Consider the following 42,354-nt stretch of genomic DNA (forward strand, 5'->3'; position numbering starts at 1 on the left):
TATCGTAATGTTCTTGTTTTATGGTCTCTGTTTTTTTTGATATCATTGATATCTCTTGGTTAATTAAGTTGACATATTCATAAAAAAAGGATTGAATTCCCTCTCCTTCAGTTTGTCTACTTCCATTTAGTGCTTCTAACGCTTGCTTAAATACTGCCAATAAATCTACTTCAATATCACTTGTCGCATCATTTTTTTCTACTACTTCAATTAATGCAGGATGTAATATTCCTCCTTCTAAAAATCGCTCAGCAGAAAATGGTTGCTTTTTATAACGATGAAATTCAGCATCACCTAAATCCTGAACTAATCTATCTAATACAGGCCAATTAATCATTAACTCCTTAGAAGATGAGCTTTCTTTTGTTAAAGTGATGAAGCATTCTACTCTTCCTCTAGATAATTTATTTTTTAGTACTTTTTTCATCTCCATTTCAAGATGATTGTACTCTCTTGGTAAACGAACTTGTATATCTAAAAAACGGTGGTTGACTGATTTTATCTCAACCACTATCTGATAATCTTCTCTTTGACATTCTCCATGCCCATAGCCTGTCATACTCTTCATATTTTACCCCTACATGTTAGTCAGAGTTTCTTTTAATACAGCAAACTCTTCGTTAGTTAACGTTATGCCTTTTCCCATTTTTTCATGATTGGGCGCCCAATCACGTAAATCAAATTTTGCTGGTCGATTATTCCAGCTAATAAGATTTAATTCTTTTGTCCATCCTTTATTATTTTCAGATAATACGGCAATTTCTTCCAAAATTTCATAAGAAAATTCTTGACTCATATTTTTCTCTCCTTTAAAAAATGAATAAATAACGCTTGTAAGACTGGTTTCCAACTAATATCAAATAGCCTACCAATTATTTCTACTTTTGTTTCAATCAAATGATAATTATATGTCAAAACAGTTTTTTCAGACAGTGGGACAGTTTGTTTCACATAATCTGCTAACCATTCACTAAGTGATAAAAGCATTTGATCGTTGACGTCATCATTTTTCTCATTAAATACTGTGACAATTTCATCTGATAATTCATCTATAGTATATACTCTTGAAGGATCTACCGATAATATACGGGCAGTCTCTTCTAACAAATAAATGCCAAATAATTCTGGTTGAACATGATGTTGAACCATCCATCGAGGAGTTACTTTCTTACCTAACTGTTTAATGGCTTCTTGTGATTTAAGGTACATTAAAAAATGTTTAGTTAATTTCACCGCTTCTTTTTTATAATTATTTGGTTCTAGAGCATACCAATTTCCCTCATATCGGTGGAAAGTTCTCATTGTATCCAAATAGCCTAGTTGCATATTCCAAATAGCTCGTTCTTTATCAAATAATAATACCGTGCCTAATCCCCATTTACTACTAATCGTAATCTCGCAAATATCACGAGGGATTTTTACAGGTTTGATAACACCCGGTCCTTTCACATCGATTACAATTAATTCTTTTGCTCCATGATTAAGCAAGATATCTTTAGGTATATTATTACGATAACCACCATCTACATAATACTGTCCATTGATTTCACATGCCCTCATCGCAGGGTAAAATGACGATGTAGCTAATAGCCATTTACTTAATTCATCCTTTGGTACATCTTTTAATGACTTCACTATCTCTTCCATTTTTGGTGCAAGAGTTGTCACAAAATAAAAATCAATTGGTTTTTTATCTGGATCAAACATTTGGTCTTCATCAATCATCGTTTCAATCATATGGTACAAAGGTGTGCTATCAGCGCCGTTTTCTTTTAGTGCGGATAAAGTAAGGTTTTTGACACCTTGAATCAAGTTTTCTCTTGTTTTATTTTCTTTATCATTAAGCGATAAGTTTAATATTTTATTCGTCGCAATATCACGCCACATATCTTCAGCGTCATTTAAATTACCTTGTACCATAAACGCTCCATTTAATGCACCTACTGATGTTCCACTTATCATACTATAGGTAACACCTAACTCTTTTAACGCGCGCCATGCACCTATTTGATAAGATCCTCTAGCACCACCACCACCTAAAACAATTCCAGTATGATAGTTTACGTGATAATAATACCCTGGTTTGGGATGATTTTTTCTAACAAAACCTAAATCTAACAATTTATTTTTGACCAATGAAACATCCGAAAAATCAGGTAAATACACTTCTGATAAAAGACGACTCTTGGCAATCTCATCAAGCAACATCATACATTCACTAAATCCAAATAAATAGGACGTACTTACAATATTTGTTACACAAAAAACATTATCCTTAATTTCACCATCACATACAGCCAATAATTGATTTCCTTTATACCATCCAACTACTAGATAATCATCTCGCAATGAAAGACTATTTTTATAAAGTGCTTTTAATGCTTTTTTATGACTATTTTGAAATGGTAACCACTCTTTAGTTTGATAACGACTTAATTTATATAAATCTGATGGAAGCCACTCTTTTAACATTATATCACCACCTTTTCACTTTTTTTCACAAATATCCCACTGTTTTCACTACTATTATTTGTTTGACTAACCTATCTCTGCTCCGTATAATAAGAGAAAGAAAGACTTAAAAGGAGAATGACTGATGATAAAAAAGCAACCGTCTACAAAGCCTAATAAAGAAAATCATGTCAAAAAGTTTACTCGTTTTATCTCCCGTTCATCACAGAGATTTATTTCTTCTTTTTTAGATGATGAGTCAGAAAAGGAAAAGCATTTAGCTCTTATCCAGCAACAAATTAGTAAAGCCATACTTCAAAAGAGTCTGGTGGTTCTTCAATATCAAGAGCCATCACAAGCTAGTTATGAAACACTCGTTGGCAGAATTTACCAACATGCGATTAATCGCAATGCCTTAGTCATTAAATTACAAAAATCGAATGAAATCCGTATGATTTCAGCTAACTATATAAGGAAAATATCCATCATCCACCCTAATCATTCTCAAAATTTATCAATTAGTAAATAAGCGAAACGACAACAATTGTTTCGTTTATTTTATTTTTCTAAAATAATCTGAGCGAAGGCTACTTTGTCTGTATGAGTAATGGACACATGAACCTGCCCTTCAAATATAGACTGATACACTATTGGTCGACCACTTTCTTCTGATAACACCTCAATATCTTGAAATCCTACTTTTCCAATTCCTGTCCCATACGCTTTTGAGAAAGCTTCTTTACACGCAAAACGACCCCCTAGAAATTCTGTTTGTCTCTTTATTTTTAACGTTTCAAAGATTTCCAACTCACGAGACGTTAGCACACGGGAAATAAATTTAGGATTATTCTTTATAATATCTTCTATGCGATATAGCTCTACAGCATCTATACCAATTCCCATAATCATATTAGCACTCCCTTTTGACGATAATGTTATTATAACGACATTAAAACAAAAAAGCGAATAGAATCATTTTATTACAAATAAAAAATACCAATCTAATCTTATTAGATTGGTATAACTATTATTTATCGTTGTTACGAATAACAAATCCACGGCCACCATCTTTTTTCTGCGAAGGTTTGTTGTTTGATTTGTTGTTATTATTTTTTTTAGGTGCATCAGAATTGTTATAACGTTTTTTCTTGTTATATTGTTCCTTGCCACCACGGCCGCCACCTTTGTTGTTATTACGACGGTTATAGTTACCACCTTTACCACGGCCACTATTTTTATTATTACCACGACGGTTTGGTAATGGGCGTTCTGGTGTGATTTTTACAGGGACTTCAGCTGCATCATCTTTAGAAATTTGTTTAATTAACAACGCCACTAAATCTTCTGCTGTGTAGTCTTCTAATAAATCACTTGCTGCTAATTGATATTTTTCTAAGCCATTAGCTGCTAATAAATCTTTAATTTCAGTAATCGCTGCACCAATTTGTCCTTCTACTGCTTCTTTTTTAGAAGGTGGACGAAGTGGTGTCATACGTTTTTTCGTTAAGTCTTCAATAACATGTAAATAACCCATTTCATTAGGTGTAACAAAGGTTACTGACATACCTTCTTTGCCAGCACGACCTGTACGACCGATACGGTGAACATAACTTTCTGGATCTTGTGGAATATCATAGTTGTAAACATGACTCACACCAGAAATATCTAATCCACGAGCTGCGACGTCTGTTGCAACTAAGATATCTAATTCGCCATTTTTAAAGGCTTTTAAAATACTCATACGTTTGTGCTGTGGTAAGTCTCCATGGATACCTTCTGCTTTATAACCACGCATTTCAAGTCCACGAGCCAATTCATCGACGCGACGTTTTGTACGGCCAAAAACAATTGTCAACTCAGGTGATTGTACATCAAACAAACGAGTCATAATATCAAATTTCTCAAATTCTTTACAACGAACGTAATATTGATCAATTAGGTTAGCTGTCATTTCTTTTGCTTTGATACGAACATGTTCAGGGTCTTGCATGAATTTAACCCCAATACGTTTGATTGAATCTGGCATTGTTGCTGAGAATAATAATGTTTGGCGTTCTGCTGGAACTTTTGAGATGATGGCTTCGATATCATCTAAGAATCCCATATTTAACATTTCATCAGCTTCATCTAATACAAGAGTTTCCACTGTATCTAGTTTCAACGTACGACGATTAATATGGTCTAATAAACGGCCAGGAGTTCCCACAACAATATGTGGTTTGTTTTTTAACGCACGAATTTGTCGACCAATATCTGCTCCACCATAAACTGATTGAACTTTAACTTTTTTTTCTTTACCTAAACGGTATAATTCTTCTTGTGTTTGAATAGCTAATTCACGTGTTGGTGCAATAACTAATGCTTGTAACTCAGGTCTATTAGAGTCAATTTTATTTAACATTGGTAACCCAAAAGCGGCTGTTTTACCAGTACCAGTTTGAGCTTGACCAATAACATCTCTTCCTTCTAACGCTAATGGTATTGTCGCACTCTGTACAGGTGTTGCTTCCTCAAACCCAATATTTTCGATAGCTTGTAATAAACTTTTTTCTAACTGTAATTCACTAAATTTCAAATGATATCCTCCTAGTTTGTTGCTAAATCGACTGCTTTTCTTTTTATATAATGAAAAAAAATGAAAATAGGCATTCGTATAATACTATCACATTCTTAAATAATTAACAATAAAACCTTGCCTATTCATGGTTTTTTAATAAAAAATCAACAACTTCATTTAATCCCATTCCATTGCTTGCTTTCAGAAAAACCGTATCTTTTGATTGCAGTTGACTTGATAAATGTTTCATTAATTCTTTTTTTTCTGTTTTATGGTAAAAATGAAGAGAACCTTTTGGCATTCTATCATTTAACAGATTATAAAGAGCGTTCATTTGCTCGCCATACAAATAAACTTGATCAATATGATTTGGTGAAATATGCTCGGAGATACTTTCATGCATCTGGCTAGATAGTTCCCCTAATTCTAGCATGTCACCTAACACAATATATTTCTTGCCTTCTAATTCTAACGCAGAAAATGTGTCTAACACTAATTTCATTGCAGTTGGATTGGCATTGTATACATCACTTAAGATATCAATGCCGTCATTTGTTTTCAACCATTCTGTTCTATTTTTAGTTAAATCAAATGTTTCTAGCCCATTTTTCATTTTTGAAACAGGTATGCCAAAATGATTTCCAATCAATAAAGCAATCAAAGCATTTTTGACATTATAGCCACCCAAAACCGGAATTGAAAATACTTCACCTTCAAATAGATTAGTTTCAAACTGTGTATCAACTTTCGTTTCTGAAAGTATGGAAGCTGATAAAGTTGCTTGCGTATCTATCCCAAAACTTTCAACCTCTTGTGAGATATCCACTATCAATCGTTTTAACAATGGCTCATCATTTGGGATAATTAAAATGCCTTCTTTTTTAAGACCTGAAGTGATTTCCATTTTAGCTTCAGCAATGCCAGCTCGTGATCCTAAGTATTCGATATGAGATTCCCCAATCAATGTGATGGCTGCAATATCTGGTGTCGCAAGATTTGACAAGACTTCAATTTCACCTTTATGATCCATCCCCATCTCTAAAACTAACATCTCTGTGTCTTCTGGCATGGATAAAATCGTGTAAGGCAAGCCAATATGATTATTATAATTACCTTGTGTTTTATATGTTTTAAATGCTTGTGATAACACAGCTGCCGTCATATCTTTTGTTGTTGTTTTCCCGTTACTCCCTGTAATTCCTATTACTTTAGGTGCACTTTTTTCTAAATAAAAACGAGATAATTTTTGTAAGGCAATTAATGTATCTTCGACTTTAATATACGCAATATCTTCAGATAACTCTTTTTCTGATAAAACTAAAGAAGCTCCGTTATCAATGGCTTGCGGAATAAAATCATGACCATCTCTTGCTCCTTTTAGTGGAACAAACAAGCTATTTTCTCGCACTTTTCGTGTATCAAACTCAACAGAGGAAATCGTTTGGTCATCTAAATGTTGAGCATAATTGATGCCTTCTACCGCCGCGACAATCTCTTTAATTAATAAGTTCATAGCTCTCCTTCTTTCTCTTATCAACAAAAAAAGTTGAACAAGCGTCCAACTCTACAACTGCTCAACTTCAATTTGTTGTTTTTTTTCAAAACGTAGTTTAGCTAATTGAATCAATTCTTCTAGCAAGTCACCATAATTTAATCCCATATTTTTCCATAGTAACGGATACATACTAAATGGTGTAAAACCTGGCATCGTATTCACTTCATTTAGGAATACCTCATTATTAGCTGTTAAAAAGAAGTCACAGCGACTCAATCCACTACCATCTAGTGTTTGGTACGCTTTTTTAGCATAATATTGTAATGTTTCTTGTAATTCAGCTGAAATATCTGCTGGAATTTGTAATTCCACTTTATTGTCCAAATATTTTGATTCGTATGTATAAAATGCCACATCTTTAACAATCTCTCCAGCTAACGTTGTTCTGATTTCATCATTACCCAATACGGCAACTTCTAATTCGCGTGCTTCAATTCCTTGCTCCACAATGACACGTCGATCAAAACGGAATGCCTCATCTATTGCCTGAACTAATTCTTCACGAGATTCAGCTTTATTAATACCGACACTTGAACCCATGTTAGCTGGTTTAACAAACATTGGGTAAATCAAACTACCTTCACACTCTAACAAAATGTCTTCTTGGTGATCTTTATAGCCCGTTTTAGTTACTGCAACATATGGTAATTGAGGAATACCGACTTGCTGGAATAACTGTTTACCAATGATTTTATCCATAGCACATGCACTAGCCAAAACTCCCGCACCAACATACGGCATATTTAATACTTCAAATAATCCTTGAATCGTACCATCTTCTCCATTAGGACCATGTAATACTGGAAAAATAACCGCATTTCCTTCTTTTAAATCACTTGGTAAAATAGGTTGAGCATTGGCAATCGTTAAGTGTAGAGATTCTTTATTTAAAGGTGCCTCATGATACACAGGTCCCTTTAGCCAATTACCATCTTTCGTAATATAAACTAATTGAACTGAATAATAGTTATAATAAATTGCTTGTAAAATTGAAAAGGCCGATAGAATTGATACATCATGTTCAGCACTTTTACCACCATATACTAAAAAAATCTTCATGGTTGTCCTCCTAAATTTACTAGGACTTAATTATACTCCAGTTTTCAGCAAAATTCTATTCCTTATTTTTTATCTATATAAATAAAAGAAGCACTGCACTAAAACAATATCGGGTTATCTACCGTCTTAAAATACCATGACATCTTTTGATGTTGATAGATTAAAACACCTACTTTTTCTTCCAAAAATAATTGATTACTCTCAATTTTTCTAAGATTATCTTCAACAACATGTACGGGTATTTTATACTCCCCATTATCTAGACCAACTTGTGAAAACTCAAATACAGTCCCTTCTTGCATAATACTTTTTAACTCTTTTACTATATCGTATGGTAAAGGCGTTATATTAGTATAGCGTTTTGAGAATAGAGAGCGATTAGCATTTAATTGGTATAAAACTTTATCAGTAATTTTTTGAGATAAAGACTGATAAAATTCGTCTATATTTCGATAATATACTTTCATCACTTCTTGTTCTGTCTCAAAAAAAGCATAATTGTTTTGTAATTTATAAAAAAAAGGCGAACGCAATTGCATCTTCATATGGGATAAATACAATATTTCAGCAATTTCATTTGCTGTCAAACGTTTTAATGTATCATATTCTTCAAAATCTAACCATTTAATTTCTCGCCTTTTATTATAATTTAAATTGCTTAAATATCGATCAACATTTTCCTGGCCGCGTATTACCCTAAATCCAGTATGCGCTTCATACTCCCCCTCTAGCTCACTAGCATCTAGCAATAGTAAGTTTTTGGGACGATGAATAGTATAACGATCAAAGTCTTGATGGCTAAGTCCCTTTGTTAAAACCGAGTTACTAATACCATCTAAATGAACATATATATTTCGTCGCAACACCTTCACCTATCTTTCTTCTACTAGTAATTTCCATTAATACAACTATACCATTTTTCCTTAACAAAATGAACACATAAACCCTAGCAGTTTAATTACGTTTGTATTACAAATCTAGTGAGGTATTTAAAAAAACGGCATAATAACGTAATGTTGTTTTATCACCCTACTTTCTTTATTTTTAAAATTATTATGGTATGATAGTTGATAGAATTACATGAAAAAGGGGGCTAATATCATCTCTAACAAAAACGATTCATCACAAAAAAAACGTTCAACAAAACATCAAACCAAAAAAAAATCGATTGGGCAACGATTTAAACATTTCTTTTTTAATCTAATCATGATTATTCTTTTTTTAGTAGGGATTGCATTAATTTTTAATAACCAGATTAAAAATTATCTTGTAAAAGAAAATACGGCACAATATCAAGTCAATAAAATAACTCGAGATGATGTTGTTAAAAATGAACAAAAAGAAGCAACTTTTGATTTTGATCAAGTAGAATCGCTAGATTTCAATACTGTCACTAAATCACGTGGTCGTGATGTCGGAGATGTTGTGGGTGGTATTGCTATACCCAGTGTGGATTTAAATTTACCGATTCTAAAAGGGGTTTCTAATTACGTTATTTCTGTTGGAGCTGGAACGATGAAACCTGATCAGAAAATGGGGTTTGGAAACTATGCTTTAGCTAGTCATTATATGTATGATCCTACTTTGTTATTTGCTCCTTTAGTCCGAGTGGAACTTGGATCTTCTATTTATCTCACAGATTTAGAGTATATCTATGAATATAAAGTTACCATGAAAGAATATGTAGAACCAACAAGAGTAGATGTTATTGAAGATGTTCCTGAAAAACGTCAGGTTACTTTAGTCACTTGTGATACATCTGGTGAACACCGTCTTATTTTACAAGGTGAACTCGTAAAAAAAGTGAATGGAAAAAAAGCACCAAAGGATATGCGTGATGCTTTTGAATTAGCACAAAACAATTATTATTAATATAGTAAAAAGCATTGAACACAAGAATGTTTCTTATGTTCAATGCTTTTTAAATATTTGGTAAATAAAAATTTCGATTGTCCAATCCAAAAATACGTTCTGTATACTCCCCAGGATTTACTTGTTTTAATGATCCTAACATCATTTGCATTGATGCGTCTAAATTATCTAAATGATGCAATATTTCTGCTTCCATAATTTTAGGCCTAACAGGTGATCCATATTCCAACAAACCATGGTGTGCTAATACAACATGCTTAAGAACTAGTACTTCCTCATCTAGTTCTGAAATATTTAATTCTATACAAGCCTTTGTTATTTCTTCATCAATCATCACAATATGTCCTAATAAATTTCCTGCTAAGGTATACTCTGTTGCGACAGGACCTGATAGTTCATGTACTTTCCCCAAGTCATGCAACATAACACCTGCATATAACAAAGACGGATTTAGTTCTGTGTATTCTTGTGAGACAGATTTTGCTAAGCGTAACATGGTTAAAGTATGGAAAGCCAACCCTCCTGCAAACGCATGATGGTTTCGTTTTGCTGCTGGGTATTCAAAAAATTCTTTTTGATACTTACTAAGAATATGACGGACAATACGGTGCCATTTTGCTTGAGTAATATCTAGTAAGTAATCATTAAATTCCTGTTTCATCTCATCAATATCAATAGGTGCTTTTTCCATGTATAAAGACGGATCAACCGGTTCATCATTTTTAGCTAAACGCATATGAAGAATTTTGACTTGAGGCATATTTTGATACAGCTCACGTTTACCATTTAAGAACACAACTTTACCAGTTGTAAATAGCTCAATATCTTCTTCTGATGCTCCCCAGTACTTACCATCTATCGTGCCTGAATTATCTTGGAATGTAAACGCAATGAATTTTTTTCCATTTCTCGCTACTCGAACATCCGCTGTTTTTAATAAGACAAATGCTTCAAATGTTTCATCTACAGAAAGTTCCCTTAATTTTTTCATGCTGTTTCTTCCTCTCCAATAACCAAAACAGATTGATCTTTCATTTTAAAATATTCTCTCATTGCTTTATCAGATGTTAAACAAATAACTTGATTATCTTTTCCTAACATATCTAATAAATTAAATAAAGTTGCCTTACGTGAATCATCAAAATGGAGCCAGCCATCATCTATAACAATTGGTGAACCGTAATCCTCACTATGTAAATGAATAAAAGCTAGACGAAAAGCCATATATAATTGATCTTTTGTCCCAGTAGATAGTTGATCAATTGTCCAAGACTGTTGCGTTGTATCAACGACCCATAATCTACCATCTTCTATTAATACCTTATGATATTTTTTATTAGTTAATAGATTGAAATAACCTGTGACTGTACCAAGTAATGTTGGTAATTGTTGATCTGATAAGTATTGAAATAGCCGTTGAATCAACTCTTCAGAAAATCGTAACGTTAACCATTGCTCTGTCATTTCTTCAATTTTTGCTAATTGAGTGGCTCTTTCTTGTCTCAAATCATCTAATGAGCCATTTTTTTCCATTTGCTTCATATCATAATCAATTTGTTGCCATTCTGTTTGATACATTCGTTGTTTATCTTTCAGTTCATCCTGAATTTCTTTTACCTTCATTACTTCGCGGTTGATTGAAAGTAATTTGTATTCTTTAGATAAATCGAACACGTGCTCTAACTGACGTTCTAATTCGCTTAAACGTTTAGCATTTTGATTTAGCTGTTCTTGATGATTTAACCATTCTTTAGCTATATCAATTGGCGTAGCCTCATGTTGATCAATTAATTGATTAACCAATTGTTGACTAGCCGCTTTTTGATGTCGAATAGAGGCTAGTTCACTTTGAATATTGCTTGTTTCACTACCTTCCAGACGATTAATTGCTTCTTTTTGTGCCTCAACAAATTGTTTGACTTCTTTAAAGCCATCACGAATATTTTTATCTTCTAAAGGAATCCACTCTTTAGCAAAAGAAAGTGATTGTTTATAAGAATCAATTGCTTTATCAATCGTTTCAAGCTGTTGTTGCATCTCTTGTTCATTTTTTTGAATGTCACGTAATTGACTAAAAACAGGTAATGTAGTTAACCACATTGAAACCGTCTCATCTGTAGAGAAGCCATATGCTGTCGCCCATTGTTCTTTTTGTTTTTTTACTAACGCATCCTGTTCTTCAAAATTAGCTAGTTCTTTTTCCAATTCATATAACTCGCCAGCTAGTTGATCCGCCTCGCCTAATTGTTGTTTATATAATGTTTTGGCTTCTTCTGGGGTCACAGATGACGACTTTGGTACCCTAGATGTATTCATAAAACCATAAATACCTAACCCCGCAAAAATAACGACAATCACATATAGCCATGATACACCTAACACAATTGCCAGTAGTAGCATCATAATAGCAATCGCTATTGAGAGCCCTGAAAACATTTTTATCGTAAATGAATCAAGAAATGGGCTATTATCTAGATGTTCCTCATTAATCGATGCAGATGAAGTATCTAATTGATTTTCTGATTCAGATAATTCATAATCTAGTTTTCGCTGACGAATGGATAATCGGCTTTGTTCATTGGATAATATCACTTGTTTCCGTAATAATTCTTCCTCAACTTCTGCCAATTCTTTTAATGATATTTCTTCCTGTTCTTCAATTACCACATCAAGTAATGCATCTGATAAACGATATTTTTCATATAATTCTTTTTTATTTGATGTATAGGCATCGAGTTGCTGTTGCATAACCTCTTGTCGCTCACTGATTGATTGAACACTCAATTGATCATCTAATAATTGTTCAAATAATTCTTGATTCTCAAGATAAAATTGAACAGCTGGAGTAATGTCTTTAATGATTTCACTTTGATTTTCTAATAGTTCAGTCTCTTTTTTTGTTAAAAAACGATATTCCTGTAATGCGTCTGACACACTCTTAATGGTTGTTTGTGAGGCAGCGTCTTTTTCTTTCTTTCCACCGGTCTCCCTGTTCAATGTTTGCCATTCGGTGTATAGAGGAAAATATTTTTGCTGATCTAGCAATGTCTTTTCTAAGGAATAGCTATCTTCCAACTCCTTACGTTCTTTTTCCAACAACTCTTCTAATTCTATTCGTCGATCCCATTTATTTTGGTAAGTTTGTTCTTGTTCTTCAACTAAACGAATACTCTGTTCCAAACGGTTGAATTCTTTTAATTGTTGATTTAATAACGGAATTCGTCCAGAAGGTTTATATATTTGTTGTCTATCTTTTAGAAAATCATTTGATATGGCAGTTAGTCGTTCACTTCCTGTTAAACCAACTGTCAACAGTAAACGTTGCAATCTAACTTCATTTAAATCATCTAAATCAACCAACTGTTCTTGCTGAAAGCTAAACACCTCATCAAAAATTTCACGTGTTAAAGGTGATAAAATAGTTGTTAGAAGTCTCTCGTCTCCTACTTGACCATCTTCTAAACGCACATATGCCTGCCCTTTATTTTTTTCTTTAAATCGCTCAACGTAAATTTCACCATGAACTGGGTGATCGATAATTAAATGCCCACCATATGTCGCTCCAGCTACTGGTGTAAAATCACGTGTCATATCACGTTTTTTAGGAAAACCAAATAAAATAGTCCGTATAAAATGATATAATGTGGATTTTCCTGATTCATTATCACCAAAAATGAGTTGATTATCTTCTTTTAAGTTAAATACTTGATTATTAAATTTTCCAAATCCATTAATGTATAATCGTCTTATTTTCATTGGCCTACTCCATTTTTAAAAATCATTTTGTCCTTCACTAATTGGCTACTTTCTTCTACAATACGTTCCATATCTTCTTCATCAAATACAATATTCGTTCCAATTACTGGTTGTTGCACAATATCCTTCGCAACATCATTAAATTCATTACGCTTCAAGAAATGTTGTGCTAAATCATCGACTAAACTTGAATCAAATCCCATAATAAGTTGATCTATCTCGATTGGCTCAATCATTATATCGACTAACCAAATATAATAAGAAGTTTTTCTTAATAATTGACGTTGAAGATAACCTAATATTTCTTCTTTATTTAAAAGTAGCTCACTTAGTCCTTCTTCAGAAGATGGACTCAATTTTACTACTAGTAAGGTTACCTCTTTTGTATATTTTGCTGCCATGATTTCTTTTTCAATTTTTGTTAGTTGATCTGATCGTATTATTTCTTTTAATGAGATATCTTGTTGCACCCATGCTGCTTTACTTACATCGATAAATTTTTGCGATACACTAGAGCCATTGACTTCAACCAGACTAACTCCCTTAGTCTGTCTCTCTTTTCGAGTATGTCCTTGAGGAGTTCCTGGATAAATAGTTAGTGGTTTATCTGTTAACACCTCTGTCTTATGAATATGCCCTAATGCCCAATAATCATATGTTGGTTTTAAATCAGATAAAAGAAACGGAGCATATTTTCCTTCTTGTGCTATCTCACCATGATAAAATCCAATGTGATAATCTGTTTCCATACTTCTACTTGGATAATCTAACGCTTTATTGCCTTTAATCCACTGATGTTCATAAGAAAAACCACTAATAGAAACACTTTGTCCATTTGTCATTTGTAGAACCTTTGTCGTAACTTCTTCAGTATCAAATAATATGACGTTTTGTGGCCATTCAAACCAGTAACGACTTTTCGTATAATAATCATGATTTCCAAAAGACATCACTACTTTGATTTGTTCTTTTTCTAGACGCCTAAATTGATCCATTACAAATTTTTGTGTATAGATAGACGATGTTGCTTGATGGAACGTATCTCCAACTATCAATAAGAAATCAACTGACTCCTTAATACAATTTTCTATAATGGTCTCAAACACTTTATAATTTATTTGTTGTATCTCTTTTTGAAATGTTACATCTTCTGTTGTAATACCAGAAAAAGGTTGATCGATATGCAAATCTGCCATATGAATAAATTTCATGTGTCACACTCCTTTTAGCCATTCATAATGTTTAATCAGAATAAGTTCTATAAAAAATATAGGTGGTTAAGCTCTTTGCTTAACCACCCATTATTGTGTCGATTAATCTAACGTATATAAATCTTGAACTGGTTGCATAATGATGCGGTTTAAGTCATTAACAATCATGCTAAATGCTTGTTCTTTTTGCATTAAATCTTGAATTAATGCTTCACCTTGAACTTTTTCAGCCATTTCTTGTGCTTGCTTAGCATCTTCATCCGAAAATTCTTCACCTTGCATTTGTTTTTGTTGTAATGTCATTTGCAATTCTTGAAAAGCTTTGAATAATTCAAAAGCTTCTTCATTTTCTTTCACTGCGTCAAAAGCATCACTCAATGCTAAAAATTCATCCATTTGGCGAATTTCACGTTCAATTTGGTTAGCACTATCATAAATATTATTTGACATATATAAGCTCCTTTAAATAGAAATTTATTCTCCTAATATTGTAACATGTTTCAAAGAAAAAGCCTAATATTATTGAGTTACCTTACCCCAGATACCTTGCCAAACTTCACCCACTTTGTCTAATCCTTTTTTGATGCCGTCTCCTACAGTGTCTGCACCTTGTTTAATTTTTCCACCAACATCGTTTAGTTTGTCACCAATTCCATCTAATTTACCATCAGTCCTTGTATCATTTTCTTGATTATCGATATAATCCGTTGACTGTGTCACATCTTTCACTGGAAATGGTGTGTTTGGAGAAGCTCCTAATATACTTTGCATCTCTGTTCTGAAAATATTAGAAATATAACTACTGTCATTACCTGGCAAATAATGATCCGGCCCACTTTTATCAAAACCAATCCATGTTGCGACCACCACGTCAGGAGTATAACCAATCATCCATTGATCTTTCGACATACCATCTGCATTAATATTCTCAGTCGTTCCTGTTTTACCGGCTATTTGATAACCATACGGCTGAGCTGCAGCACCTGTTCCCGTACTATAAACCCCTTGAAGCATGCTAGTCATCTCTTCAGCTACTTCAGGCGTTGTCACGCGTGTAGATTTCGGCTTTTGATTTTCATAAATAATCACACCATGTGAATCCTCAATCTTGGTAATAAAATGTGTTTCGTTTCTAACTCCCTCATTAGCAAATACGGTGTATGCACTTGCCATATCAATTGGTCTAGCTCCTTTGGTTAGTCCACCTAACGCTAAACCGTAATATTTATCTTTTTCATCTAGTTTAACACCAAATTGTTCCACTTTTTTATACCCTCTATCAATGCCAATTTCATGCATTAACCAAACAGCAGGAGCATTTAAACTATGAATCAAGGCATTCGTCATAGATGTCTCACCACTATATGTATGCGAAAAATTATGTACATCATAATAAGGTAATTCTTCATCTTTTAACATATCATCTGGTTTATACCCTGCTTCTAATGCCGATGTATAAACAGATAAAGGCTTCATTGTTGATCCTGGTGATAAATAAGAGTTAGTCGCACGATTCCAGCCCCGATAAGTATACTCACCACGTCCCCCGACAATCCCCATCACACCACCAGAACTAGGATTAATCGCAACAGATGTCCCTTCTACAATTTCACCATCTGATGCTGCTGGTGGAAATAAACTATCATTAGCAAAGGTTTGATCCATTCCCTGTTGATACACTTGATCTAGTGCTGTGTATATTTTGTAACCACCACTTGAAATGTCAGCGTCAGTCAATTTCGTTTTATCAACCGCTTCAGAAATGACCGCGTCAAAATAATAAGGATATTTATAGGTATCTTTATCCGGGACATATGTATCTGTTAAATATATCGGTTCTTTCATCAGCCTATCTGCGGTTGCTTTATCTAATTTTCCATTATCCACCATCACAGATAAGACTGTATTACGTCTGTTTACAGCATAGTCCATATGATCAATCGGGTTATATAAACTAGGACCTTTCAAGGCGCCGACTAATACAGCTGCTTCATCAACAGTCAAATCTTTAGCATCTTTACCAAAATATTTTTTTGACGCGTCTTGAATTCCCCAAACCCCACTACCAAAGTAAGATTTATTCAAGTACATTTCCAATATTTCATCTTTTGAGTACTCTTTTTCAAGTTCGATTGCTAGAAAAAGTTCTTTTGCTTTACGAGTAAAATTTTGCTGTTGGTCTAAAAAGGCATTTTTAGCTAGCTGTTGTGTAATGGTACTACCGCCACCGCCACTATTATTTCGTCTAATGACCTTCCTAACAGCCGCTCTCATAATTCCTTTTACATCATATCCCTTATGTTTATAAAACCGACGATCTTCTGTTGAGATAAGTGCGTCTACTACATGAGGGGAAATATTATCTAGCGTTACAAATGTCCCACCATTTTTTCGAAGCTTACCTGCCTCATCTCCATCTTTATCATAAATCGTCGTTGATTGTTCCAAACCAGCTTTTAAGCCTGACACATTCATACTTTTAGCCAGGTAAAATAAATAAAGACTTGTGACTAAAATAAAGGTTAATGTCACTAACAAAATAATTTTATTAATATGATATTTTTTCCATATTCTTTTTTGATGGATACGAAACGTTTGCCAGTGAGGCTGCAACCACGTACCAAACCTTATTAACCAGGATTTTATCACTTCAAAATACTTCTTAATATACTCCATGATAATGTCCTTTCTATTAAATTTTATAAATTTAGTGTATCATATTATCAGAAATAACTAATACGTCTAAAGACTTATCTTCATAAGTTACTTTAATATACCATTTAAAAATTAAATTACTACATGTTATTTTTTAAAAAACCTTTAAATTAGAAAAAGGAGTCTATATATGCAATTTTCTATTGTTCTACCTCCCTCAACAACTCAAACAACTGTTCGAGAACTATTAGAAACAGAGTGGCTTATTCCTAGAAAAGTAAGACATTTCCTTAGAACGCGTAAAAATGTGTTAAAAAATAATGCTCCCGTCATGTTTCACGAAACTGTCGAGCCTGGAGATAGGATTACTTTAATCTTTGAAGAAGATGATTACACTATTCCTCATATTATTTCTGGTAATGCCAAGGCTATTAATGTGCTATGGGAAGATGACCATCTAATTATTGTGAATAAACCTCACGGACAAAAAACACATCCAAACCAACCAAAAGAAACCGATACATTATTAAATGACCTTACTGCTTACTTAAAGCCTAAAAATCAACTCCCATATGTTGTCCATCGATTAGATAAGGAAACCAGTGGAGCGATTGTATTTGCAAAAAATCCTGTTATATTACCAGTTTTAGGTAGATTACTTGAACAAAAAGAAATAAATAGGTATTATGAAGCAGAGGTAAGTGGTTTAATAAAAAAGACACACTTTACAATCAATCAACCTATCGGAAGGCATCGCCACGATCGTAGGAAACGAGTCATTGATTCCAAAAAAGGAGATAAAGCCACTACACATGTAACAGTCGTAGAGCGATTAAATAACAAAACGCGAATAGAATGTCAATTAGATACTGGTCGCACACATCAAATACGTGTTCATTTGGAAAGTATTCATCATCCAATTATCGGTGACCCACTATACAATCCAACGTCGCATGCAAAGAGACTTCAATTACATGCTAAATCTCTCCATCTCATTCATCCTTTTACTAAGGAAGAAATAAACGTACAAGCGACACCTTTTTTATTTGACTAATTACCTATTAAAGAAAGGACTGATGTTAATTGGCAAAGACACTTTATTTAATGAGGCACGGTCAAACACTGTTTAACCAACTTGGCAAGGTGCAAGGAGCTTGTGATTCACCATTAACCGATGAAGGGATTAGACAGGCAACTATCGCTAAAAAGTATTTTGATGACAACAATATCAACATCGATTCATTTTATTCTTCTACTCAAGAACGAGCATGCGACACGCTAGAAATCATCGCCGGACACACTGAATACACACGATTAAAAGGAATAAAAGAATGGAATTTTGGTTTATTTGAAGGCGAAAGTGAACGACTCAACCCTAAACGAAAAAAAGGTGACACCTCGTTTGGAGATTCATTTGTAGCCTATGGTGGCGAGTCGTCTAAAGACGTCCAACAACGAATGGTAGACACTCTAACAGATGTTATGACAAATGATCCTCAAGATACTGTGTTGGCTGTTAGCCATGGTGGTGCGATGTATTTGTTTATTCAAGCATGGTTAGAGTACGAAAAAGTAACATCCATCTCGTTTTCAAATTGTTGTATTTTAAAATTTGCCTTTGATAACGGAAAATTTGAATTTATAGAAGCAATTAACCACACATTTTAAAAAGACAGCACCTGTTTAGGTGACTGTCTTTTTGTTATTATTAATAAGCTTTTGCCCAATGCATCATGTACTTAGCGGGCTTACCGTTCCATAAATCTTTCAATCCTGTTAAATCATCTTGTTGATGATCAAAACTCCAGCAACGAGACGTAGCACCTGTTTGTTCTTTGATTAACTCTTCCACAGCTTCATCACCTGACCATGGTGCTAATACAAATCCGCCTTCTTCGATTAATCGATTAAACTCTTCTTTTGTTGTGGCAATACGCGTTTTTTCTTCTTGACGTTTTCGTGCTTTAGCTAACATGTCATGGTGAATGGCTTCTAATAATTCAGAGATAACGGTTGGCAATGTGTCATCAAACGGTACGGTTATTTTTTCTAGGGTATCTCGTCGAACGACAATAACTTGATTATTTTCAATATCTTTAGGTCCCATTTCAATACGAATAGGATAGCCTTTCATTTCAGCTTCACTAAATTTCCAGCCAGGTTGCTTGTCGCTATCGTCTACTTTAATCGTTGCCACATCTGATAACATACCTTTTAATTCATCTGCTTTATCTAAGACACCTTCTTTATGTTGGGCGATAGGGATGATGATAACCTGTATTGGAGCAATTCTTGGAGGTAAAACTAACCCACGATCGTCACTATGAACCATAATCATTCCACCAATAGTACGTGTTGTTAGCCCCCATGACGTTGTATAAACAAACTGCTCTTTTCCTTCCTTATCTGTGTAAGTGATGTCAAATGCTTTACCAAAATGATCTCCTAAATGATGAGAGGTATTAATTTGCAATGCTTTTCCATCATACATCAACGTTTCATTTGTATAGGTTTTTTCTGCTCCAGCAAATTTTTCACTTTCTGATTTAACACCTGTTACTACGGGGATAGCTAGAATATTTTCACAAACATCCACATACATATCAAGAATCATTAACGCTTCTTTCTCTGCTTCTTCATGACTCACATGACAAGTATGACCCTCTTGCCAAAAAAATTCTGTTGTGCGTAAAAACGGGCGAGTATTTTTTTCCCAACGCATGACATTCGCCCATTGATTATACAAGACTGGTAAATCACGATGAGAATGAATCACTGTTTTAAAATGCTCACAAAACAACACTTCTGACGTTGGACGAATCGCTAAGCGTTCACTTAACTTTGTTTCACCGCCCATTGTTACCCAAGCAACTTCTGGAGCAAATCCCTCAACATGCTCCGCTTCTTTTAATAATAAATGTTCTGGGACAAGTAGTGGCATCATCACATTTTGATGCCCTGTTTCCTTTAACCTGGCATCCACTACATCACGGATTTTTTCCCAAATTGCGGTTCCTGTTGGTCGGATAACCATTGATCCTTTTACGCTAGAGTAATCACACAGTTCCGACTTAAGGCAAACATCTGTATACCATTTTGCAAAATCATCCTCTCTACTTGTAATTTGTTTGACAAAGCCTTGTTTTTTAGCCATTTAATCTCTTCTCCTGTCTATTTTTATGTATAAAAAAAGACTCTACTTTGCAAGGACCAAAATAGGCGGTGCCACCTTGCTTTAAAGTAGAATCATACTTTACAACTTCATTAGTTGATAACGTTAACTAAACGATGCTTCTTGGTAGGTTCAAGGGGGCTTGATAGAGTCTTTCCACCACCCGACTCCTCTCTAAAATAAAACTCACCCTCTACTATTCCAAGACAATATCTGTATAACGTAAATCTAGCATCTACAATAATTTTTGTCAATCACAAAAATTCCTTAGAAGGACGATCTTTCTAAGGATAAATATTAGTTTCAAAACTAGAGTAACTCTCTAATAACTTATTATCAATAATCAAACTATTTTAGATTCTATGACAAAGTGAATAATTTTTAAGTCAATGCCATGACGATCCTTTCCCCATGGCTGATTTTTTCCAGTACTTTATGGATAATCAGACCGTTAATGTTTAACTTTTTGATCAAAATCTTTTTTAGCTTGTTAATTAATTGAAAGAAAAAAGATACTATCACTTTTAGACATACCTTGTCGTAATCTTGAATAAATCTCTTGCTCTATAAAACGATAATCCTTAATTTTTACAGTTTTTCATTTAATTAATAGCAAATAAAAATAAAAGACACGCGAACTTACCTACAAAGCACTGCTATTAACCTTTTTTGATTATTGAATGAAAAAACCGACTCATAAATTTTATGTTTATATGGTGTCTTTACCTTCAAATACATTTTTTTTAGGTAACTTATACTGAGTGATATCTTCACCATCAGCTATTAGTGCTTCTTTAAAATCTTCGATACTCAAATCAATTTTTCTAGATAAATCAAATACGATGTGTAGCATGTCGTGAAAATACATTGAATTTCCTTGTTCAAAATATTCTTTATATTCTTTAGAGGTATTAGAAAAACCTGTCTCCTTTTCAAATTTATGTGCTTCTTTCACATAAATATCAAAGTTTAATTTTGTATATTCAGCAAAATGATTAAAGATTTCTATAGCCAATGATAAATCATGATACCACATATCATAACTTTTTTTAGCCAATCCTCCTTTAGCTTCAATTAATCGAAATTTATCATCACGTATATATTGTGTAATTAACATTTCTATATTTAAACTAATACCTGTATAAGAAATATTTTCAAATTCAAACTGTTTTAAATCTGATAATTCTGCTAGTAAACTTTGCGGAGTAAACTGCCTATTTTCCAAACTTTTGTATACTTTTTTTTGTTCAAACATTTCTTCTCCTCCAATACCTTTATTTACTCTTATATTATAACTTAAACACAAAAAAAGACATACTGTTATATCATCTGTTAACAGGATATTTTTGAGCATTCTTTATCAGTTTTTTCTCAATGATATCATCTATGTTAAACCCTAGTTTATCTGCTAAAGTATAAGAATAAATTAATACGTCTGCTAATTCTTCTTCGAGACGCTCTGTTTGTTTCACTGCTTCTGAATTATCTAACCATTGAAATAATTCTAGTAACTCATTAGCTTCTAAAGAAATAGAAATAGCTAAATCCTTTTCCTTGCTTGCATGATTCCACCCACGTGCTTTTCTAAATTCATTGATTCTCTCTATCGATGTCAACCTTATCACACTTTCTATCATTTATTTCTATTATAACAAAAAACCCTACACATATTGGTAGGGGGCTACTCGAATTTTTATCGTTAATATTTAATTTTAATATGTCCATCTGGTTGTTTAATTAAATGAACATCACATATAAAAACTTTTTGTGGAGAAAAATATTGACTAGATAACACAACTGTCAATATATTCCATTTGTCGTTCTCTTTAATATCAAGATCTTTGATTCCATTTTCTATTTTTTCCTTTAATTCATCTAATACAATCGCTAGTTTACTTTCATCACTAAGTTTTTCTTCCACTGCTTTTAAAAACAAGTCATAATTTTCTTTTGAGATAAACAATGTATCTAAACCATTTATCATACTAATTCCTCCTTTTTTTCCTATCATACAATACTATACTACTAAAAAATGATAAAAAGTCGATTTATTTAAGAAATATTTTTATAAAAAAACACACAACATATAGCATATAATATGTTGTGTGTTTCAAATTATTTAATCTTAGCGATGAATATAAGTATATCCTGACGCACTAATTGTTTGGCTGTTTGGTCCAGTTGGTGAAGAAAATCCAGTACCACCTTGCGAAATTGTAATAGTATTATTTGAAGCATTGTAAGAATCAACATAAGCAACATGTCCATAAGAACCATCTGCTGTCCATTGTCCACCAACAGATTGACCTGCTGCAAATACTACTACCGCACCTGCTGCTGGGGTCGAATTAACAGTGTAACCATCTGCCGCAGCAGAAGCTCCCCATTGGCAACCGTTACCCCAATAAGTACCTACCCACGGAGCAACACTTTTCACGTACCAAGTACATTGCCCCACAGCATACATATTTCCTGACCCTGAATGATCTACTCCACTACCGTTAGAAGTTGTATTTCCACTAGGAGTTGAACTTGGTGTCTCATTTGATGATGTAGTTGTTTCACTTGATGACGTAGTTGTTTCAGTAGTTGGTTTTTCTACCGGTTTACTTTCTTGTACTGTTGAACTTGATTGTTCACTTGACGATGATGTACTATTCTGTGTTGTTGTCTCAGTTTTCTTCTCGTCTACTGTTTTTTCTGCTTTAACAGCTTTAACAGCTACAGGTTTTTCAGAAGCTTCTTGTTGCGCTTTTAACACTTTGATTTGTGCAGCTTTTGCTTCTTCTTTTTGTTTATTTAATTTAGCTTTATCGCCTTCAGCTGTTGCTTGTTCCGCTGCTAAAGTTGTTTTTAGTACATTTAATTCAGCTTGTTGTGAAGCTAATGAATCTTTTTGACTTTGTAATTCTTTTTGTGTTGAAGCCATTTCACTTATTTTTGCTTCATTTTCTTGAATATTTTCTTCAACTGATTGTTGATCTCTTTTTTGTTGTTTTACTAAATCGTTGTTTGCATTTACAATGGTACTCATTGCATGAACACGACTAATGGCATCTGATAATGAATCAGCTTCTAAAACAGCATTCACATAGTTTGTACTTTGTCCATTTGTTTGTGCATCACGTGCTTGTTTTTGGATTGATTTTTCACGTTTTGCAATTCTAACTTTTAATGTTGCAATCTCACTCTGTAATTTTTCAGTATCTTGGCTTAATTTAGCTTGTTTAGCTTCTAAAGATGAAACTTTTTCGTTCACAGAAGCTACTTTTGATTCCAAAGCATTAATTTCAGCTTGTGCTTTTTCTTGTTGACCTTTTAAAGCGTTAATTTTTTCATCTTGTTGTTTAATTTGAACATCCACAGAATCTGCTAATGCAATACTTGGACTAGCTACAGCTGTTAATGCAATAGAACATACCATAATCGTTGATAAAATATTCTTCTTCAATTTTCTTCCTCCGAATAACTTGTCTAAATTTATATAAAATGTGTTTAATTATTAATTTCTCTTTCCTTGACGACTCCGTTATTTTAACATAGTGATATGTCAAATAGATAAAGGAAATGTTACAAAAACATTTCATTCTACTTTCGTTATTCTGTTTTTAATCGATTTTCAGATTAATTGAAATGTATTGTTAATCAAAAAAAGAATGTATTTGTTATTTGAATAGCACTTTAATCGTCATAAAAAAGTCACTAGTTTATACTAGTGACTAAAGGAGTTGTTTTATTTACTTTGGAGGAGTAAATAAAATGAAAAAGTTTGTTAGGGTTGTTTTGTTGGTATGCTTATAGAGTAGATAATAAATATGATATTTCTTCTATTCAAATAAGAACTTTTTATGAATCCATCAAGTATTAATTAAAACGTTTAAAACGATCGACATTTTCCATATATTCTTTTTCTAGAGCAGGAGACTCAATGGATCCAATCACTAATTGGCCACGTAATTTCCAATTCTGTGGAATACCCCACTCATTTGATACGGATTCATCAATAATTGGATTGTAATGTTGTAAATTAGCCCCGATATTTTTTTCTGCAAGGGCTGTCCAAACATTGGATTGAGTTAGACCACTTGCCTGTTCCGACCAAATAGGAAAGTTTTCTGCATATAACGCAAATTGTTCTTGTAATCCTTTCACAATATCTGTGTCTTCAAAAAATAAAATGGTTGCTTTTCCATTAGCAAATCCTTTTAATTTTTCTTTTGTATTTTCAAATGCCTCTGGTGGTGTTAAAGGTTTTAATAACTCTTCAGTCATACTCCATAATTTTTCATGTGCACCATCAAATAAAAATACTACACGTTGACTTTGAGAATTAAAAGCAGTAGGAGATTCTCTGACAACTTCTGTTACTAATTCTACAATTTCATCATTAGATAGAGAGATATTTTTCCCAAGATTATATATTGAACGACGTTTTTTTAATAGTTCTACAAAATTTGACATGTGTTAATCAATCCTTTTTATTTATTTGATGTTTATACTATATCAGCTAACATTAAGTAAGTAAAATTATATGCTTACTTAATATAAGAAAAAACAGCCGAAATATTTCGACTGTTTGATTAAATTATTTTTTTGGATATAGTTTCATAAAGTAATGTTTTAACATTGGTGGAGCAATCAACGTTGTTAATATCACTGAAATAATAACTGTTGTGTAATATTCTTGTGATAGTAGGCCTGTTGCTAATCCTGTTGTTCCAATAATCAGGGCTACCTCACCTCGTGATACCATACCTGAACCCACAGCAAGCGATGCATGATTATCAAATCCTGTCATCTTCGCTCCTAAGAAGCCACCAAATAGTTTAGATAAAATAGCTATGATTGTACAAGCAACTAAGAATCCCATTTGACTTAGTACCCCATCAAACGAAATGCTTATACCTACACTGACATAGAAAAATGGTACAAATAAGGCATTCGCAATCGGATCAACTGTTTTTTCCACTTCATGTTGGAAAGACGTCTGAGAAATAAATAATCCTGCTAAAAAGGTTCCAATAATCCCAGCCATACCTAGCATTTCACCAAAATAAGCAAAGCCAAATGCTACAATTAACGCACCTGCTGTTACAGGAGCAGTGACTTTAAACTTTGAAAATAATGTTAGGAATTTAGGAACAATATAAACGCCTACAACAGATGCTACAACAAAGAATAGAACTTTTTTGAATAGTAACAATGGAACAGAAGAACTAGATGTATCTTCTCCCATAAAGGACATCACAAACGCTAACAACGTCACAACTAAAATGTCATCCACAACGGCTGCACCTAATATGGTTGTAGCTTCTCTTGTTTGCATCATGCCCATTTCTTTTAACACTTGAACGGTAATGCTCACACTAGTAGCAGAGAAAAGAACGCCTAAAAAGATTCCTTCATTGAAAGAAAACCCAAATAATTCTCCCATAGCAAAAGCACTAGCAAATGGTACTATGATACCTAATACCGCCACAGCAACTGATGGTTTCCAATTTTCTTTTAACTGATCTGCATCTGTTTCAAGTCCAGCTAAAAACATCAACAATAAAACCCCTATTTCTGAAAATTCTTGAAAAATAGCTGAGTCTTGTACTAATCCTAAAACTGCTGGTCCAATTAAAATACCAATCAGTAGTTTCCCCAAAACTGCTGGTTGACCAAGTCTAACAGATAAATGCCCAGCAACTTTAGTTGAAAATAATATTAAAACAATAGTAAACAATAATTCCATACGTCATCCCCTACTCTTTTTTTATACCTACACTAATAAATCTATCAAATTGTTGCATCTCTTGTAAAGATTTATCGTATTTTTTAATCCCAATATTATAAAAAAGTCCCTTTTAAAAAAGGGGCTTTTTATACTTAACCTTCATAATCTAAAATTGTTTGTAGATGACGACTGATTAGTCCATACGCTTGAATTTCTCCCCAAACTTCTTCGGTCATAACATATTTTCTTGATAACAATTTTGGGGCTTTAATATTTTCATCTAATTTTTTATAAAAGCGATCAAATTGTTTCATTTTGGGTTCAGCCCATTTTTTAAATTTAATGTCTTGCTTGTCAAGTTTTTTCCAACGTTCAGACAATAAATCAAGCTGACTTTCAAATGCTAAAAATTCTTTTTTACGAACTTTTTCTTTGCCTTCTTCATCCTCAGTATCACTTAATATGCTATCAACATCGTCCATAATCGTTTCATCATCATATCCTAAAATATCGTCATCATACTCATAGTCATACTCATCTTCATAGTCATACTCATCTTCATAGTCATACTCATCTTCATAGTCATACTCATCTTCATAGTCATACTCATCTTCATAGTCATACTCATCTTCATCATAACTATCCTCTTCATCTGTATAATGATAAGACTGGTTGAGAGTATCGTCCAAATCAATCTGTGATGATGCTTCCAAGTCACTTGATTCAACTGAACTATTTTCTTCTGTCACCATATCTACTGGGTCAAATACGGGAACGTCAGATGCCTTTGGAAGATCAATACTTGGTGTAACAGTTTCATTTTCCAACGAAATAGAAGAAAAATCAGAATTTTGCATATTCAATTTGGCATAATTTGATTGTTTTAGTTTAGCTAATTCTTTTTCTAAATCAAATACTCGACTAGCTGCCGTTCGATAATTAGACTCCAAACGAGTATAGTTATCTTGCCATTTAGCTTGCGTTAATTCTTGTGAATTCATTAACTGATTAACTAGTTCTTGTTGTTTTTCTAATCTTTGTGATAATCGCTTAATTTCTTCATTTTTAGAATAATTAAGATTTTCAAATTCTTTATCCTTTTGATCTAACTGATGTTGATATTCTTGCACTGCTTGTTGATGTTCAAACGTTAGTTTCTTCATTTCTTGTTCTTTATGAGTCAACTCATCAGTTAATTGTTGAATAATCATTTGTCTTTCTTCAAGTAATCGATCTAGTTTATCTTGTTGATCTTGAAGACGTTCATTTTCTGAATGTAGCTGTTGTTCTCTTAGTTGCGATTCTTTTTGACTTAGATTATTTTCTTGTATAAGATTCGCTAATTCATCTTCCTTTTGTTTAAGTTTAAGAGTCGCTTCTCGTAATGATTCTTGTACTTGTTCTTCAAATTGTTGATTTTCAGTAATAACTAAGCGAAGTTCTTCATTTTCATATTGAGTTTGTTGGTATCTTTGCTTCCAAGACTCTACATCTTGTTCAAGTGATGAGTTTAGCTCGTTCACGTTATTTTTTAAATCTAATATTTCAGATTGCTTTATTTGTAGTTGTTGTCTGTAATCAATCTCGTTATCTTGATATGAGATTACTTTTTGTTTTAAGCTGTCATTTTCTTGACTCATTTGATTGATTTTTAATTCATACTCACGTTGTGCTGTTTTTAAATCCAATTCAAATGATTTAATGACTTGAGCATTTTCTGCAATTTTTTGTTCTAACTCATAAATTCTTTGTTGCTTTTCTAATAATCCATCATCTAAAAAATCTTGTGAATGATGATTTTTCGGTGTAGATGTTGATTGACTAATACTAGGTACTCTTGCTTGAGTGTTATCGTAATTATCATAGTCCATACTAGTAAAAGTACCATTAATTTGGGATGGTTGTTCTAAAATTCCTAATTGATCATATGCTTCTCTCATCGTCTCTTTGAAAATTCTTGGAGCGTTCGTTTTTATATTTCTAATTTGAGTATTAGAATATAATCTACTTGCATCAAACGTGACTAACAGTTCTATTCTTTCATGTGCAGTATAGTCTAAGAACACACGGTCAATAGGATATAATGAAAATATTTTTTCCCACTCAGCCATAAATAACGTTACTGCTTTTGTAATAATTGATTGTGATAATTTTTGTTTACGATTTGACCACTTTAATAATAATTGATTTTTCTTAGTCGTAATATTCTGAACAGGTAATAAGATAATACTTCGTTCAGTTGGTTTTTTCGTTTCATCTTGATATAATTGAACGTCTATAACAGACTCCTCTAACGGCATAATACTATGCTCCCTCCACTATTCATCTTACTCACTAACGTGTATCAGTATTAATTGGATACTCGTATTAATACTACCTTTTCTGTTGGTAATTGTAAAGTTGTTTTAGTATATTGAATCAATCAAAAATATATATTTTGTTTAATTTTTAATAAAAAAGACACTCCCATTAGTCAGGAGTGTCTTTTTTACTCGTAAACGTCCATTTGATAAAGTTGTTCAAATCGATTATTAGTCTCTAATAACTCCTTAGGGATACCTGACATATCAATGTTACCATCTTCAATAAAGACCACTTTATCAGCGTGATGGATGCCAACTAAGTGATGAGTAATCCAAATAACTGTTTTATTCTTTAATGCTACAAAGACAGTTTCTAACAACTGCTTTTCAGTTAATGGGTCTAATCCTATGGTTGGTTCATCAATAATAACAATAGGTACATCTTGTAATAAAATTCTTGCTAATGCAATACGCTGCTGTTCTCCACCAGAAAACCTTTTACCACCTTCTTCAACTAACGTATCCATTCCTTGGGGAAGACGTTCAACCACGCGTTTTAACCCTGCTGCTTCAATCGCTTCTAATACTTCCTCATCTGTCGCATCCAAATTACCTAGACGCACGTTATTTTTCAAACTTGTGTTAAATAAGTAAGGGTGTTGATTTAATACGCCAAAATAGTTTGCTTGTTGTCCTACTAATTCTTTTATATCTATGCCACCTACTAAAACTTTCCCAGTAGTTGGTACTAAATCACCCCGAATAATCTGAGTTAACGTTGTTTTTCCTGTTCCACTTTTTCCAAGTAACGCCACAACTTGTCCTTCTGGTATAGTCAGATTAAAATGGGATAATAACGCTCTTTTCCCTTGAGGATATTTAAAACTAACAGCTTCTAATTCAATTGTTGTATTAGTTAATGTCATCTCTTCTTTTACTTCATGCATTTCTTTCTTTTCAGGATTTGGTAACTTAGATAAACGTTGCACAGTGTCTTCATAGATTGGCAACTCTTTTACCGAATCACTTACTGGACTAAAAGCATCTAGCAATGGAAAAAAAGATAAAACAAAGGCTGCTATCCAATTTAAGGCTGCTTGATTACCTTGGCTAATAAAATAATTACCTGCCCATATAAATAAAACAACAGCTATGATACCAAAAATCAATTGCTTCATAATACCTTCTAAACGAGAGTAACGATTTAATTGGTAATCCTCTTTTCTAACGTTCGCTTCTGCTTCATTGTACTGTGTTAGAAATTCTTCATAACGTCCGCTATATTGCCAATCAGCAACACCTAATACTGCGTCTGTTAAATCATTATAGAGATCATGTTTTTTTGCTTTTTTACGATATACTCTAGCATTATTAACCAACACTGCTGCTAGTGGTAATACCACTAAAATCAATGCGAATAATAATAGCATTAACCCAGCAAATGGTAATGAGAAATAACCTAGTCCAATAATAATAAAAAGATACAAAATATACGACGTACAAATTGGGAAAATCGTTCTCAAATAGAGATTTTGAATATGATTAATATCCTCTGATAATATACCCAATAAACTTCCTGACTGATAATTTTCTTTCGTGTTTGCCGCTTCAGTTTCAAGAGAACGATATAAACGAACACGTATATCAGAGGTCATTTTTAACACCCAATTGTGGCTCCCTAAACGCTCAATATATCGAAATGTTGGTCTTGCTATACCAAATGCACGTGTTAGCACAATTGGAACATAAACTAACAAAATATTTTCAGGTTTTGCAGCGGACTTACTGATTAAATAGCCTGAAGTAAACATTAACGCTGCTGCTGAAAAAAAGGTTAAAAAACCAAGAAATAAAACCAAAGCTAACAATTTTTTATATTTTTTAAAAAACGGTCTAACCCATTGATCTTTTTTAGTTAACAATAGATAATCCTGTTTCATTTCTATAACCCTCCTTTCAATTGATCCACAAAGTTTTGATAGGCACCATTTTTAGCTCGCAGTTCATGATAGGTTCCTTGTTCGACAATTTTTCCATCTTCCATTACTAAAATATAGTCCATCTCTCTCATCCAATGTAGACGATGTGTCGCAAAAAATACTAACTTATTTTCAAATAATGGCAATATCGTTTCTTTTAGTTCATACTCTGTTTCCACATCCAAATGGGCGGTAGGTTCATCAAATAATAAAATATTTCGCTCTTCATCTAATAAAGCTCTAGCAACAGCAATACGTTGATACTGCCCACCACTTAATAGGTGACCACCTTCACCAATCACTGTATCCCATCCTTCTGGTAATTCTTCTATGACATCAATTAGACCCGCTTGTTTCACTGCTTCAGCACATTCTTCAAAGCTAGCGTCAGGTCGGTAAAATGTAATATTTTCTTTTAATGAACCATGGAATATATAAGGGTCTTGCGGAATATAAAACAATTGATCTTGCCATGCTTTTTTGTGTAGATTTGTCATGGCAGACTGATTAATATGAATACTTGGCTCTGTCGCTTCTAAAAATCCGCCTAGTAGCTTAATCAACGTTGACTTACCAGATCCTGATAACCCAACAATTCCAATTTTCCCACTACCTTGCCAGTCAAAAGAAATATCCGTCAAGGTTGTTCCTTCTTGTGATTCATTATATTTTAACGACATATTTTTTAATGATAATTTATCTGATTCATTCCATGAACCTTTTAAGTCAATTGTTTCATCATTTGCTAATTCTTTTTGATCCAGTATTGAAAAAATAGATTTTAATGTATTTCCACCATCTAATGTCGCATGGTAGTCATTTGAAAAATCTCGTAATGGTAAAAAGAAATCTGGAGCTAATACTAATGTTGTTAAAGCAGGCCACAACTCAATTTGACCATTCATTAACTTAAAACCTAAAAATACAGCGACGATAGCAACTGATAATGTAGTAAAGAAATCCAACGCAAAGGTTGATAAGATGGCTATTTTCAACGTACTCATTGTTGCTTTTCGATAATCTTCGCTTATTTCATATACTTTTTTCTCATATTTTTTACTAAGCCCTAAAAAATAGAGTGTTTCAATTCCTCGCAGTGAGTCCAAAAAATGGTTGCTTAATAGTTGAAATCCCTCATATTGTCTATCTGCTTTTGCTCGTGCCGCATATCCTAAAATAATCATAAATAAGATGATAATTGGAAAGACAAGTAATAAAATGACACCAGAACGAATATCCTGCGTGAAAACAAACAATAAAATAAGCCAAGGAATCACCATCATATTCGTTAATTTCGGTAAAATTAACGTAATATAATTCTCCACTTGGTCAATGCCTTCAATCGTCATCGTGACCATATTTCCAGTTCCTTCTTTTTGAACAAAGTTAGGCCCTAAACGAAATATTTTCTGTAGCAATTGTTGTCGGACTTTTCTTGCTTCTTGATACGCATACTTATCAAGAGATTTATCTCGTACATACAACACTAACTGTCTACCAAAAAAACAAGAAAAAAACCAAATAAGCGACATCGTTTGCGATGCGACAGATTCTCCGTTCCATAACGCACTAATCCCTTTTGATAAAAAATAAGCCTGTCCGATAATTAATAAGGCTTGTAGGATTCCTAATCCTACAAGCCCAATTAAGACTGACCTAATTTTATCAATACGAAATAAATTCTTATCAATCAATTAGGTACAACTCCTTTTATCTATCAATTTTGACACGTTTTGTAAATTGTTTATATGCCCAAGCCACATAAAGTAACACAATTGGTAATAAGATAACTGTAACAATTGTCATTACTTTCAATGTATACGGTGTACTTGATGCATTTTCAATTAATAAACTAAATTGTGAGTCTTTGGCAATCATAACACGTGGGAATAATCCATTAAATAAGAATGCTACAATCCCAACGAAGACTAATCCAGTTGAAATAAATGATAATCCTTCTTTATCTTTATAAGTGCCATAAGCAGAAAGTGCGGCAAAAACAACAATTAAAACTAAAAGGACCAATGAAGATGTAAAACGTTCAGTAAAGAAATCTGTTTTCAAATAAGCTAAGATCGCAAAAACGACTAAACCAGCAAATAATACTGGGTATAATTTTTTTGCCATAGCCAATGAACGTTCACGGACATTTCCTTCTGTTTTAAGACGTAAGTAGTTTAAGCCATGTAAAAAGCTCACTAACGTCACGGCCACACCACCTACGATAGAAAATAAATTAATATAATCAGTAAAGGTGGCATTCATCACATTTTTAGTAGCATCTAGTGGAAGACCTATAACTAAGTCGACAAACATCATACCAAATAGAAATGGTACAATCACACTACCTAAAAATAATGCCCATTCCCAAGTATTACGCTCTTTTGCATTTTCAGAACTACTTCTAAATTTAAAAGATACACCACGAATAATTAAACCAACTAAAATAAATAGTAAAATTAAATAGAACCCACTAAATAAAGATGCATACCACTCTGGAAATGAAGCAAACATTGCACCTCCAGCAGTAATTAACCAAACCAGATTACTTTCCCAAACGGGCCCAATTGTTTCAATGACTTGATCACGTTCACGCTTGTTACGAGCAACTAGCTTAGTAGCCATTCCAACACCAAAGTCGAATCCTTCTAAGAAAAAGAATCCTGAAAATAGAACGCCGATTAAAATGAACCATAAAAATTGTAAATTACTCATTTACAGAACCCCCTTTGCAAATGGGTCAATACCATCTTTTTTCGCTTCAGATGGATTAACGTAGTAAGGTCCTTTTTTCACTGCACGTTTACAGAAAATAAACATCACATAACCTAATACACTGAATAATAAGAAGTAAACAATATTACTAATTAACAATGATGTTGCTGATACACCAGGAGACACACTATCTGCGATTGTAAATAGTCCATAAACAGTCCATGGTGAACGTCCTAATTCAGTCACTAACCAACCAAATGTATTAGAAATGAATGGGAAACTAATACCTGCTACAAATAGCCATAGCATCCATTTCAAACTTTGAATTTTATTTTTACGAAGGAGATATAATCCCACTGTGGCCATCAATGCCATTAAAGAACCAAAACCAGCCATAAATCTGAATCCCCAGAAAAGAGTCTTAACTGGTAAATAGTAATCCATCTCTGAACCAAATTTGGCATCATATTCATCATGTAGTTCTTTATTGGCTTGATCCATCCCAATATATTTATCTTCCCCACCTAAAATAGTTAATAAATAAGGAACAGAAATTTCCCATTTTGTTTCTTTATCTTTCGTATCGATTGATGCAATAATGTTCCAAGGAGCTGGTGAAGAAGTATCTTCATAGATACCTTCCATTGCTGCAAATTTCATTGGTTGATCATTTGCAACAGCAATCATTTGTTGGTGTCCAGCAACAATGGTTAAAATTGAACCAACCAAACCAATAATTAAACCGATTTTCATTGATTTTTTGAAGAATTCCATGTCCTTATTTTTTAGCATTTTCCATGCTGATGAGCCAGCAATGACAAAACCACCTGTCACAATCGCTCCAAATAAGACGTGAGGGTATTCTACCCATAATTGATGATTTTTTAGTAAACCAACAAAACTTGTTAATTCTGCACGATTTGTTGCTTCATTAATTGAATAGGCCACTGGATTTTGCATAAATGAGTTTGCCGCAAGAATCCATAACGCGGATAAAGCTGTTCCGATTGATACTAACCAAATAAATAATAAGTGCAGTTTCTCATTGAATTTGTCCCAACCAAACATCCATAGTCCAATAAACGTTGATTCCATAAAGAAAGCAAGTAATGCTTCAACTGCTAAAGGTGCTCCAAAAATATCCCCCATAAAACGAGAGTATTCAGACCAGTTCATTCCAAATTGAAACTCTTGGATAAGCCCTGTTACAACCCCTACAGCAAAACCTATTAAGAAAATATTTCCCCAAAATTTTGCCATATCTTTATAGATTTGTTCTTTTTTAACAACATACATTGTCTCCATTACCGCAACAGCGAATGCCATCCCGATAGACATTGGCACGAAAAAGAAATGGAAGACAGTTGTCATACCAAACTGGAATCGTGCCAAAAATTCGATATCCATAAATAATCCTCCTTATATATATCTATTTAACAAACCCATTATACCCGATAGGTCAAGTAGTTTCAAAACTTTTTCAACTCGTTATCAAGTAATAATAAATTTAAACAACGTTTTTTACACACATTATCTCATTGTGACAAATTCTTCTGCTCCTGTTGGATGTATGGCAACAGTTTGATCAAAATCAGCTTTAGTTGCACCCATTCTTACAGCAACTGCAAACCCCTGTAGCATCTCATCAACACCCAATCCAATACCGTGTAATCCAACAATTCTTTCTTCTTTTCCGACACACACAAGTTTCATCCAACATTTTTCGCGAACTTCAGTAATCGCAAACTGCATTGGTGTAAATCTAGACGTATATATTTTAACATCCTCACCATATTGTTCTCTAGCTTCTTTTTCTGTTAAACCAACTGTTCCAATCGCTGGATGTGAAAATACAACTGTTGGAACGGTATGATACTCTAAATATAAATTATCTTGATTATTAAATAAGCGTTCGGATAATCTTCGTCCTGCTGCAATTGCTACAGGTGTTAAATTAATTTTATCAATGACATCTCCAACAGCATAAATACCTTCTTGTGTGGTATTTTGATACTGGTCTACCTTTATTGCACCTTTATCCGTTAATTCAACATCTGTCACATCAAGGTTTAACCCATCCATATTTGGTACTCGACCGATTGCCCAGACAATTTCATCTACCTCGATTGATTTTCCGTTTTCAAAGGACAAAACATAACCAGAAGCTGTTTTTTCAACACTCTTTGGTACACTATTTGCATGTAAATTCATGCCACTTTTCTCATAACTTTCAGTTAATCCTTGAATTAATAAGTCATCGAATTCACGTAAAAATGTGTCACGTCTAAATGCCAAATGAGTCGTTGCACCTAAGCCATGTAATACGCCAGCGATTTCCACTGCGATATATCCAGCTCCAACTACTGCCACTCGTTTTGGTAGTTCTGTTAATTCAAAAAATCCATTTGAATCAATACCATATTCTGCTCCAGGAATATTCGGGCGAACAATTTTCCCACCTGTCGCAATTAAAATATGAGGAGCAGTAAATGTTTCTCCATTTACTTCGACCACCTTTTTTTCTTTAAATTTAGCGTAACCCTTAATATGAGTCACTCCATTACTTTCTAGCCCTTTTAAATACAAACCATTTAATCGTTTGATATACGTTTGGCGATTTTCTACCAAACGTGCCATATCAAATCCGTCAATTGTTATATCAAAACCATATTCATAGGCTTGATGATGCAGCATATCATTCATTTGAGATGCTGACCACATGACTTTTTTAGGAACACATCCAACATTGACACATGTCCCACCAAGCTCGTTTCCTTCTATTAATAGTACTTTAGCCCCATGCATCCCAGCTCTATTAGCAGAAGCTATTCCACCGCTACCTCCACCAATCACTATATAATCAAATGTTTTCATATACTTTCTCCCTTCTTACTTCTGTTTACGAATCATATCACCAGGTTTAACTGGTTGTGCGACTGGCATTTTGACAATCATCATAGCGTTTGGCGCTTTTTCAATTGACTCACCGTCTTCATTCCACATCTCTTTGATATCTTGTTCAAAGTGAGTAAACCCAGGTCCGTAAAATTCAATACGATCTTCGATTCTGAAATGATTTCGTTGTCGGATAGTAGCAATTTTAGTTTCGTCATCATATTCTAACACTTCACCAATGAACTTATACACTGGGATTTTCCGACGTTTTCCAAATAATTGTTCCTCATCTGTTGGAATATGATAATAAAAACCAGTTGCTAATTCTCGTTGTGCCACTTTCCACAGTTCATCAATCCACTCTTGTTTACACACATAATTTTCCGGATCAGCCATGTAGCTATCAACTGCTTTTTTATAGACATTAGATACCGTTGATACATAATGAATCGACTTCATGCGTCCTTCAATTTTTAGACTATCGACACCGTTTTTTACTAAATCAGGAATGTGTTCGATCATTGACATGTCCACCGCACTCATTGAAAACGGCTCACTCACTTCACCAGTGTCTGTTAATGAACGTCTTTCTTCACCAAATGGCATATCAAACAAATCATATTTCCAACGACATGATTGTGAACACCCACCACGGTTAGCATCTCTGTGACTCATATGATTTGATAAGGTACAACGACCTGAATAGGAAATACACATCGCACCATGAATAAAGGCTTCAATTTCAATATCCGTATTCTCACGAATTTTCGCTACCTCGTCCATTGAGACCTCACGACCTAACACCACTCGTTCTAGTCCTTCATTTTTCCAAAACTCTAATGTTTCAAAATTTGTCGCAGAAGATTGTGTCGACAAATGAACCGGTAAACCAGGTGCTTCGGTAATGCATACTTCAATTAATGCTGGGTCAGAGATGATTACCGCACTAATGCCAATATCTCGCAATTTTCTAAAAAACTCACCAGCTCCTTTGGCATCTCCTTCATGCGTCACCATGTTAGCTGCCACATAAACTTTTGCTCCTCGTTCTTTGGCAAACGCGACACCTTCTTCCATTTCTTCATAAGAAAAGTTCCCAGCACGACTTCTTAGGCCGTAAGCATTCCCACCAATATACACAGCATCTGCCCCGTAATGTATCGCAATTTTCAATTTTTCAAGCGTACCAGCTGGAGCCAGTACTTCTGGTCGTTTCAATGTATTTGTCATCTTTATTCTCTCCTATTTTATTTCCTCAGGATCTAAATAATAAAAGCCAGTATCCAAACTTCTTCCTTTTGGATGATGTTCCATAATCGTTTTTTGTAGCGATTTTGCCAAATCCTGTGCCCAAGTGTCTCCAATCAACGCTTTTTTAGCTGTAATAAAACTTGAAACAATACTCACAAAATCTTCCCCAGGAGTATACATACCATCTAATTTCCAATGTCTTAAACCAGCATCATATAATTCTTTTAATTCAAACATTAAGTCTACATCATTTGTGGCATAAATGTGTGTCCCATGCTTATCCTCGAAAATAGAATAATGCGTTTCTTCATCTTTAGGTTCAGATATAAACAACCCATCTTCTTTAGAAACATTGTCTTGTTGCTTCGTAAAATTAAAATAATTTGTAATCAATGGGCGTTTTGAGTGATGGATACACGTCGCACCATACACTAAAACTTCAGTAAAGACTTGCGTATCTTTGGCAATTTGTTGCAACTCCTCAAATGGAATTTCTCTAGCTAAAATTGCACCAGTTGCCCCACGTTTTGCCCAAAAGTTTACTTGCCTTGAACTAGTCACCATTGTTTCAGCATTATATACATAAGGTAGTTTATATCCATCTCGTTGTAAGACATAAATCACACCAGGATCGCCTACAATAATATCATCTACTCCAATTGATTCTAAAAAAACCAAATATTCAGGAATAAGCTCCATTTTATCTGGATGCATAATGGCACTTACTGCTACACGTGCTTTTTTTCCTTTGCTATGAGCTAATTGAACCAATTCAGTCATTTCTTCTCTTGTGAAATAATGCGGTAAACGTAACCCAAATTCTTCTTCTCCAAAACAAATTACATCAATATCCAATTCGACCAGTTGACGTGCCTGTTCTAATGAGTCCACTGTCGTACTTATCTCTATCATTCTAGACACTCCTATCCTTTATAAACACTTTTTATCCTAACATATTGCATAGATAAACCGCAATCTTTCACAAGGTAAAAGCGCTAGTTATTTAACTAACTAACGCTTGTTTGTTACACTTTTTCTACCTTTTTTACTTTTGTATTAATTTTCCCTTTTGATGCACCAAGAGTCACTATATCTCCTGTTTGAAGTTCACCTGACAAGAGTAATTCACTTAGTCTATCTTCGACTTCTTTTTGCAAAGCACGACGAATTGGACGAGCTCCGTATTCCGGATCAAACCCTTCACTACTGATAACATCAATAGCTGCTGAAGTTAATTTTAATGTAATATCTTGTTCTTTTAATCTCTCAACAACATCTTTAGACATGATTTTCACGATATCATGTAATTGTTGTTTATTTAATGAGTGGAATACGACCACTTCATCTACACGATTTAAAAATTCCGGTCTAAATGATTTTTTCAATTCTTCTAATATACGAGATTTCATCGCTTTATAATCTTTGGTTTCATCTGCTACACCAAATCCAACAGTCTTTTCATCTCGTAAAGAAGTAGCGCCGATATTTGATGTCATGATAATAATTGTATTTTTAAAATCTACTTTACGACCTTTGGCATCAGTTAAATGCCCATCATCTAGTACTTGCAACAACACATTAAACACATCAGGATGGGCTTTTTCTACCTCATCAAGTAATACAACAGAATATGGTTTTTGACGGATTCGCTCAGTCAATTGTCCTCCTTCATCATAACCAACATACCCTGGAGGGGAGCCGACTAAACGACTTGTACTATGTTTTTCCATAAATTCAGACATATCCACTCGAATCAAGGCATCTTCTGAACCAAACATCACTTCAGCAATTGTTTTAGCTAATTCTGTTTTTCCAACACCTGTTGGCCCTAAAAACATAAATGACCCAATTGGACGATTTGGACTCTTCAACCCACTTCTCGCACGTCGAATAGCACGTGAAACAGATTCTACAGCCTCTTCTTGGCCGATAACACGTTCATGCATAACCTTTTCTAAATCAAGTAATCGTTCACTCTCTTTTTTCTCTAACTGTGTTAAAGGAATACCAGTCCATTGAGAAATGACAGATTCAATATCTTCTTCGGTCAATTTTTGTGTATAACCAGCTGATTCTTTTTCTTGTTTTTCAACTAATTTTGCTAATTTTTTTAAGGCTTTCTTTTCTATCTCTCGAATTTCAACCACTTCGGCAAATTTTTGTGAGATAATCGCTTCTTCTTTTTCCTTATAGATATCAGCTAATACCCGTTGTTGTTTCACTATTGGAGATGGTTTTTCCGTTTGGTTCAAGCGTACTTTGGCAGCTGCCTCATCTATCAAATCAATAGCTTTATCAGGAAGCTGACGATCATTAATGTAACGAATAGATAATTTTACAGCTGCTTCAACAGCCTCTTGAGTTATGGTTACTTGATGATGTTCTTCATACTGAGATTTCAACCCTGTCAAAATATCAATGGTTTCTTCTTCAGTGGGTTCATCAACCATAATTTTAGCAAATCGGCGCTCTAACGCAGAATCTTTTTCAATATATTTTTGATATTCATCTAATGTTGTTGCCCCTATTGTTTGAAGTTCTCCACGTGCTAATGCAGGTTTTAAAATATTAGATGCATCAATCGCTCCTTCAGCACCACCAGCACCAATCAACGTATGTAATTCATCAATAAACAAAATAACTTCGCCATCATGGTAAATTTCATCCACCAATTTTTTCATGCGATCCTCAAATTCACCACGATACTTAGTCCCAGCAACTACTGCTCCCATATCAAGCATCATCACACGTTTATTTTGCATATCTTTTGGTACATTAGATTCGATAATCCGTTGCGCTAAACCTTCAGCAATAGCTGTTTTCCCAACACCAGGTTCTCCAACAAGTACCGGATTATTTTTAGTTCGACGACTTAAAATTTGTATCAATCGTTCAACTTCTATCTCGCGACCAACTAAAGGATCTAATCGTTTTTCTCTAGCACTCTGTGTCAAATCTCGTGCCAAAGAATCTAGTGTAGGAGTCCCTTCACCAACTGAATTCTTAATCGCTTTTCTATTTTTACCATTTTTATTATTGTCTGTAATACCAATTCTTCTCATTATATCTTTGCGTAACTTGGGAAGTTCCACTCCTAAATTTTTTAAAATTCTAGCAGATAATAATGTATCTTCTCTAACCAAAGCAAGTAAAATGTGTTCTGTTCCAATGCTTGGCGCCCCTAGTCGTTTAGCCTCTTCACCTGCGAAAGCTAACACATCCTTAGTTCGCGGAGAATAAGGAAGCAATTCGTTTTCTTTAGATTTATAACGTCCATATTGAACAATCTGTTCAACTTCCTCAAACAGATAAGTATCATCAATATCAAAATATCTCATTACTTTTCCACCAATACCTCTTGGTTCCTTCGCTAAAGCAAGTAACAAATCCTCTGTTCCAACTACATCATGTCTAAAATATTTAGCACTTTCTTGTGCAAGATTCAGAACTTCATTAGCCCTTTTAGTAAATAATTCACCCATACCTATCACTCCTATTCTTCATAAGTTAGTCGTTCTAATACATCAATCATCATGTTCGATCTCAATAATTTTTCTTCTTCCGAGCGACTAATACCAGTTAATTTAAACGCTGAATTAAGTAAATACTTTTCACGTACAGTTATTAGATTATTATCTTGCAGTTCATTTAAAATAGCAAATGCTTCACTGTCTGTCAAACCATTACTTATCATATCTGGAATTTCTTCACATATTCTGGTTTTATATTTTATCAATTTAACTTTTACAATACGAATATACCCACCACCACCACGTTTACTTTCTACCCGATAACCTTTTGGAACAGTAAACCTTGTGTTAATAACATAATTAATTTGTGATGGTACACAATTAAATTGATTAGCAATTTCAGCTCGTTTTATTTCAATAATATCCTCATTCTTCAATAGTTCTTTTAAATAATCTTCTATAATATCAGACATATTTTTATTTTGCATAAAAATCTCACCCTTCAAACGTAACATAAAACAATTGACTTATATTGACCTTTATTATACATAATATATCTAGATATTTATACTAATTAGCTTTGTATATACCAAAAGAGCTTTGAATGAAATCATTCAAAGCTCTTTTTACTAAATTATACCGGCGGCCGGGGTCGAACCGGCACGCCCTCAATGGGCACTGGATTTTGAGTCCAGCGCGTCTGCCAATTCCGCCACGCCGGCAAAACAAGAGGCGGTAACCGGATTTGAACCGATGATAAAGGTTTTGCAGACCTCTGCCTTACCACTTGGCTATACCGCCTTTAAAAAACTGGGCTAGCTGGATTCGAACCAACGAATGACGGAGTCAAAGTCCGTTGCCTTACCGCTTGGCTATAGCCCAATAATAAAAAGGCGACTGATGGGAATCGAACCCACGAATGCCGGAGCCACAATCCGGTGCGTTAACCACTTCGCCACAGTCGCCATATTATTAACAGGGGTAGTAGGAATCGAACCCACGCTGACGGTTTTGGAGACCGTAGTTCTACCGCTAAACTATACCCCTTTAAATATGGAGGGGGGCAGATTCGAACTGCCGAACCCGAAGGAGCGGATTTACAGTCCGCCGCGTTTAGCCACTTCGCTACCCCTCCAAATGGCGCAAGACAGAATCGAACTGCCGACACACGGAGCTTCAATCCGTTGCTCTACCAACTGAGCTACTGCGCCAATAACGGTTCCGACGGGAATCGAACCCGCGATCTCCTGCGTGACAGGCAGGCATGTTAACCCCTACACCACGGAACCTAATTATGGTTTCTATTATATTTTATGACCCGTACGGGAATCGAACCCGTGTTACCGCCGTGAAAGGGCGGTGTCTTAACCGCTTGACCAACGGGCCAGTATCATAATTTCTTTTAGTATACGGAGAGTAAGGGATTCGAACCCTTGAGACAGTTATTACCGCCTACATGATTTCCAATCATGCTCCTTCGGCCAACTCGGACAACTCTCCTGAGTTTTACCTTAATTAAAAGAACTCCGGCAGTAGGACTCGAACCTACGACATCATGATTAACAGTCATGCGCTACTACCAACTGAGCTATGCCGGATAATAATATAAGCACGGCAACGTCCTACTCTCACAAAGGGAAACCCTTCACTACCCTCGGCGCTAAGAAGCTTAACTTCTGTGTTCGGCATGGTTACAGGTGTATCCTTCTTGCCATCGTCACCGCACTTATATGT

At 34.1% G+C, this 42,354-nt stretch carries 34 protein-coding genes, 11 tRNA genes and 1 rRNA gene (1 of these 46 cut by a window edge); 4 read left to right on the forward strand and 42 right to left on the reverse strand.

Annotated elements, in window-relative coordinates; translation table 11 throughout:
• The 3 genes in view from MN581_RS08025 to MN581_RS08035 are tightly spaced (at most 9 nt apart) and all read right to left on the reverse strand, a layout consistent with a single transcriptional unit that may run on beyond the window.
• Positions 1 to 568: the 5' portion of a YicC/YloC family endoribonuclease gene (locus MN581_RS08025; RefSeq protein ID WP_241699574.1), read on the reverse strand. It extends 320 nt beyond the left edge of the window; the window shows 568 of its 888 coding nt (coding positions 1-568); it begins with the start codon at positions 566 to 568; its stop codon lies beyond the left edge, outside the window.
• Between the two features lie 9 nt (positions 569 to 577).
• Positions 578 to 796: a YdbC family protein gene (locus MN581_RS08030; protein ID WP_071456040.1), complete on the reverse strand. Its 219-nt coding sequence runs from the start codon at positions 794 to 796 to the stop codon at positions 578 to 580.
• Positions 793 to 2,472: a patatin-like phospholipase family protein gene (locus MN581_RS08035; RefSeq protein ID WP_241699575.1), complete on the reverse strand. Its 1,680-nt coding sequence runs from the start codon at positions 2,470 to 2,472 to the stop codon at positions 793 to 795. Before MN581_RS08035 ends, MN581_RS08030 begins: the two co-directional genes overlap by 4 nt.
• A 124-nt stretch (positions 2,473 to 2,596) precedes the next feature.
• On the opposite strand from MN581_RS08035, the gene MN581_RS08040 reads away from it, so the two are divergent.
• Entirely contained in the window at positions 2,597 to 2,980 is a 384-nt protein-coding gene (locus tag MN581_RS08040) for a hypothetical protein (RefSeq protein ID WP_071456038.1), read from the forward strand.
• Positions 2,981 to 3,009: 29 nt separating this feature from the next.
• On the opposite strand, the gene acpS is transcribed toward MN581_RS08040, so the two are convergent.
• From acpS to MN581_RS08065, 5 genes are all read right to left on the reverse strand, one after another.
• Positions 3,010 to 3,360, reverse strand: coding sequence for a holo-ACP synthase (gene acpS, locus MN581_RS08045; RefSeq protein ID WP_117973499.1), 351 nt, complete (start codon positions 3,358 to 3,360; stop codon positions 3,010 to 3,012).
• A gap of 118 nt (positions 3,361 to 3,478) precedes the next feature.
• A complete protein-coding gene (locus MN581_RS08050; RefSeq protein ID WP_117973500.1) occupies positions 3,479 to 5,026 on the reverse strand; it encodes a DEAD/DEAH box helicase in 1,548 nt (515 codons plus the stop codon).
• Between the two features lie 121 nt (positions 5,027 to 5,147).
• Entirely contained in the window at positions 5,148 to 6,521 is a 1,374-nt protein-coding gene (gene murF, locus MN581_RS08055) for a UDP-N-acetylmuramoyl-tripeptide--D-alanyl-D-alanine ligase (protein ID WP_117973501.1), read from the reverse strand.
• Between the two features lie 51 nt (positions 6,522 to 6,572).
• On the reverse strand, positions 6,573 to 7,622 hold the full coding sequence (locus MN581_RS08060) for a D-alanine--D-alanine ligase (RefSeq protein ID WP_241699576.1): 1,050 nt from the start codon (positions 7,620 to 7,622) through the stop codon (positions 6,573 to 6,575).
• 98 nt (positions 7,623 to 7,720) lie between these two features.
• A complete protein-coding gene (locus tag MN581_RS08065) occupies positions 7,721 to 8,485 on the reverse strand; it encodes a hypothetical protein (protein WP_117973503.1) in 765 nt (254 codons plus the stop codon).
• Between the two features lie 217 nt (positions 8,486 to 8,702).
• Here MN581_RS08065 and MN581_RS08070 point away from each other — a divergent pair, with 217 nt between their 5' ends.
• Positions 8,703 to 9,494, forward strand: a complete 792-nt coding sequence (locus MN581_RS08070; RefSeq protein WP_117973504.1) for a class A sortase — start codon at positions 8,703 to 8,705, stop codon at positions 9,492 to 9,494.
• A 49-nt stretch (positions 9,495 to 9,543) separates the two neighbouring features.
• On the opposite strand, the gene MN581_RS08075 is transcribed toward MN581_RS08070, so the two are convergent.
• The 5 genes from MN581_RS08075 to MN581_RS08095 all read right to left on the reverse strand — a co-directional run bounded on the left by MN581_RS08075 (position 9,544) and on the right by MN581_RS08095 (position 17,137).
• Positions 9,544 to 10,485, reverse strand: a complete 942-nt coding sequence (locus MN581_RS08075) for an HD domain-containing protein (RefSeq protein ID WP_241699577.1) — start codon at positions 10,483 to 10,485, stop codon at positions 9,544 to 9,546.
• Positions 10,482 to 13,250: an AAA family ATPase gene (locus MN581_RS08080; RefSeq protein ID WP_241699578.1), complete on the reverse strand. Its 2,769-nt coding sequence runs from the start codon at positions 13,248 to 13,250 to the stop codon at positions 10,482 to 10,484. The genes MN581_RS08075 and MN581_RS08080 overlap by 4 nt, the downstream gene beginning before the upstream one ends.
• Positions 13,247 to 14,461, reverse strand: a complete 1,215-nt coding sequence (locus tag MN581_RS08085) for a DNA repair exonuclease (RefSeq protein WP_241699579.1) — start codon at positions 14,459 to 14,461, stop codon at positions 13,247 to 13,249. Before MN581_RS08085 ends, MN581_RS08080 begins: the two co-directional genes overlap by 4 nt.
• Positions 14,462 to 14,563: 102 nt before the next feature.
• Complete coding sequence (locus tag MN581_RS08090) at positions 14,564 to 14,911, reverse strand: YlbF family regulator (protein WP_241699580.1); 348 nt, start codon at positions 14,909 to 14,911, stop codon at positions 14,564 to 14,566.
• Between the two features lie 69 nt (positions 14,912 to 14,980).
• Positions 14,981 to 17,137, reverse strand: coding sequence for a PBP1A family penicillin-binding protein (locus MN581_RS08095; RefSeq protein WP_241699581.1), 2,157 nt, complete (start codon positions 17,135 to 17,137; stop codon positions 14,981 to 14,983).
• Positions 17,138 to 17,306: 169 nt separating this feature from the next.
• On the opposite strand from MN581_RS08095, the gene MN581_RS08100 reads away from it, so the two are divergent.
• Together MN581_RS08100 and MN581_RS08105 are read left to right on the forward strand one after the other, a co-directional pair.
• Entirely contained in the window at positions 17,307 to 18,170 is an 864-nt protein-coding gene (locus tag MN581_RS08100; RefSeq protein WP_117973510.1) for an RluA family pseudouridine synthase, read from the forward strand.
• A gap of 50 nt (positions 18,171 to 18,220) precedes the next feature.
• Entirely contained in the window at positions 18,221 to 18,784 is a 564-nt protein-coding gene (locus MN581_RS08105) for a histidine phosphatase family protein (protein ID WP_117973536.1), read from the forward strand.
• A 40-nt stretch (positions 18,785 to 18,824) separates the two neighbouring features.
• On the opposite strand, the gene proS is transcribed toward MN581_RS08105, so the two are convergent.
• The 29 genes from proS to rrf all read right to left on the reverse strand — a co-directional run bounded on the left by proS (position 18,825) and on the right by rrf (position 42,345).
• Positions 18,825 to 20,270 carry a proline--tRNA ligase gene (gene proS, locus MN581_RS08110; RefSeq protein WP_117973511.1) on the reverse strand — a complete coding sequence of 482 codons (1,446 nt, stop codon included), beginning with the start codon at positions 20,268 to 20,270 and terminating at the stop codon, positions 18,825 to 18,827.
• A 727-nt stretch (positions 20,271 to 20,997) separates the two neighbouring features.
• Positions 20,998 to 21,543: a hypothetical protein gene (locus MN581_RS08115; protein WP_117973512.1), complete on the reverse strand. Its 546-nt coding sequence runs from the start codon at positions 21,541 to 21,543 to the stop codon at positions 20,998 to 21,000.
• A gap of 70 nt (positions 21,544 to 21,613) precedes the next feature.
• A complete protein-coding gene (locus MN581_RS08120; protein WP_117973513.1) occupies positions 21,614 to 21,925 on the reverse strand; it encodes a nucleotide pyrophosphohydrolase in 312 nt (103 codons plus the stop codon).
• A gap of 62 nt (positions 21,926 to 21,987) precedes the next feature.
• The gene (locus MN581_RS08125) at positions 21,988 to 22,272 is read right to left on the reverse strand and encodes a hypothetical protein (protein ID WP_117973514.1); all 285 of its coding nucleotides are present in this window, start codon (positions 22,270 to 22,272) and stop codon (positions 21,988 to 21,990) included.
• A gap of 141 nt (positions 22,273 to 22,413) precedes the next feature.
• Positions 22,414 to 23,739 carry a CHAP domain-containing protein gene (locus MN581_RS08130; RefSeq protein ID WP_117973515.1) on the reverse strand — a complete coding sequence of 442 codons (1,326 nt, stop codon included), beginning with the start codon at positions 23,737 to 23,739 and terminating at the stop codon, positions 22,414 to 22,416.
• 413 nt (positions 23,740 to 24,152) lie between these two features.
• Positions 24,153 to 24,749 carry a nitroreductase family protein gene (locus MN581_RS08135; protein ID WP_117973516.1) on the reverse strand — a complete coding sequence of 199 codons (597 nt, stop codon included), beginning with the start codon at positions 24,747 to 24,749 and terminating at the stop codon, positions 24,153 to 24,155.
• Positions 24,750 to 24,873: 124 nt separating this feature from the next.
• On the reverse strand, positions 24,874 to 26,025 hold the full coding sequence (locus MN581_RS08140) for a cation:proton antiporter (RefSeq protein WP_117973517.1): 1,152 nt from the start codon (positions 26,023 to 26,025) through the stop codon (positions 24,874 to 24,876).
• A gap of 134 nt (positions 26,026 to 26,159) precedes the next feature.
• The gene (locus MN581_RS08145) at positions 26,160 to 28,307 is read right to left on the reverse strand and encodes a hypothetical protein (RefSeq protein WP_241699582.1); all 2,148 of its coding nucleotides are present in this window, start codon (positions 28,305 to 28,307) and stop codon (positions 26,160 to 26,162) included.
• A 188-nt stretch (positions 28,308 to 28,495) separates the two neighbouring features.
• Positions 28,496 to 30,250 (reverse strand): thiol reductant ABC exporter subunit CydC, encoded by a 1,755-nt coding sequence (gene cydC / locus MN581_RS08150; protein WP_241699583.1) that lies wholly within the window; start codon positions 30,248 to 30,250, stop codon positions 28,496 to 28,498.
• A 2-nt stretch (positions 30,251 to 30,252) separates the two neighbouring features.
• Positions 30,253 to 31,983, reverse strand: coding sequence for a thiol reductant ABC exporter subunit CydD (gene cydD, locus MN581_RS08155; protein ID WP_241699584.1), 1,731 nt, complete (start codon positions 31,981 to 31,983; stop codon positions 30,253 to 30,255).
• A gap of 16 nt (positions 31,984 to 31,999) precedes the next feature.
• Positions 32,000 to 33,004 (reverse strand): cytochrome d ubiquinol oxidase subunit II, encoded by a 1,005-nt coding sequence (cydB, locus tag MN581_RS08160; RefSeq protein WP_199500922.1) that lies wholly within the window; start codon positions 33,002 to 33,004, stop codon positions 32,000 to 32,002.
• A complete protein-coding gene (locus MN581_RS08165; protein WP_241699585.1) occupies positions 33,005 to 34,411 on the reverse strand; it encodes a cytochrome ubiquinol oxidase subunit I in 1,407 nt (468 codons plus the stop codon). It lies immediately after the preceding gene.
• A gap of 123 nt (positions 34,412 to 34,534) precedes the next feature.
• A complete protein-coding gene (gene gor / locus MN581_RS08170; RefSeq protein ID WP_241699586.1) occupies positions 34,535 to 35,878 on the reverse strand; it encodes a glutathione-disulfide reductase in 1,344 nt (447 codons plus the stop codon).
• Between the two features lie 15 nt (positions 35,879 to 35,893).
• Positions 35,894 to 37,129, reverse strand: coding sequence for a U32 family peptidase (locus MN581_RS08175; protein WP_241699587.1), 1,236 nt, complete (start codon positions 37,127 to 37,129; stop codon positions 35,894 to 35,896).
• 12 nt (positions 37,130 to 37,141) lie between these two features.
• Positions 37,142 to 38,062 carry a peptidase U32 family protein gene (locus MN581_RS08180; protein ID WP_241699588.1) on the reverse strand — a complete coding sequence of 307 codons (921 nt, stop codon included), beginning with the start codon at positions 38,060 to 38,062 and terminating at the stop codon, positions 37,142 to 37,144.
• Between the two features lie 113 nt (positions 38,063 to 38,175).
• Entirely contained in the window at positions 38,176 to 40,632 is a 2,457-nt protein-coding gene (locus MN581_RS08185) for an ATP-dependent Clp protease ATP-binding subunit (RefSeq protein WP_241699589.1), read from the reverse strand.
• An 11-nt stretch (positions 40,633 to 40,643) separates the two neighbouring features.
• A complete protein-coding gene (locus MN581_RS10120) occupies positions 40,644 to 41,108 on the reverse strand; it encodes a CtsR family transcriptional regulator (RefSeq protein WP_117973525.1) in 465 nt (154 codons plus the stop codon).
• A 149-nt stretch (positions 41,109 to 41,257) separates the two neighbouring features.
• A tRNA-Leu gene (locus tag MN581_RS08200) sits at positions 41,258 to 41,342 on the reverse strand.
• Positions 41,343 to 41,350: 8 nt separating this feature from the next.
• Positions 41,351 to 41,421, reverse strand: a tRNA-Cys gene (locus tag MN581_RS08205).
• A 9-nt stretch (positions 41,422 to 41,430) separates the two neighbouring features.
• Positions 41,431 to 41,502, reverse strand: a tRNA-Gln gene (locus MN581_RS08210).
• A 10-nt stretch (positions 41,503 to 41,512) separates the two neighbouring features.
• Positions 41,513 to 41,585, reverse strand: a tRNA-His gene (locus tag MN581_RS08215).
• 11 nt (positions 41,586 to 41,596) lie between these two features.
• Positions 41,597 to 41,667: transfer RNA gene (locus MN581_RS08220), tRNA-Trp, on the reverse strand.
• Positions 41,668 to 41,674: 7 nt separating this feature from the next.
• A tRNA-Tyr gene (locus MN581_RS08225) sits at positions 41,675 to 41,755 on the reverse strand.
• Between the two features lie 3 nt (positions 41,756 to 41,758).
• A tRNA-Phe gene (locus MN581_RS08230) sits at positions 41,759 to 41,831 on the reverse strand.
• Positions 41,832 to 41,836: 5 nt separating this feature from the next.
• Positions 41,837 to 41,909: transfer RNA gene (locus MN581_RS08235), tRNA-Asp, on the reverse strand.
• Positions 41,910 to 41,934: 25 nt separating this feature from the next.
• A tRNA-Glu gene (locus MN581_RS08240) sits at positions 41,935 to 42,006 on the reverse strand.
• A gap of 24 nt (positions 42,007 to 42,030) precedes the next feature.
• Positions 42,031 to 42,120 (reverse strand) — tRNA-Ser (locus MN581_RS08245).
• Positions 42,121 to 42,144: 24 nt separating this feature from the next.
• A tRNA-Asn gene (locus MN581_RS08250) sits at positions 42,145 to 42,218 on the reverse strand.
• Between the two features lie 11 nt (positions 42,219 to 42,229).
• A 5S ribosomal RNA gene (rrf, locus tag MN581_RS08255) occupies positions 42,230 to 42,345 on the reverse strand.
• Positions 42,346 to 42,354 lie beyond the last annotated feature (9 nt).

Origin of the sequence: Vagococcus sp. CY53-2, assembly GCF_022604695.1 — a bacterium.
Classification (GTDB): Bacteria; Bacillota; Bacilli; order Lactobacillales; family Vagococcaceae; genus Vagococcus.

Bases quoted from the DNA above. Each gene is read 5' to 3' on its own strand.
- MN581_RS08030 (WP_071456040.1), bottom strand. From the start codon at position 796: ATGAGTCAAGAATTTTCTTATGAAATTTTGGAAGAAATTGCCGTATTA.
- MN581_RS08035 (WP_241699575.1), bottom strand. From the start codon at position 2,472: ATGTTAAAAGAGTGGCTTCCATCAGATTTATATAAATTAAGTCGTTAT.
- MN581_RS08040 (WP_071456038.1), top strand. From the start codon at position 2,597: ATGATAAAAAAGCAACCGTCTACAAAGCCTAATAAAGAAAATCATGTC.
- acpS (WP_117973499.1), bottom strand. From the start codon at position 3,360: ATGATTATGGGAATTGGTATAGATGCTGTAGAGCTATATCGCATAGAA.
- murF (WP_117973501.1), bottom strand. From the start codon at position 6,521: ATGAACTTATTAATTAAAGAGATTGTCGCGGCGGTAGAAGGCATCAAT.
- MN581_RS08060 (WP_241699576.1), bottom strand. From the start codon at position 7,622: ATGAAGATTTTTTTAGTATATGGTGGTAAAAGTGCTGAACATGATGTA.
- MN581_RS08070 (WP_117973504.1), top strand. From the start codon at position 8,703: ATGAAAAAGGGGGCTAATATCATCTCTAACAAAAACGATTCATCACAA.
- MN581_RS08075 (WP_241699577.1), bottom strand. From the start codon at position 10,485: ATGAAAAAATTAAGGGAACTTTCTGTAGATGAAACATTTGAAGCATTT.
- MN581_RS08080 (WP_241699578.1), bottom strand. From the start codon at position 13,250: ATGAAAATAAGACGATTATACATTAATGGATTTGGAAAATTTAATAAT.
- MN581_RS08085 (WP_241699579.1), bottom strand. From the start codon at position 14,461: ATGAAATTTATTCATATGGCAGATTTGCATATCGATCAACCTTTTTCT.
- MN581_RS08090 (WP_241699580.1), bottom strand. From the start codon at position 14,911: ATGTCAAATAATATTTATGATAGTGCTAACCAAATTGAACGTGAAATT.
- MN581_RS08095 (WP_241699581.1), bottom strand. From the start codon at position 17,137: ATGGAGTATATTAAGAAGTATTTTGAAGTGATAAAATCCTGGTTAATA.
- MN581_RS08100 (WP_117973510.1), top strand. From the start codon at position 17,307: ATGCAATTTTCTATTGTTCTACCTCCCTCAACAACTCAAACAACTGTT.
- MN581_RS08105 (WP_117973536.1), top strand. From the start codon at position 18,221: ATGAGGCACGGTCAAACACTGTTTAACCAACTTGGCAAGGTGCAAGGA.
- proS (WP_117973511.1), bottom strand. From the start codon at position 20,270: ATGGCTAAAAAACAAGGCTTTGTCAAACAAATTACAAGTAGAGAGGAT.
- MN581_RS08115 (WP_117973512.1), bottom strand. From the start codon at position 21,543: ATGTTTGAACAAAAAAAAGTATACAAAAGTTTGGAAAATAGGCAGTTT.
- MN581_RS08120 (WP_117973513.1), bottom strand. From the start codon at position 21,925: ATGATAGAAAGTGTGATAAGGTTGACATCGATAGAGAGAATCAATGAA.
- MN581_RS08125 (WP_117973514.1), bottom strand. From the start codon at position 22,272: ATGATAAATGGTTTAGATACATTGTTTATCTCAAAAGAAAATTATGAC.
- MN581_RS08135 (WP_117973516.1), bottom strand. From the start codon at position 24,749: ATGTCAAATTTTGTAGAACTATTAAAAAAACGTCGTTCAATATATAAT.
- MN581_RS08140 (WP_117973517.1), bottom strand. From the start codon at position 26,025: ATGGAATTATTGTTTACTATTGTTTTAATATTATTTTCAACTAAAGTT.
- MN581_RS08145 (WP_241699582.1), bottom strand. From the start codon at position 28,307: ATGCCGTTAGAGGAGTCTGTTATAGACGTTCAATTATATCAAGATGAA.
- cydC (WP_241699583.1), bottom strand. From the start codon at position 30,250: ATGAAACAGGATTATCTATTGTTAACTAAAAAAGATCAATGGGTTAGA.
- cydB (WP_199500922.1), bottom strand. From the start codon at position 33,004: ATGAGTAATTTACAATTTTTATGGTTCATTTTAATCGGCGTTCTATTT.
- MN581_RS08165 (WP_241699585.1), bottom strand. From the start codon at position 34,411: ATGGATATCGAATTTTTGGCACGATTCCAGTTTGGTATGACAACTGTC.
- gor (WP_241699586.1), bottom strand. From the start codon at position 35,878: ATGAAAACATTTGATTATATAGTGATTGGTGGAGGTAGCGGTGGAATA.
- MN581_RS08175 (WP_241699587.1), bottom strand. From the start codon at position 37,129: ATGACAAATACATTGAAACGACCAGAAGTACTGGCTCCAGCTGGTACG.
- MN581_RS08180 (WP_241699588.1), bottom strand. From the start codon at position 38,062: ATGATAGAGATAAGTACGACAGTGGACTCATTAGAACAGGCACGTCAA.
- MN581_RS08185 (WP_241699589.1), bottom strand. From the start codon at position 40,632: ATGGGTGAATTATTTACTAAAAGGGCTAATGAAGTTCTGAATCTTGCA.
- MN581_RS10120 (WP_117973525.1), bottom strand. From the start codon at position 41,108: ATGCAAAATAAAAATATGTCTGATATTATAGAAGATTATTTAAAAGAA.